Below are 57,671 nucleotides of genomic sequence, written 5' to 3' on the forward strand. Positions count from 1 at the left end.
AACAAGATAAATAATAACTACTACTAATACAAAAATTAAAAATATCATAATTATTAGCAAATAATTTAATATTCACATTAGATATAAACTCTCCTCCTTCTGTACTAACAATTCTTGAATCAAAATTTAATGCAGTCATTTCAGCCAAAGAAGCCAATCCAATTGCTTCAGATATATTAAATTCCCATAAATGAAATAAATCTAAATCCAAATAATTATGAGCTAAAAGATCCAAATCTGGTACTCCAACAAATGGATCATAACTAAGATGATTGGTCATTAAAATAACTTTATCAATAATATTACAAATATTTTTTAACTCTATATTATTAAAACTAATTATTCCTTTACGATTATTTAAAAATATAGTAATAACAAAATTAGAACTATCATAAAATTCAATATTATTCATTATACCATGACGAGTAAGTACTTTTATCCCAATATCCTTACTAAGGATGATATTAACATCACATAATTTTTTATTAGATACTTGTAAAATTTTTTTAGCTATCTCATATAAATTTTTCTTATGATAATGAATTTTATTAAATATTTTCACATATTCTCCAAATTACAAAATTATTTTTAAAATTATAAAAATAAAACATATAAAAATTGTATACTTTTAAAATATTAACTAAATAATAATATAATTATTTTAAAAATATAATCAAAGATATTTTTAAAATATAAAATAAATAAAAGAATATTTTTAAATTTTATAATAATAATTGGAGTAAATATGTACAAAATAATAACATTTATATTATTCAGTACAGTAACACTTACCTGGGGAACTACCTGGATTGTAATGAAAATTGTAATAAAAACAATACCTCCAATTTTCGCTACAGGAATACGTTTCATAATAACAGCCCCAATTTTAATAATAATGGCAAAATTAATAAAAAAACCTTTATTATTTCCTGTAGGAAAAAAATATTTCCAAATAATAATAACTATATTTTATTTTATTATACCTTTTACATTAATGATATATAGCCAAAAATATATAAATTCAGGATTAGCATCAATAATTTTCGCAAATATGCCAATTGCAATATTAATTGCATCTAAAATATTAATAAAAGAAAAAACAAATAAAAAACAAATTTTAGGATTAATAATAGCAATAACATCTTTATCAATAATATTATTTACAGAATCAAAAATAAATACAAATATTCATTGGCAAGGATTCATATTAATCATAATATCAATTATTCTACATGCAATATTATATGTAGAAAGTAAAAAAAAATACTCCCATATATCAATTATAACATTCAATACTATACCAACACTATGTTCTGGTATTATATTACTATTAATAGGATGGATTATTGAACATCCAATAATAACAAATTTTTCCATTAATTCAATATTAGCTGTATTTTATTTAGGAATAATTGGAGGGGTTTTTGGTGTAATGTGTTATTTTACTTTACAAAAAAGAATTTCTACATTTAAGTCATCAATTGTATTTATATTATTTCCATTAATATCTATTACTTTAGAAAATTACATTTATAATCATAAACTATCAACAATATCAACCCTTGCGTTAGTACCATTAATAATAAGTATCATTATTATAATGACTCCAAAAGATTTTTATCTAAAAAAAAATACTAAATAAATTCAATATAAATATTGATAAAACTCGGCAATGACCTACTCTCACACAAATTACTTGTACTACCATCGGCGTAATGACGTTTCACTTCTGAGTTCGGAATGGTATCAGGTGGTACCACCACACTATAATCGCCAAGCTATATCAAATATAATTCAATAATTATTAATTATAATATATTAAAAAAAAATAAAATAAATAATTAAACTTATATTATACGATAAATAAATAAAAAATAAACTTAAAATTTAAATTATTATATAATAAAATAATAATCAAGAAAAAATAATTATCATAAACAATGAAAACAACAAAATATTTTATATCAACTTTAAAAAATATATCATCACAAACAAAAACAATAAGTTATAGATTAATGATTAAGTCTGGTATGATAAGAAAAATATCTTCTGGATTATATGCTTGGTTACCAATTGGAATTAAAGTTATACAAAATTTAAAAAAAATAATAAGAGAAGAAATGAATAAAATAGGATGTATAGAAATCAACACACCTATAATGCAACCAAGTAAATTATGGGAAAAAAGTAAAAGATTAAAAACATACGGATCAGATTTAATAAAATTAAAAGATAGAAAAAAAAAAAAATATATTTTAGCTCCAACACATGAAGAAATTATAACTTATTTAATAAAAAAAGAAATAAAATCTTATAAAAAACTACCAATAATATTATATCAAATACAAACAAAATTTAGAGATGAAATTAGACCTAGATTTGGTGTAATAAGATCGCGTGAATTTATAATGAAAGATGCTTATTCATTTCATGAAAACTATAAATCATTAACAAATAAATACAAAATAATATGTAAAACATATAAAAAAATTTTTAATAGAATAGGACTAAAAGTATATAAAGTTCATGCTAACTCAGGAAATATAGGAGGAAACATATCACATGAATTCCAAGCTTTAGCAAATGATGGAGAAGATACCATAGCAATATCAAAAAATTCAAATTACAAAGCAAATATTGAAGTTGCAAAATATATAACACCAAAAACTTTACCAATAAAATTTAAAAATAAAATAAAAAAAATAGATATAAAAAATGTTAATAATTTAGAAGAATTAACAAAAAAATATAAAATTTCAAAAAAAAAAATAATAAAAGTAATAATTGTTAAATCAAATAAAAAAAATATTAATCCTTTTACAGCACTGTTATTAAGAAGTGATCATCAAATAAATAAAACAAAAACAAAAAAAATAAAAACTATAAAACAACCCTTAGAAATAATAGACAAAAAAACAATATTAAAAAAAATAGGAATACATCCAATATACTTAGGACCAATAAAACTTAATATGCCAATAATAGCAGATAACAGTATAAAAAATATGAATAATTTTATTTCTGGATCTAATATAACAGGAAAATTTTTAAAAGGAATTAATTGGAATAGAGATTTAGCATTACCAAAAACAATGGATATAAGAAATGTAGTAGATGGAGATATTTTCCCAAATAATAAAGGAATAATTAATCTAAAGAAAAGTATAGAAGTAGGACATACTTTTCAATTAAATAATAAATATTCAAAAATAATGCAAACATATGTACAAAATAAAAAAGGAAAAAAAAAACTAATATTAATGGGTTGTTACGGACTAGGAATTACAAGAATTATAGCTGCATTAATTGAACAAAATAATGACAATAAAGGAATTGTATGGCCAGAAGAAATATCTCCATTTAAAATAGCTATAATACCTATAAATATGTATAAATCAATAAAAGTATATAATTTTACAAAAAAAATATATAAAAAAATTAAAAAAAAAAATATTGAAATTATATTAGATGACAGAAAAATATCTACAGGAAAAATATTTTCAGACATAGATTTATTAGGAATACCACATATAATAATCATCAGTAAAAAAAATTTAGAAAATAATAAAATAGAATACAAATCAAGAAAAAATCAAAAATCAAAACTAATAAATATAAAAAATATAATTGATTTTATAGATCATAAATTATTAAAATAAATAATTGGTAATTATTAATATTAAAATAAAAAATATATTATTTTAACGATATAGGAATTCTAGATGATAAAGAAGAAATTAATTCATAAGATATTGTATTTGACATACAAGCTACTTTATCAATACCAATATTATTCCCCCATAATTCAACATTAGATCCAATATCTGCTTTAGGACAATAAGTTAAATCAACAATTAAAGTATCCATTGAAATTAAACCTATAGTTTGAGTAATAACACCATCAACTGAAACAGGTGTAGAAATAGAAATATTTCTAGGATAACCATCAGAATATCCACAAGCTACAATACCAATACGTTTTTTTTCTTTAACAATATAATTACCATAACCTAATATATCACCAATATTTATATCTCTAATAAAAATAATTTTACTAGAAAATGTCATAACAGGTTTCAATCCATATTTAGAAATATCCCTATAATTTCCAGTCGGGGATAAACCATATAATAAAATACCAGAACGAACCCAATCGTAATTAAAATATGAACTAAATAAAATAACTGCAGAATTAGCGAAACAACATTTTATTTTATAATCATCTATAATAGAAGATATGTATCTTCTAGTGTCTTTTACGTGATTAAGATCATCTACATTAACAAAATGTGTCATCATTGTCATATCACCTATACTTTTCAATGATCTTAATTTATTCCATATTACAAAAAAATCTTTAAAATCAAATCCAAATCTATTCATACCACTATTAAATTTAACATATATATCTAATGGTGCAGAAAATTTAAAATGTTCTAAAGCATTAATTTGCCATTCACTATGTATACAACTTGTTAAATGATAACGATCAAAAATTTCTAACTCATTTTTTTCAAAAAACCCTTCTAATAATAAAATAGGTTTAACATAACCCATTTTTCTTAAAAACAAAGCATCTTCCAATTCAACTAATGCAAATCCATCAGCATCAGATAATAATTTCCAAATATATCTAATACCATGTCCATATGCATTAGATTTAACAACGGCCCAAAATTTAGAATTAAAAGAAATTTTACGTATAATAGATAAATTATCTTTCAAAATGGTACTATCTATAATAATACTAATTGGTCTTGACATATAAATAACCTTATATTAATAAAAAAATTAAAACCATCAAATATTCATAATAATATAATATCATTTAAAGAAAAATATAAAATTAAATAATAAATAAGAATAAAATAAAAATGATAATAAATAAAATATTCCATAAAGTAAAAAAAATATTTAATAATAATTCAAAAAATTAAAAAAATCACAGAAAGAAAAATAAATAGCCCTATATTAAAAAATAGATGCTGTTATTACAAAATCAAAACTTAAATAAAAAAAAATAATATTAAAAAACAAAAAATAGAAAATTAATCATATAGATAAAAAAAATAAAAAAAATAAAAAAGATAAATTCTTTTATACCCCTTAATTTAATAACATAGTAGTAGTATAATATATACTTTCATAATTATTATCAATTTTAAAAAATAAAATATTAAATTTAAAAAAAAAATATAAAAATTATAAAATTAAATAAAAAAACTAAAAAAACTAAAGATAAAACTCTAATATATAACTCATTAAACAATATAAAAAAATAAAAAAGAATTTGTATAATTAAAAATAAATTATCAACAAATTTAATATAATATTATTAAATATTATCTTGTTAAATAATAAAATAAAAAAAAATATTTCATCTATTTAATAAAATATAATAGATTAATTAAAAAAAATAGGATTTAATAAAAAATTTAAAATCCTAACATTATAAAAAATATTTTAATAAATAATAAACAAATATTAAATTAAAAAATAATAAATTATATAAAAATACTAATATGAAAATTGCAATAGGTATAGAATATAATGGAAAAAATTATTCAGGATGGCAAAAACAAAAAAAGAAAATAACAATACAATACCATGTTGAAAAAGCGTTATCAAAAATAGCAAATCACAAAATAAAAATTATTTGTGCTGGTAGAACTGACAAAGGAGTCCATAGCATAGGACAAGTAGCACATTTTATAACAAAAAAAAAAAGAAATAACTCTGCTTGGATAATTGGTACAAATTCATATTTACCAAAAGATATAACAATAATATGGGCAAAAAAAGTATCAACATTATTCCATGCACGTTACAGCGCAATTTCTAGAAACTACAAATATATTATATATAATAACAAAATTAGATCAGCAATTCTATTTAATGAACTAACACAATGTATACATCCTTTAAATATAAAAAAAATGTATAAAGCTAGTCAATATTTAATAGGAGAACACGATTTTAAATCATTTAAATCTAAACAATGTCAATCAATTTCATCAAAAAGAAAAATAATACAAATTAATATTTTTAAATATAAAAATTATATCATTACAGATATTAAAGCAGATGCTTTTATGTATCATATGGTAAGAAATATAGTAGGAAGCTTAATTGAAATAGGTAAAGAAAAAAAAAACGAATTATGGATGTTAAAATTACTAAATTTAAAAAATAACAACCTAAACATACCTACAGCACCAGCAAAAGGACTTTATTTAACATCAATAAATTATCCCAAATATTTTAATATTCCAATAATAAAAATATCAAAACCATTAATAATAAATGAAATATTATTTATTTAATTTCATAGAAATTTTCCAACAATTGATATTACAGTAACCATCAATTGTGACAAAAACACCTAAAGCAGATATAAACATGTTGTTATAGAAAATAAGAGGTATTCTATTTCTCATCCATGGAGGAATATTAAATTCCTGCCATAATTTTTTTATTTTACGCTTATGTTTCCTTCCAAATATATAATATTCACCATAAACCTCAAATCTAATATTAACCTCTTCATCATAATTAGGTTTTCTCAACGAAAATCCCTTGGAATCTACCAATAATATTCCTGAAGAATAAGGTAAATAACAAATATTCCATGGTTTATTCCATAATAAAATTAAATTTTTTAATGAAGGAAAAATTTTTATTAAATATATAATATTTCTATATCTTCTAACTTCATATTTAAATATTTTTAATTTTGGATTTGAATCTAAACTACTCATAATAACTTCATTATATAATTTATTTAAAAATGATCTACTAAAAAATTTAATTTTATGATATTCAATCCATCTTTTTAAGATTGCATTACATAATATGAAATCCATATGAAAAAAAGAAGAAATATTAAGAGAACCATCATAAAACAAATATTTTTTCAATTCAAGATCAATAAAATAATTTAATAAATACTTTTCATTTTTACAATGTTTAGCGCTTATAAAACAAGATCTTGAAAAAAAAGGCCATCTTTTTAATAATATAGGTATAACTTTATGACGTAAAAAATTTCTGTCATATCTAATATCATTATTACTGAAATCTTCCACCCAAACTAAATTATAAAATTCTGCCCAAAACTTTAATTCCTTACGAGTAATGAACAAAAATGGTCTTAAAATCAAATGATAATTATTAAAATACATCTTTTCACGAATAGCAGATAAACCAGATAAACCACTACCTCTTTTTAAAGCTAACAATACACTTTCACATTGATCATCCAAATGATGAGCAGTTAAAAGAATTTCCTCCTTAATTAATATTTTACACATTATACTATATCTCTTATAACGCAATTCAGCTTCTAAATTACCTTTACCATTTAAAGAAATATTCAATAAAACTAAAGGTATATTCCAATTTTTACATTGCTGAATACAATGATATTCCCAATCATCAGCATTAATACTAATACCATGATTAACATATACTGCTCTAATAAAACGAACAAAACCAGATTCTCTTAATAAAAATAATTTATGTAACAAAACAGTAGAATCTAACCCACCACTATATGCTACTAAATATTTTTTTTTAATATCAATTATTTTTTTAAGATAATACATATCATTAATTATTATATAAATAAAAAAATAAAATAAAATTATTAATAAAAAAAACGATTTATTTTTAAAATATAAATATATTTAATTTTCTCTTAAATAAATTTCATTATTTAATTTAAAAAATTTATCCTTAATTAATTTATTACAATAAACAGTTAATTCACGTACAGACATATCAATAAAATCATGTACTTCAATAGGAGATAACATTTCAACTATTACTAAACCATTATTAAATCTATTTAAATTTACTTTATTATGAATATTAGATATTATAATAGGAACAATAGGTATTTTAGCTAATATAGCCATATAAAATGCACCGGTTTTAAAAGACAATATACCTCTACCATTGCTCCTAGTACCTTCAGGAAACATCCAAACTGATATTTTTTTGTTTTTTAAAGCACTAACTATTTTTAATAAAGTATTATATGCTTTAATACATTTAAATCTTTCAATTAAAAAATTACCTGACAACCAATAAAATAAACCAAAAAAAGGAATCAACAATATATTTCGTTTTCCTACAGTAACAGTAAAATCCTGTAGTATACCAGCTGCCGCAATCAAATCATAATTATTTTGATGATTAGAAATATAAATAACATTACTACGATATTTTATATTAATAGGCTTACGTACTTCTAATGTAATACCTAATAACCTATTAAGTTTACAAATAATAAAAGAAAATTTAAATAAATTACTAGGATTTCGAGGATGAATTAAACAATAAATTATACCAAAAAAAATGAAAAAAATAGAAAAAATTAATAAAAAAACAAAACGTAATATAAATAACATAAAACTTTCACAAAAATAAAAATAAAACAACATTTATTGTAAAATAATAATAACAAATTTAAATAAAAATTACCAATTTAATTAAAAAAATATCTTAAATATATAAAAACTATACAAAAGATATATCATGAAAATTATAATATAAATACAAGTCATCTATTGTTAATAAAGGCATAGAATATTTATCAGATAAAATTATTAATTCTGGTAATTTAGACATCGAACCATCATCATTAATTAATTCACATAACACACTAAATGGCTTTAAATTGGCTAATTTAACTAAAGCTATTGAAGCTTCAGTATGACCTTTACGAGAGTAGAGACCTTCAATAGATGATACCAAAGGAAAAACATGACCAGGACGATGCAAATCACTAGGTTGAGCATTATCAGCAATAGCTGCACGTATAGTTGTTAATCTATCTTTAGCAGAAACACCTGTTGATACACCATGAGCAGCTTCTATAGTAACAGTAAAACTAGTACCATAAATACTAGTATTATCTTTAACCATCATAGGTAGATCTAATTGATATCTACGTTCTTCCGTAAGACATAAACAAACTATCCCACTACCATGACGAATAGTTAACGCCATTTGTTCTATATTCATTTTCTCAGCAGAAAATATAATATCACCTTCATTTTCCCTATCCTTATTATCTAATAAAATAACACCGTTACCATTGCATAAAGAATCTACAGCACGTTCTACCCTATATATAAAATCTTTAAAATAATAAATAAATTTCTTACTACTCATAATAAAATTAACCATAATAAAAGACAAAATAAAATAATATTAATTTGACTAAATAATAATAAACAAACAGATAAAAATAATCAAAAAAATATTCTATTATTTAAATATAACTTTTAATAAGAAAATATATATAAAATAATCTAAACTAAAATGCCTATATTTAAACAGAATAATTTGTTATTATATTTTGCTTAATATTAAAATTTAAAATCTTAATACCATAAGACAAAATTTGCTCATCAGCAATAAATTCATTTTCAGAAAAATTATCATATTTAATCAAAAAATCTGGTAAAATTTCTTTAATAATGAAATTTAAATTATTATCTTTAAAAGATACAATCCAATCAATATACTTTAAAGAACTTAATAAAAACATACGATCTTTTAAAGTCTGTATTAAACTATCTTTATTACTTAATTTATTAATAGAATAGCCATTATTTACAGCAACTATTAAACGATCACCAATACTACTGGCCTTTATTATAAAATTAATATGATTGACATGTAAAACATTAAAAACCCCATATATCATAACTATTTTTTCTTTTTGTTTTCTAGATAAATTCACTAAATATTTTAAATAATTAATATCAACAATATTAAAATTATTATCTATTCCAGACATGACATTATTCAATAATTCCAATAAATTTATAGATGAAGTTCTAAATTTACCAACAATAATACCAGCTGCTAAATTTGATAAATAACAAGACCTTTCCAAAGAATAACCGCTAGCAAAACTAGTTGCTAAAACAGCAATAACAGTATCACCAGCACCAGTAACATCATAAACTTTATCAGCAGTAGAACTAAAATTTAATGGATTCTTTCCATTTCTTAACAAAGTCATACCATGTTCAGAACGAGTAATTAATAATCCATATAAATCTAAATCATTTAATAATTTAATACCCTTAGTAAAAATTTGAGCATCATCAACACATTTACCGACTACAGACTCAAACTCAATAATATTAGGTGTTAATACAGTTGCTCCCTTATAACGTATAAAATCAGAACCCTTAGGGTCAATTAGTACAGGTATATTTTTCTTTTTTGCAGCATTAACAATAATATCTATGTCAACTAATGTACCTTTACCATAATCAGATATAATTAATACATCATAACAAGATAAAAATTTAATTACATAATCAAAAATCAAATTATTAATATTATTATTTAATTCACTTTCAAAATCTAACCTAATCAATTGTTGATCTTGAGATAAAATTCTAAATTTAGTAATAGTACTAAAAGATTTTAAAGTAATAAAATTATAAGAAATTTTTGCATCATTTAATAATCTTTTTAATATTTGACCATGTTCATCATCACCTATTAATCCAATTAATCTAACTTTAGCACCTAAACTATTGACATTCATTGCAACATTAGCAGCTCCACCAGGTATATCTTTAATATCTTTAACATTTAAAATAGGTACAGGAGCATCATTAGCAACAGAATTAACAATACCATAACAATAACGATCTAACATAACATCACCAACAACCAATACATTAACAGAATTAAAATTTAAGAAAATTGATTCCATCACATAAACTCCAAAATAAAATTTTAATTAATAAAGAAAAATAAATCAATTTTAGAATATTATAATATGAAAATATTGTAAAAATACACCTAAGAAATCTTACGCCAATTATTTAAAAAATTAATTCTTGCACTAACAAGCTTATTACGTATATTATTACCATTTAAACAAGATTTAATTATATTTTTAACACATATATTTCTTTTTAATGAAAAAAACATATTCTTAAAATGATCTCCTTGAGGATAATCATTTGCAAAATAACCACAATAACTAAAATTAATCAATTTACAAATCAAACATAATTTATCTAAAATATATGGTTTTCTCCAAACATCAATATTATCAAATAACTTATTAATAGATTCAGATGAAAGATAATTAATATAATTAATCATAAAACAATACTTATTAGCTATTAATATTAAATTACGAATATAAATTGGTAAATTTAATCTTTTACACATATTTATAATAAAACAATAAAGCAAATAGTTACGATTATATCCAAAAAAATAATTTTTATAATTCAATAAAATTCCAAAACCATGACACAATACAGCAAATCTAACATCTACTTCTGAAGTTAAATATGTAGAAATAAATAAAGTATCTAAAATAGATTCACCTAAACTAATTGATTTTCCAAGATAAAAATAATTATTAATTTTAAATAAACTATTTATTTCTGGAAATAAAACAGATAACGCTCCACATTCTCTAAGAACTTTAAAAAAAACTTGAGGACTATATGTTTTTAAGGCTTTTTCAGTTTCTCTCCATATCATATGTGATGATAAATAAATTAATTCACCATTTTTAACTATATCACACATTAATTTCATTGTATTATGACAAATAGAAAACCCTAAATGCGAAAAATAAGCTGCTAATCTAGCAACACGTAAAATACGAGAAGGATCATCACAAAAAGCAATAGAAATATGACGAAGTAATTTTAAATTAATATCCTTTATTCCATTGCACGGATCAATATAAAAACCATTCTTATCCAATGCAATAGCATTTATAGTTAAATCCCTTCTAATTAAATCTTCCTCTAAAGAAATGCTAGAATCAAAACAAGTTTCAAATCCTAAATATCCATGACCTATTTTTCTTTCAATACGTGCTAACGCATATTCCTCATGACTGATAGGATGTAAAAATACAGGAAAACTATTACCAACTTTCTTATAACCAAGTTCTAACATAATCTCAGGTGTAGCACCAGTAACAACCCAATCCCGATCCTTTACAGGCAAATTTAGTAATTTATTTCTAACAGCCCCACCTACTAAATATACTTCCATAAAATACCTTTAAAATAATAAAAATATAAATAAATATTTTATATAAAATAGATTTTATATATAATAAAAATATGAAATATATATAAATAAAATAATTAAAATTATAAATTTTACACAAAATTTACTATATTTTAGTTACTCTTACTATTTAAAATAAATTTATTTAAAATAAGGATTATTTTATGTTAAAAAAACAAATTGGTATTATAGGATTAGGTATTATGGGTACTAATTTAACATTAAATTTTGAAAAAAACGGTTATCAAATTTCAATATTTAATAGAACAAAAGACAAAATTAACGAACTAATGTTAAATTATCCTAAAAAAAATATTAAACCATACTATACATTAAAAGAATTTATTTCTTCTTTAAATCATCCAAAATATATACTATTAATGGTTAAATCCGGGAAAGCAACAGATGAGACAATTAAAAAACTTATACCATATCTTAAAAAAAAAGATATAATTATAGATGGAGGAAATACATATTTTAAAGATACAATAAAAAGATATAATAAACTAAAAAAAATAGGCATAGATTTTATTGGAATGGGTATTTCAGGAGGTGAAGAAGGTGCTTTAAACGGAGCATCAATAATGCCTGGAGGAGATAAAACAATATATAATAAAATATCACATTTTTTAATTAAAATAGCTGCTAAAAAAAACAACAGATCTTGCGTTGATTATATAGGACCTAATGGATCAGGACATTATGTAAAAATGATACATAATGGGATAGAATATGGAAATATGCAATTAATTTCAGAAACATATAATATACTAAAAAATATCTTATTAATTAATAATAAAAAAATATCAAAAATATTTAATAAATGGAATAAAAAAGAACTAAATAGTTATTTAATTAAAATAACAAGAAATATATTAAAATTTAAAAATAAAAAAAATAAATATTTAATAGATTTAATTTTAGATAAAGCTGATAACAAAGGAACCGGTAAATGGGCAAGCATAAGCGCATTAGAATTAGAATCACCCTTTTCATTAATTACAGAAGCAGTATTTAATCGATATTTATCAAACTTAAAAGAAGAAAGAAAAATAGCATCAAAAAACAAAAAAATAATAAATAAAAAAATAAAAAGAATAAAAGAAAAAATATTTATAAATGATTTAGAACATGCTTTATATTTTGGTATCATAATTTCATATACTCAAGGTTTTTTACTTATGCAAAAAGCATCAAGAAAATATAAATGGAATTTGAATTATTCAGTAATAGCAAAAATATTTCAAGAAGGATGTATTATAAAAGCAAAAATATTAAATAAAATAAGATCAATATATAAAAAAAATAACCAAATAAAAAATTTACTTTTATCCTCATTTTTTCAAAAAAAAACAAAAAAATATCAATCATCTATTAGGAATATTATAATAGAATCAATAAAACATGGAATACCCACACCTACTTTATCATCAGCTCTATCATATTATGATAGTTATAATTCAGATAAATTACCTGCAAATTTAATACAAGCTCAAAGAGATTATTTTGGTAATCATATGTATGAAAGAACAGATAAAAAAGGTAAATTTCATACTAATTGGAAAATTTAATAATATAAATATTTATTTAAATAAATAAAAAATATATAAAAAAAGATTATGCCGAAGATCGGATTTGAACCGATATGTATTTCTACGATTGATTTTGAATCAATTGCGTCTACCTAATTTCGCCACTTCGGCATAATATATTTTATAAAAACATTCATAACTATCTATATACTAAGTTATAATATATAATATTTAAAGATAATAAACTTTAATAAAATTAAAATATATAGAAAATGTACAACAAAATTAATATAGTTATTCTTGCAGCTGGTAATAGTAATAGGATGTTATCTGCAACTAATAAAGTATTACATAAAATAGCTAATAAACCATTAATACAATATGTTATTGAAACATCAATAAAATTTAATCCAAAAACTATAAATATAGTTCATAAAAATGACTTAAAAGAAATTAAAAAAAAATTTAATAATTATAATTTAAATTGGATAGTACAAAAAAAACAATTAGGTACTGGAAATGCAATAAAAAGTGCAATTCCATATATTAAAAACAACGAAAAAATTCTAATACTATATGCTGATGTACCACTAATATCTGTAAAAACATTAAATAAACTATATAAAAATAAAGCTAAAAATGGTATTTCATTAATAACAACTACAATATCAGATCCATCAGGATATGGAAGAATAATACGTAAAAAAAATAAAATAATTAAAATAATTGAAGAAAAAGATGCTAATAAAAAACAATTATCTATAAAAGAAATAAATACAGGTATAATTCTTATTTCAAATATTCTATTGAAAAAATATTTGAATAGAATAAAAAATAAGAATAGACAAAAAGAATATTTTATTACTGATATTATATCAATAGCATATAAAGATAAATGTAATATTAAAACAATAACACCAATAAAAAATATTGAAGTTATAGGAATAAACAATAAATATCAATTATCATATTTAGAACATATTTATCAAAAAAATCAGGCAAAAAAAATATCAATGAACGGAGTAATAATAAAAGATTTAAATAAATTTAATTTAAGAGGTAATTTAAAACATGGTGAAGATGTAGAAATAGATATAAATGTAATATTAGAAGGTAAAATAAAATTAGGAAATAGAGTAAAAATTGGAGCAGGGTGTATTATTAAAAATAGTAAAATATATGATGATTGTATTATTCATCCATATACAATAATAGAATATACAACTATCTATGAAAAATGCATAATAGGTCCATTCGCATACTTACATACAAATACAATAATAAAAAAAAAATCAAATATAGGAAAATTCATAGAAATAAAAAAAACTACAATAAACAAAAAATCGAAAGCTGGTCATCTTTCTTATCTAGGAAATGCAAAAATAGGTTCAAGGGTAAATATAGGTGCTGGAACAATAACATGTAACTATAACGGTTTAAATAAATTTAAAACAATAATTGAAAATAATGTATTTATTGGAGCAGATAGCCAATTAATAGCACCAATTAAAATAAAAAAAGGAGCAACAATAGCAGCAGGAACTACAGTAATAAAAAATGTAAAAAAAAATACTCTTGTATACAATAAAAAAAAAGAAAAATACAAAATAGAATGGAAAATAAAAAAAAAAAAAATATAATTTATTTATAAAATATAATATATATGGGAAAAAATACTTAGGGAAAATTCATGTGTGGAATTATTGGTGCTATTGCACAACGTGACATTACAAAATTATTATTAAATGGTTTAAAACGTTTAGAATATAGAGGTTATGATTCATCAGGAATTGCAATAATAAACTCTAATAAAAAAATACAAAGAATAAGAAAAACAGGTAACGTAAACAAATTAATAAAAAAAATAAAAAAACATCCAATAAATGGAAAAATTGGAATTGCTCATACAAGATGGGCAACACACGGAAAACCTACAAAGAAAAATACACATCCACATATATCAGAAAATATTATTATTGTACATAATGGAATTATTGAAAATTATAATAATCTTCGTAAAAAATTAAAAACTATTGGATATCATTTTAAATCAGATACTGATACAGAAGTAATAGCACATATGTTACATAATGAACAAAAAAAAGGAGGAGATTTAAAAGAAATAACAAAACGTGTAATAAATAAATTAAAAGGATCATATAGCATTGTTATAATGGATAAAAAAAACCCATCAATACTAATAGCAACTAAATTTAAAAGTGCATTAATAATAGGAAAGGGTATAAATGAAAATTTTATAGCATCAGATCAACAAGCATTATTATCAATAACAAATAATTTTATATTTTTAGAAGAAGGAGATATAGCAGAAATATCATGTACAAATATAAAAATAAACAATATAAACAATAAAATTATAAAAAGAAAAACTATAAAATCAACAACAAAATATGAAGTACTAAATAAAAACTTATACAAAAATTATATGCAAAAAGAAATTTATCAACAACCTTTAGCAACTAAGAATACTATAAAAAAATATTTAAAAAATAATGAAATTAAATTAAATAATTTAGAAGATAATTATCATTTACTAAAAAAAATAATAAATATACAAATAATTGCTTGTGGAACATCATATCATGCAGGATTAATTGCTCGCTATTGGTTTGAAGAAATAGCAAAAATATCATGTAACGTAGATATAGCTTCAGAATTTCGTTACAGAAAACCAATTATACAAAAAAATACATTAATAATTGCTATTTCTCAATCAGGAGAAACAGCTGATACATTAGAAGCTTTAAGAATATTAAAAAAATATAAATACCTTAGTTCAATATCAATATGTAATACTGAAAAATCATCTTTAGTTAAAGAAACTAATTTTTCATTAATAACAGAAGCAGGAACAGAAATAAGTGTTGCATCAACAAAAACATTTACAACACAACTAACTATTTTATTAATATTAATAACAAAAATTTCTCTATTAAAAAATAATAAAAATAAAAAAATAATTAAAATAATTAAAAAAATTCCAAAAAAAATAAAAGAAATATTATTTTATGAAAAAGAAATTAAAAAATTAGCAAAAAAATTTTTAAATGTAAATAATATGCTATTTATAGGAAAAGGCAAACAATATCCCACAATCATGGAAGGTGCATTAAAAATGAAAGAAATATCATACATACATGCTGAAGCTTATCCTGCTGGAGAATTAAAACATGGACCATTAGCAATTATAGATAAAAATATACCTATTATAATAACAGCTGAAAAAAATAAAATGTTAAATAAAATAAGAATAAGTATAGAAGAAATTAATGCAAGAGGAGGAATAATATATATATTAGCAGATCAAACAATTAAATTTAATAATAAAAAAAATATAACAATCATTCCTTTACCACACATAAACAGTATAATATCACCTATAATATACACTATACCACTTCAATTATTAGCTTATCATGTTGCAATAATAAAGGGTACTAATATTGATCAACCAAGAAATTTAGCTAAATCAGTAACTGTAGAATAAAAAATAAATTGATATTTGGTGGAGCTGGCGGGATTCGAACCCGCGTCCGAAAAAAACTAATATCCAAAATACTACATATTTAGTCTATATCTAAATTCATTTAAAATATGTTTATAGACAAACTATATAATAAATTAACTTTGAAATTAAATTTACGTACAATAACCAAAGTAATTATTCATTACGTTATCTCTTTAAATAAATCCTTTATATCTTTACACACAAAGAGAATGTATAAGAAAGGAGCACAACAGCACTTTAGGCTGCTAATGCATAACCACTATTATATTTTCCAACTACTATTTTAACGGTTTTTTACAAGACCTACCGCATCTTGATATGCATTCAAAATATCAATTATCTTCGTCAAATCCATAATCAGCCCCAAAATATAATTTTAATTTCTCTTTATAAGACGTTCTTTATATCTATTCCAATCACGTTGTTTAATAGCATAACGTTTATCTTTAAGTTTCTTACCAATTCCAATCCCTATATTTAATTTACACCAAGATCTTTTCCAAAACAATGAAATTACAACTAAAGTATGTCTATTTTTATTCAAATTACCATATAAAAATTCTAATTCATTTTTAGATAAAAGCAACTTACGATAACGACTTAAATTTAAATTATCACTTTTTATATTAAACAAAGGTTGTATATGCAAACCTACAACAAAAGCTTCCCCATTTATTATTGTAACATAACTATTATTAATATTAACCTTATTTAATCTTAAAGACTTAACTTCCCATCCTTGTAATACCAACCCTGCTATTAAATTATCTTTGATAAAATAATTATATAATATATTTTTATTTTTACAAATAACCTGTCTATCTAAAATCACCATATTTAAAAAAATAAATAAAAAAAAACTATCAAAAAAATTATGAATATAATATCACCTAAAAAAAATAAATCAATCAATAATTATATAATAAATAAATAATACATAATTAAATATAGAAAACAAATTAATATATAAATAAATATATCTAAGATTAAAAATTTTTTTTAACCAATTTAATTTATTTCTTAATATATCGAAATAATTATAATTAAGAGATATATAAAATTAACACTATAATTAGTACGTTTTATTAAAATATGTAAATTATTACCAATTAATAACCTTATATCTTTGTTATCACAATAAATTTTAAATAGATATTTAGATCTATTTATGTATAAATCAATAATAATTAACACTAATAATAATTGGTCTAGTAGAAAAAATATGAAGAAAAATAGATAATATAGATATAACATTTAATAAGGGTAAAATAATAAAATCTCCAACTGATAAAAAGTAAAAAGTAAAAACTGTAGATATAGAAACAATTAAACCATCTAATTGCTGTGAAAAAGCAAAACATTTATCTATAAAAACTTTATGTTTAATCATATGAGCAATTTTATTAGAATATAATATTAATTCATAATAATATCATAACCCAAAAAATTATTTTTTTCATATACAGATATTTCTAACATAAATCTTCTATCTAAAATAAATTTACTATCTAATACATTAATTAAATCTTGTTTATAATTAATTAAATTTAAATCAGTTAAAAAACCTAAATCATCTTATATTTATACCAACAACTTTAATATTATATTTTAATAACACTTTTAAAACCCTTAACATACTAAAATCACCAACAACAACTATAGCTAAATCATAAAATTTTCCTATCTTAAATAAACTTATTATCTTAATAACTCTTCTTAAAGATAATATAGAAACTGTTTTTTTCAAAAATTACTTTATACCTAAATTAATTAACCAATAAAATAGTTTTTTCATATATACCTAATGAATTAAAAAATCTAGTAATTACTATAATACCAATATAATTACATTTGATTTCATAAAATATAAAAATCCTTAATTTAATTAATAACTAAATTTATTTATATAAAATAAAAATTTATTATTGAAAGAAAAATTCTTATCCCCATTATTAAGCATAACAAATGGAATGAAAATTATATACATGGATAATTTTATGGAAAAGAATAAAAATAAAGAAAAAAAAATAGAAAAAGAAAATACAAAAAATATTGAAAATAAAAATGAAAAAATAAAAAAAATAAAAAATAAAAAATTAATTAAAAAATTAAAAAAAAAATTAAAAAAGAAAAAAGAAAAAATAAAAGATATTCAATTAAGAACACAAGCAGAAATTGAAAATATTAATCGAAGAAACAATCAAAATATAGAAAAAATACATAAATTTGCACTAGAAAAATTCATTAATGAACTATTACCAGTTGTAGATAATTTAGAAAGAACATTAAAAGCAAATAAAAAAAATAACAAAAAACTACAACCTATAATGAAGGGAATAAAACTAACATTAAAATCACTATTTGATGTAATGTCAAAATTTGGTGTAAAAAATATTTCAGAAAGAAATGTACTTTTTAATCCTAAAATTCATCAAGCAATAATAATGGAAAAATCAGATGAAATTGAAACTAATAAAATTATTAAAATAATGCAACCAGGATATATACTTAATGGAAGATTATTAAGACCAGCTATGGTTATAGTTTCAAAATAATAGAAAAATTTATAAAACCCAGTCAATTGGATTAATATTTTTATTTACTAAAAATTTATTAGCTTTTATAAAATGATTACATCCTAAAAAACTAATATTTGCAGACATAGGTGATGGATGAGATGATGTTAAAACATAATGTTTATTTAAATTAATTAAATTTATTTTTTTTTGTGCATAATTACCCCATAGCAAAAATACTACATTATTTTTATATTTACTAATAAAATAAATGACAATATCCGTAAATCTTTGCCAACCTATATGAGAATGAGAATTAGCTTTTCCGGCTTCAACAGTTAAAATAGAATTAAGTAAAAATACACCTTGTTTTGCCCAATTATATAAATAACCATGACTTGGCATATTAAAATTCAAAAAACTATAATACAATTCTTTATAAATATTTTTTAAAGAAGGAGGTATTCTAACTCCTATATTAACAGAAAATGCTAAACCATTAGCTTGATTATATCCATAATATGGATCTTGACCTAAAATTACTACTTTTAATTTATCAAATTCTGTAAAACGAAAAGCATTGAAAATGAATCTTTTGTTAGGATAAAAATTTTTACCAAGAGATAATTCTTTATTCAAAAAATAAAATATATTTCTAAAATATTTTTTAGATTTTTCTAAATAAAATAAATCTTTCCATTTTAATAATACATTCATTATGATATAAAATAAATTTATAGAAATCATTAAATATATATATTACAATAAAATCTTAATTATAAAAATATAAAATGAAAAAAGTAATAATAGCTATGTCAGGAGGAGTAGATTCTTCAGTTTCTGCATGGATTCTTAAAAACAAAGGATATCATGTAGAAGGATTATTTATGAAAAATTGGGAAGAAGATGATAATAAAAATTATTGTAATTCAAAAAAAGATCTTCAAGATACTGAAACAATATGTGAACAACTAAAAATTAAATTACACAAAATGAATTTCTCAATAGAATATTGGAATAATGTCTTCAAGAATTGTATTTCAGAATATAAATTAGGAAAAACACCAAATCCTGACATAATATGTAATAAAGAAATAAAATTTAAATTATTTTTAAAATTTGCATTAAATAAAATGAATGCAGATTATATAGCAACAGGTCATTATGCAAGAACTAAAATAATAAATAAAAAATACTCTTTACTAAAAGGAATAGATAAAAAAAAAGATCAAAGTTACTTCTTATATACAATAAAAAATTATCAAATTAAAAAAATATTATTTCCAATAGGACATTTAAAAAAAATAGAAGTAAGAAAAATAGCAAATAAACTTAATTTCATTAATGCAAATAAAAAAGATTCAACCGGAATTTGTTTCATAGGAAAACGTAAATTTATAAATTTTATAGAAAAATATATACCAAACAAAATAGGTAAAATAATAGACATAAACAATAATACCATTGGAAAACATAAAAATGCAATGTACTATACATTAGGTCAAAGAAAATGGTTAGGAATAGGAGGAATAAAAAATAAAAAAAATAGTCCATGGTATGTAATAGATAAAGATATTAAAAAAAATACATTAATTGTAGACCAAAATAGATATACACCATATTTACAATCAAAAAGTTTAATTTTAAATAAAATACATTGGATAAATAAAGAAAAAATCAATTTAAATTTAGAGTATGAAATAAAAGTAAGATATAACCAAAAAAGTACAAAATGTAAAATTAAAAAAAAAAAAAATAAAGAAATTAAAGTTAAATTTAAAAATCCAATAATAGCAGTTACACCAGGACAATCAATTGTTTTTTATTTTAATGATATTTGCTTAGGAGGAGGTATAATAAAAAAAAATATACCAATAAAGAAATATAATATTAAAATTAACAATTATTCAAAAAATATAAAATAATAATTAATTATTAAATACATTTATATAAAAAAATATATAAATAAAACAAAACTTTAAAAAATCAATATATATGAAATTAAAAAACAAATTATATGCAATATCACCAATAGATGGAAGATATTCAAATCAAGTAAATGAAATACGTGAAATATTTAGTGAATATGCACTATTTAAATATAGAATAAAAGTTGAAATATTATGGTTAGAAAAGCTATCAACCATACCAGAAATAAAAGAAATACCCAATTTAAATAAAAAAACAAAAACAAAACTATATAATATAATTAAAAATTTTAATATAAAAAATGCTAAAAAAATTAAAAAAATTGAAAATATAACAAATCATGATATAAAAGCATTAGAATATTTTTTAAAAAAAGAAATATCTAAAATTAATGAACTAAAAAAAAATATTGAATTTATACACTTTGCATGTACCTCAGATGATATTAATAATTTAGCATATGCACTTATGCTAAAAAAAGCAAAAAAAAATATATTTATTCCTTATTGGAATAAAATAATACAAAAAATTAAAAAATTAGCAAAAAAATATATAAAAACAGCATTATTAACATATACTCACGGACAAGTAGCTAGCACATCTACAATCGGTAAAGAAATGACTAATTTTATTTATCGTATGGAAAGACAAAAATATCAACTTAAAAATATAAAAATATTAGGAAAAATGAACGGTACTGTAGGTAATTACAATGCACATTTAGCAGCATATCCGAATATTAATTGGAATAAAATCAGTAAAGAATTTGTAAACTCTTTAAAAATAACATGGAATCCATATACAACACAAATTGAACCTCATGATTACATATCAGAATTACTAACATGTATAATAAGATTTAATATAATTAATATTAATCTTGTAAGCGATATATGGAGATATATTTCCATAAAATTTTTTATTCAAAAATATAAAAAAGAAGAAGTAGGATCATCTATAATGCCATACAAAATCAATCCTATTGATTTTGAAAATGCCGAAAGTAATCTAAAATTATCAAATAGCATAATGCAACATTTAAGTATTAATCTTCCAATATCAAGATGGCAAAGAGACTTAAGAGATTCTACACTACTACGTAATATAGGACTATCATTTGCATATTCAATAATAGCATATAAAAAAATAATAAAAGGAATATCAACACTAAAAATAAATAAAAAATACATAAAAAAAAAAATAAATGAAAACTGGCAAATATTAACAGAAGCAATACAAACTACTATGCGTAGTTATAAAATAAAAAAACCATATGAAAAATTAAAAAAAATAACAAGAGGCAAAAAAATAACTAAAAAACAAATAAAAAAAATAATAAATAAATTATCCATACCACAAAAAAAAAGAAACAAATTAAAAAAAATAACTCCAGAAAATTATATCGGAAATGCAATAAATTTAACTAAAAATATGGAAAAATATATAAATAAATTAAAAAATAAATAAAATAAATTAAGATAAAAAATTATTTTAATAAATAAAAAAAAATAAATTTATAAAATAAATAAAAATAATATTTTTAATATAAATATTTTAAGAATAAAATATTTTAAAATAAAATAATTTAATAAAAAATTATAAATCCATATTATAAATAGAGTCATTAATATGATAAAAAAAAATTCAAAAAAAATATTAATGAAATTAGTAAATATAAATAAATTATATAAAAAAAAAAAAATAATAACTAATTTCAATATGAATATATATTATGGAGAATTTTTAACAATATTAGGACCATCAGGTTGCGGTAAAACAACAATATTACGTTTAATATCCGGGTTAGAAAAAGCAAATACAGGAAATATTTTTTTAAATAATAAAAATATTACAAATACACCAGCAGAAAATAGAAACATAAATACAGTATTTCAAAATTATGCATTATTCCCTCACATGTCTGTATTTGAAAATATAGCATTTGGACTTAAAATACAAAAAATTACAAAAAAACAAATAATAAAAAGAGTAAATGAATCATTATCTATGGTACAACTAGAAAACTTTAAAAAAAGATATCCCAATCAATTATCGGGAGGAGAACAACAAAGAGTAGCAATTGCAAGAGCTGTAATAAATAGACCTAAAATTTTACTATTAGATGAACCACTATCCGCATTAGATTATAAATTAAAAAAAAAAATGCAAAACAAATTAAAATACCTACAAAGAGAGCTAAAAATAACATTTATTCTAGTAACACACGATCAAGAAGAAGCATTAAGTATTTCAGATAGAATATTAGTAATAAAAAATGGTCATATTGAACAAGAAGGAACTCCAAGAGAAATATATGAAAAACCAAATAATATATTCGTAGCTAAATTTATTGGAGAAATTAATATATTTAATACAGAAGTATTAAAAATAATAAATAAAAAAAAAATTATGGTTGAAATAGATGGAAAATTCTTTATTCTAAAAATAAAATTTAAAGCTATAATAGGACAAAAAATACATATTCTATTAAGACCAGAAGATTTAAGAGTTGAAGAAATAAACAATAAACAAAAAACAAACAAACTTATTGGGTATGTACGTGAAAGAAACTATAAAGGTATGACCCTTGAATCTACAGTAGAACTTGAAAATGGTAAAATAATTACAGTAAGCGAATTCTTCAATGAAGACGATCCAAACGTAGATCACAACTTAAATCAAAAAATGGCAGTAAGTTGGGTAAAAAATTGGGAGGTTATACTGCCATATGAAAATAAAAAATAATTTTAGTCTCCTGAAAAAAATAATAATCATAATAATATTAATTTGGCTAATAACATTTATATTTTTACCAAATATAATCTTAATTATTACAAGTTTTCTTACTAGAGATAATATACATTTTATTAATAAAACCATTACATTAAATAATTACAAAAAATTATTAAATCCAATATACAGTAAAATTTTATTACATTCATTTGATTTAGCAATAATATCTACAATATGTTGTTTATTGATTGCATATCCATTTTCATGGTATTTAACCAAACTAAAAAAAAAAATAAGATCTTTTATGATATTTTTAATAATAATACCATTTTGGACTAATTCTTTAATAAGAATATACAGCTTAAAAATATTTATTAGTACAAATGGAATACTAAATAAATTTCTATTAAAGTTACATATAATTAAAGAACCATATCATATAATATTTACTTCACAAGCCATAATTATTGGGTTAATATATATACTATTACCATTTATGGTTTTACCACTTTATTCTAATTTAGAAAAAATGGATAAAAGCTGTTTAGAAGCAGCAAAAGATCTTGGAGCTACAAAAATACAAAGATTTATAAAAATAATTTTACCATTATCTATTCCGGGTATATTAACAGGATGTATCTTAGTACTTTTATCAGCAATGGGACTCTTTTATATCTCTGACTTATTAGGAGGAGCAAAAAACTTACTAATAAGTAATATAATAACTGATCAATTCATAAAAATAAGAGATTGGCCTTTTGGTGCTGCAACTAATATAATGCTAACTATAATAATAGGTTTTATATTAATAATATATCTCAAAACAATAAATCTTTTAAAAAAAAATAATGAATAATTTATTAAAAAATTCATTTATATTAATAATATACTGTTGGTTATATATACCAATCATAATTCTTATAACTAATTCATTTAATAAATCAAGATTTGGAATTAACTGGGAAGAATTTAGTTTTAAATGGTACACAGTTTTAGCAAATAACAGTAGTTTGATTGAAGCAACAAAATATTCTCTAATAATAGGAATAATATCCGCTACTATTGCAACAATTATAGGATTGATAACAGCAATAGTGATATATTATCAAAATAATTGTTTTAAATCTTTTATAACAACAATGCTCTTTATAATTATAATATCACCAGATATTGTTATGGCTATTTCACTTTTATTATTTTTTACCTTATTCAATATTTCACTAGGATTTTGGTCATTATTATTTTCTCATATAACTTTTTCATTACCATTTACAACAATAACAATATATTCAAGATTAAACGGATTCGATAATAAAATATTAGAAGCAGCGAAAGATCTTGGAGCCAATATCATAATAATAATATACAAAATTATTATACCTATAGCTATTCCAGGAATAATAGCTGGATGGTTATTAAGTTTTACCTTATCAATAGACGATGTAGTGATATCTTTTTTTGTATCTAGTCCACAATTTGAAGTATTACCGATAAAAATTTTTTCAATGGTAAAATTAGGAATATCACCAGAAATAAATGCTTTAGGAACTATTCTATTATCTACAACTATAATATTAGCTGGCATAAGCCAATTACTATTATATAAAAAAGGAATATTAAATGAATAAATTATTATTTATTATAATACTCATTATATCATTAATAACCAACTGTAAAGAAATAAAAAAAAATACACTATATTTTTATAATTGGAGTGAATATGTACCAACAGAAATACTTGAACAATTTACAAAAGAAAGTGGAATAAAAGTAATTTATTCAACATATGATTCTAATGAAGATATGTATATAAAATTAAAAACTTACAAAAAAATACCTTACGATTTAATAGTACCATCAACATATTTTGTAGCTAAAATGAAAAATGAAGGTATGTTAAAAAAAATAAACAAAAAAAAAATTCCTAATTTATATTTTATAGATAAAAATTTACTAAATAAACCATTTGATCCTCAAAATAAATATTCAATACCGTATATATGGGGAGCAACTGCAATAGGAATAAATAGTGATAAAATTGATTATAAAAAAATAACATCATGGAAAGATTTATGGAAAAAAGAATATAAAAATAGCATTCTATTAATAAATGATGCAAGAGAAGTTTTTCATATGGCACTATTAAAATTAGGTTATTCTGGTAATACTACAAATAAAAAAAAAATACAAGAAGCATATAAAACACTAAAAATACTTATGCCAAACGTATTAACCTTTAATTCAGATAATCCCAGCAATCCTTTTATTGAAGGAGATATAAATATCGGAATGATATGGAATGGATCAGCATATACAGCAAAATTAGCACATGTACCATTAAAATTAATATGGCCCAAGGAAGGAAGCATATTGTGGATGGACAATTTATCAATTCCAATTAATGCAAAAAATATAGAGGGAGCATTAAAAATGATAAATTTTTTATTAAGACCAGATATATCTGCTAAAATTGCTATATCTACAGGATACTTAACTCCAAATATAGAAGCTAAAAAAATATTACCTAAAACTATGTCAAATAATAAATTTTTATATCCTTCAAATAAAATGATTAATAAAGGAGAATGGCAAAATGATGTAGGTGATATAAGTAATTTATATGAACAATTATTTCAAAAATTAAAAATAACATCATATTAACATATAATAATTAATTAACATTAATAAAATCAGTAAAATTACCAAGAAACATTTTAACTGAAAAATTAATAGATTCACTCAATGTAGGATGAGCATGTATAGTCAAAGATATATCTTCAGCATCACATCCCATTTCTATTGCCAAAGATAATTCTCCTAATAACTCACTGCTATTAGCACCAATTATAACACCTCCTATAATTTTATTTGTTCTTTTATCAAATATCAATTTAGTAATACCTTTTGTAGAATTTATAATTATTGATTTACCAGATGAAGACCACGGATATAATGATACTTGATAAGGAATATTATTTTTTTTACAATCTTTTTCTGTCATACCAACCCAAGACAACTCAGGATCAGTATACAAAATACAAGGAATAATCCTAGGATTAAAATAATGTTTAAAACCTGCAATAACCTCAGATGCTACATATGCTTCATGTATACCCTTATGAGCCAGCATAGGGTAACCAACTACATCACCAATAGCATATATATTAGAATTACTAGTGCGCATTTGATCATCAACTTTAATAAAATTATTATCATCAAGTTCAACACCTGCTTTATCTAAAGCTAACAATTTAGTATTAGGATATCTCCCAATAGATACTAATACATTAGAATAAAATTTTGAACTAATATCAGATGAAGGACTCTGCATAAAAACCAAAAAACCATTATCCCTATTTTCAATAGAAATAATTTTAGTATTTTTAATAATATTGATTTTATTTTTCATAGATTTTAAAAAAAAATCAACAACATCAATATCTAACATTGACATAATTTTATTTGATATATCAACAACATCAACAATAGATCCAAAAGAACTATAAATATTAGCTACCTCTAACCCAACAATACCACAACCAATTATAAGCAATTTATCAGGAATATTTTTTATTAAAACAGCATCATTAGAATACCAAAGTTTTGAATCATCATTAACAATAGATAATTTAATAGGAGAAGATCCAGTAGCTATAATAGCATATTTAAATTTAACAATAATGTTATTATTATTAACATCATTAACAATTATACTATTATCAGAAATAAATTTACCTACTCCATAAATAACATTAATCCTTTTAACTAAAGCTAACTTACTTAAATTAAAAGATAATCTATTAATAATTTTATTCTCCCATGAATATAATTTACTAATATTAATATTAATATTAGTATCAATAATACCATTATTAGATAAATCACTAAAAATATTTAATGTTTTTGATATATGCAACAATGCTTTTGTAGGAATACAACCAAAATTTAAACATACTCCACCTAAACGAGAATATGATTCTATCAAAGTCGTTTTTAAACCTAAATCAGAACAACGAAAAGCAGATGTATATCCAGCTGGGCCAGAACCTATTACCAATACTTCAGTATTCTTTTCCATATAAACTAAATCCTCATAATATTAATTTACATAAAATTATAAAAAATATATTTTAAAATTAATATATTAATAAATAAATAAAATATTAAATTATATAATTAATCTACGAATATCAGACATAAAATAATCTATTAAACACATAAATTCACCAGCATCAACACCATTAATAACTCTATGATCATAAGATAAAGAAAATGGTAAAATTGTCCTGGGAATAATTTTATTTAAAACAAATACAGGTTTTACTAAAATTTTTGATATACCTAAAATAGCTACTTCTGGAAAATTAATAATTGGTGTAAAAAATATTCCACCTAACTTACCTAAACTAGAAACAGTAAAACTACCACCCTGACAATCAACTTTTCTTAATTTATTAGAACGTACTTGATTAGATAAATTTGATAATTCAACAGATAAATCAATAATATTTTTTTTATCTACATTACATATAACAGGTACAAACAAACCATAAGAAGAATTTACAGCAACACCAATATTAATATATTCCTTTAATATCAAAAAACTACCATCATTTGATAAAGAACTATTAAAATTAGGCATTTTTTTTAAACTTTTCGCAATAGATTTTAATAAAAAAATAATAGGTGTTATTTTGATAAAATTTTTATCAAAACTTAATCTTTTATTTTCACTATGACGAAAAACTTCTAAATCAGTAATATCAATTTCATCAAACTGTGTAACATGAGGAATAGTATTCCATGTTTTATGTAATTTATTAGCAATATTTTTTTGTAAATCACTAATTGCTAAAAATTTTGTTTTTCCAAACTTATCAAATTCATTTTCTTTCTTTATAGATTTATTATCTTTTTTATTATTATTGATAAATCTAGATTTAATATTCAAATAATCATCTAAATCAGATTTCAATATACGACCTTTTCTACCTGAACCTTTAATGTTAAACAAATCTATATTTAATTTACGACTTAATCTACGAATTAATGGTGTAGCATATGATTTAAAATCATTTAAAAAATAATCCTTTGTTTTAGTAGATTTAAATTTATTATTATAAACTTTAGATATTTTATTATCACATATAACATCTAAGATATTAGATGAAGTTTTTAATGATGACTGTAAATTAATTTCATCACTATCAATAATAATTATAATATCATTAATTTTTACTGTATCAAAAATCTTTACCTTTATATCTTTTACAATTCCATTATATGGAGATGGAATATCAAAAGAAGCTTTTTGTGCTTCAACTACAAATATTATTTGTTCAAATTTAATTGAATCACCAATATTTACTAAAATATCAACCACATCAACTTCATTAACACCTGCAATATTAGGTAATTTTATATCAATAAGCATATATTATTTTCTCTTTCAAAATAAACGAGGATTTATTTTATTAACATCAATACCAAAAAGATCTATAGCATGATTAAAAAAAATAGAACTAATATCTTTCAATTGAACTAATATACTTAACACACAAATCACAATATAAGGATAACTTATTTCAAAATAATTACGTAAATTAAAACGACTATCAGACATTCCAAAACCATCTGTACCTAATACAAAATATTTATCACTAGGAACATAACTAGAAATTTGTTCAGCAAATAATTTTATATAATCAGTTACTGCTAAAGCTGGAAAACTATTCATAACACATGATATATAAGAACTTTTATTAACATCATTAGGATGTAATAAATTCCATCTAGCACAATCTTGACCATCTCTAGCTAATTCTGTAAAAGATGTAACACTATAAACATCAGATGCTATATCATATCTATTAGATAAAATCCTAGCTGCCATACGAACATGTTGCAAAATAGAACCAGAACCTAATAATTGAACTGAACTTTTACTACCATTTAATGTTTCTAATTTATAAATACCTTTTTTTATACCATACTCAGAATTAGGGGGCATACTAGGCATATGATAATTTTCATTAAAAGTTGTAATATAATAGTATACATTTTCATGATTAGGACCATACATTCTTAATAAACCATCATAAATAATAACAGCTATTTCATACGAATAAGCTGGGTTATATGAAATACAATTAGGAATTGTCAAAGAATAAATATGACTATGACCATCAGCATGTTGTAAACCTTCACCATTTAATGTTGTTCTTCCAGATGTACCACCTATTAAAAACCCTTTCGCTTGTTGATCACCTGCCGCCCAAAGTGAATCACCAACTCTTTGAAAACCAAACATAGAATAATAAATATAAAAAGGTATCATAGTTAAATTATTAGTACAATAAGACGTTGAAGCAGATATCCAAGAAGAAATGGCACCTAATTCATTTATACCCTCTTGTAGTATTTGACCATTTTTATCCTCTTTATAATAAAAAGTTTCATTGTAATCTTGAGGAATATATTTTTGACCATTAGAATTATAAATACCAATTTTACGAAACAAACCTTCCATACCAAAAGTTCTTGCTTCATCTGCTACAATAGGAACAACTCTATCCTTAATAGAATAATTTCTTAAAATAATATTTAATATACGAATAAAAGCAATTGTAGTAGATATTTTTTTATTTTGTTTTTTCAATAAAGATTTAAAATCTGATAATTTAGGTAAAATTAATTTATCTTTTAAATTATACATATTTCTATTAGGCAAATAACCACCTAAAACTTTACGTCTATCATGTAAATATTCATATTCATCACTACCCTTAGCAAATTTTACAAATAATAAATTACTAATACCATTATTATCTATTGAAATCTGCAAATTATCTCTTATAGAACATAAATCATCAAAACTTATATCTTTTACCTGATGAGAAATATTCTTACTTTCGATATTTGATGTTAAACCATATCCTTTAACAGTATGAAATAAAATTACGACTGGTTTATTTTTCACAACCTGTGCTTTCTTAAAAGCTGCATATATTTTTTTGTAATCATGTCCTCCTCTAACAAGATTAAAAATATCTATATCTGTGATATCCTTGACTAAATCTTTTGTTTCAGAATATTTACCAAAAAAATGTTCACGAATATACATACCATTTTTAGATTGTAAAGTTTGATATTCTCCATCTACTGTTTCATTCATCAATTTAATTAATTTGCCATTAACATCTTTTTTTAATAATGGATCCCAATTTGAACCCCATATAACCTTAATTACCTCCCAACCAGCACCCAAAAAAAAATTTTCTAATTCCATAATAATCTTACCATTACCATAAACCGGACCATCTAATCTTTGTAAATTGCAATTTATAACAAATATAAGATTATCCAATTTATCACGAGAAGCTATATTTATTGCTCCTTTAGATTCAGGTTCATCCATCTCACCATCTCCTAAAAAAGCATAAACAGTTCTTTTAGATGTATCATCTAAACCACGATTATACAGATATTTTAAAAATTTAGCCTGATAAATAGCATTTAACGCACTAAGACCCATAGAAACTGTAGGAAATTGCCAAAAATTAGGCATTAATTTTGGATGTGGGTAAGAAGAAATTCCATTACCACATATTTCTTGACGAAAATTATTTAACTGAATTTCAGTCAATCTATTTTCCAAAAAAGCTCTAGAATATATACCAGGAGAAATATGGCCTTGAAAATAAACTAAATCACCGATATTATCATCACCATAAATACGAAAAAAATGATTAAAACAAACTTCATATATATGTGCAACAGATTGAAATGAAGATAAATGACCACCCAAATCTAATTTCTTTCTAGAAGCCCTTAATACAATCATGATAGCATTCCATCTGACAGCTGAACAAATACGATCTTCTATAACAATATTACCAGGATATATTGGTTCTTCTTCAACAGATATAGTATTTATATAATTAAATTTATTTAAATAATCATTAAAATGTTCATTTCTAAATATAACTTTTGATATTTTATTAAGTAAATATTTGGCACGTTCAATACCATCATTATGAATAACAGACTTTATTGATTCCAACCATTCAATAGTTTCAATAGAATCAATATCATTAAATTCTGAATTTACCAAAGTTAATACCTTAATTTATGATAAAACATAAATAAATTTAAAAATATTATACAGATTTTTAAAAAAAATTTATATAATAATATTTAATAATTAATTTTTTAATATATATTAATATAAAATTTAAATTTTATATTAATAAAATATTATTAAATATTATAAATAATACATCTATATTGGTAAAAATATATGAATTTTAACAAAAAAAAAAATAATAATAAAAAAACAAATAAAATAAATGTTGTTATTGAAATATCTGCAAATAGCAACCCAATAAAATATGAAATGAATAAAAAAAATAAAACATTATATGTTGATAGAATAATATATACTCCTATGTTTTATCCATGCAATTACGGTTATATAAAAAATACATTATCACTAGATGGTGACCCTATTGATGCAATGGTTATTACTCAATACTCATTAATTCCAGGATGTATCATAAATATCAGACCAATTGGATTACTTAAAATGGAAGATGAATCTGGAAAAGATTTTAAAATAATATCTGTACCGACAAATAAAATTACAAATGAATATAATAATATAAAAGATATAAATGATTTATCTAATTTCAAAAAAAATCAAATAAAATATTTTTTTCAACACTATAAAGACTTAGAAAAAAATAAATGGGTTAAAATAATTGGATGGATGGATGTTAAATATGCACAAGAAGAAATAATAAAAGCATATACAAGATATAAAAAATAAAATAATTAAAAATCTTATTATTTATTATTTTAAATAAAATAAATATTTTATTTAAAATAAAATATGAATAAAATATTAAAAGTAATAAAAACTTAAATTAATAAAATAATTAAAAATTAATATTTATTTTATATTTTTAAATTAAAAATATAAAATATAAATATTAGTAATTTAAAAACTAATTTTAAAAGGATAAAAAATGAAAAATAAATTACCATCATTTATTGATATGTATAATAAAATAATAAATATACCATCAATCAGTTCAAGTGATAAAAAATTAGATACAAGCAACAAAAATATAATAAATATTTTAGCAGAATGGTTTAATAATTTAGGATTTACAATAGATATACAATATATACCAAATACAAAAAATAAATTTAATATGCTCGCAAAAAGTCACAACGGAGAAAATGGTTTACTGTTAAGCGGACATACTGATACTGTTCCCTACGATGAAAAACAATGGACAAAAGATCCATTTAAAATTACAGAATACGATAATAAAATATATGGATTAGGAACAACAGATATGAAAGGATTCTTTGTATTTATATTAGAAATATTAAAAAATATCAATATTAAAAAATTTAAAAAACCACTATATATTTTAGCTACCGCTGATGAAGAAACTTCAATGTCAGGAGCAAGACATTTTTCTGATGTAACATCCATAAATCCAAATTTTGCAATAATAGGCGAGCCAACAGAATTAAAACCTATTAATTCACATAAAGGACATATTTCAAAAATAATTAAAATCAAGGGAAAATCAGGACATTCAAGTAATCCAAATTTAGGTATAAATTCCATAGAAATAATGAATAAAATAATAAACACCTTATTAAAATTAAAAAAAAAACTAAAAACAGATTACAATGATAATACATTTACAGTACCATATCCTACTCTAAATTTAGGACATATATATGGAGGCAACGCGGTAAATAGAATTTGTTCATATTGTCATTTACACATTGATATAAGACCAATACCAAATATTAATACAAAACAAATAAACGAAATATTAAATAATACTTTAAAACCTATAAATAAAAAATGGGGCAATATAATTACTATACAAGATTTAAATCCACCAATACCAGGATTTAAATATAATAATAAATACAAATTATTAAAAAAAATTGAAGAAATATTAAAATGTAAAAAAACAAAAAAAGTAAATTATTGTACAGAAGCACCGTTTATACAAAAAATATGTCCTACAATAATTTTAGGCCCGGGATCTATAAAACAAGCTCATAAACCAAACGAATTTATTGATAATTCATATATAAAACCTACTAAAAAAATATTTAAAAAAATAATAAATAAATTTTGTCATATTAAATAATTTTAATACAATTAAAAAAATACTTATTCTACAAAATAAATAAGATATAAAATTTAGTTAATTAAAAATATATGAAACAAATTAATTCTGATATATTAAGAAAAAATAAATACATTTAAAAAATAGAAGGATAATATTTGAATATTTTACATAAATTACTGTATGCACTATTACAACAAGATTTTAATACTCTATCTAATACAAATTATACATGGATTATTTATTCTATATTATTCATAATCATTTTTTTAGAAAATGGATTAATACCAACAGCTTTTCTCCCTGGAGATAGTTTATTAATACTTGTAGGTATATTAGTAACAAAAAAAATAATAAAAATACCATCAATAATATTAACATTAACAATGGCTACAATATTAGGTTGTTGGTTAGGTTATATCAATGGTAAATTTTTTAGTAATACAAAAATAATAAAATTATGGATATCGAATATACCAAAAAAAACATATAATAAAACAAATAAATTGTTTAATAAATATGGATTATCTGCAATGATTATAAGTAAATTTATTGCTTTTATAAGAACTTTATTACCTATTATAATTGGAATGTCACAAATAAAATATAAAAAATTTCAAATTTATAACGTAATAAGCTCTTTTATATGGGTAATAACATTAATAATAGTTGGGTCATTATTAAGTAATATGCCTATATTTTTAATATATAAAAAAAAAATAATACTATTTTTAACTATTTTACCAATATTAATATTTATAATTGGATTAATAATATTGATATATACCATTATAAAAAAAAAAATATTTAATTCTTTAAAAATTAAAAAAATTATTACAAAAAATATATTTTTAAAAATTTTTATTCATTATATTATAAAAAATAAATATAAAATATTTCAAAATTCATTAATAAAACATAAAAAGGAATTAAATTTATTATATGATACATAAATATAACATTTATAATGGAATAATAAATTTATTATTAAATATTTGTATAAATATTAAAACTTTACCAAAATATTTAAACAAAATTAAAAAAAAACAAAAAATAATATATATTTTACAAAAAAAATCAAAAATAGATCTATTAATTTTAAAAAAACAATGTTATAAACAAAAATTACCTGATCCTACGGAATCAATAAAAATTAACAATAAAAAAATACCTAGATGCATATTTATAAATAATACAAATAATAAATTTCTATTTTATATAAAAAATAAAAAAAACATTGAATTAATTAATAAATATATAAAACTAGAAAAAAAAAATTTTAATTTAAATTTTAAAATCTTACCAATATTAATATTTATAGGCAGAAAACCTAAATATAAAAAAAATAAAAACTATAAAAATAAAAATATTACAAAAACTATAAAAATAATAAAAAAAATTTTACAAATAATATGGATAGGAAAAGAAACATTTATTATCTTCTCTAAAGAAATATCTCTCAAAAATATTTCATTAAAAAATATTTCAAAAAGATTATTAATTAAAAAATTAATTTATAAAATAAATACAAATTTTAACAAACAAAAATTTGCAACAATTGGTCCTAACATAATAAAAAGAAATAAACTTTTCAAAAAAATATTAAAATCTAAAACTATCAAAAAAAAAATAAACAAAGAAATTAAAAAAAAAAATAAAAAACAAAAAAAAATTAAGAGTTTCACTCTATCAATTATCAAAGAAATAGCAACTAATTTTTCATATGAAATGATTAGAATAGTAAATAGAATAATGAAAATAATATGGAATAAAACCTTTGATAAAATAATTATAAATGGAAACAAAAAAATATGTAAATTAGCATATAAAGGAAATAAAATAATATATTTACCATGCCATAAAAGCCATATAGATTATCTTATATTATCTTATGCAATATATCATCAAGGACTTTCAATACCATATATAGCAGCAGGAACAAATTTAAATTTTTGGCCAATTGGGTATTTATTTAGAAAACTAGGAGCGTTTTTTATTCGTAGGACATTTATTGGTAACAAATTATATTCAATTATATTTAAAGAATATTTAATAAAATTAATAAAAAGAGGACATTCTATAGAATATTTCATTGAAGGTAGCAGATCAAGAACAGGTTATCTATTAAAACCAAAAACGGGAATATTAACAATAACAATAAAATCTCTATTAAAAAATATCAACAAACCAATAATATTGGTACCCATCTACATAAATTATGATCATATAATGGAAGTAAAAACTTATACAAAAGAAATGTCAGGTCATTTAAAAAAGAATGAAAACATATTACAAATACTAAAAGGAATAAAAAACATAAAAAATATGAAAAATTTTGGTAATAGCTATATAAATTTTGGTGAACCATTAAACCTAATAAAATATTTAAATAAAAACGTTAAAGAATGGAAACAAAATTTAAATTTTAGCAAATCAAAAAATCCTAACTGGCTAATACCTACAGCTAAAAACATAGCAAATAATATTATGAATAGAATAAATGCTGCAGTTGCTGCAAATTCAACAAATTTATGTGCTATTATATTACTTTCGGTAAAAAAATACCAGATAAATAAAATAAAAATGATAGAACAAATAAAATGTTACATAAAACTATTCAAAACAGTACCATACTCTAAATATTTTACATTTCCAAAAGAATCAGCGAAAAAAATTTTAAATAAAGCCATAAAAACTAATAAATTTAGATTAAAAAAAAATAAAAATTGTGATTTAATAACTTTAAATGAAAATATAAATATTTTAAACTATTATAAAAATAATATTCAACACATTTTTATTATTCCATCACTAATAATAAAAATAATACAAAAATATAAAAAAATAAAAAAAAAAGAAATAATAGATAAAATAAATATAATATATCCTATACTAAAAAATGAATTTTATTTATATTTAAATAAAAAAAAAATTAATAAATTTATTATTTACATAATAAAAGAATTTATTAATCAAAAATTAATTATACAAAAAAAACTAATAATTTATATAAATAAAAAAAGAAATAATCAAACAAAAATATTATCCACACATATAAATGATATATTAAAAAAATATATAACAATAATTTCAATATTGAAGTTAAAACCAAATATTAATACAATAGATTTATATAATAAAAGTAAAATATTAATAAACTATCAAAACAAAAATAAAAAAATAAATAAATTTAAATTATACAATAAACAAACATTATTATCTTCATTAAAAACACTAAAAGAAATAGGATACATAAAAAACAAAAAATATAAAGAAAAAATAAAAAATACATATAACTTATTAAACAAACTAATAAAAAAAAAAATTAATCTCTAATAAATTACATAATAAAAATTAAGTAAAATTAACTTAATAAATCTAACATACTAAAAATAAATTTTTTTACTAAATTTATTTATCTTTAAAATAATACTCAATATTAATCAAATTAAAACTAATAAAAAAAATTAATATATAAAACTTTAAAATAAAATTAAAAAACTAATTTTATTATTATAAATTTATTAATTTCAATAAAAAATAAAATATCAAAATTTAAAAATAAAAAATATATGAAAAATATTCTAAAACAAAATAAAAATATTAATTATTAATATATTAAAATTAAAACTAAATATTAAATCAATAAATATTAAATTATTAAATTTATAATAATAATCTAATTAATATAAAAAAAAATAAAATAAAAGAAATATAATATTTAAACAATTGATAAATTATATAATAATTAAAAAAAAAAAAAATATAAAATTTTAAAAAATTATTATAATAAATTTATGAAATTCTACGAAATTATTAATACATTAATATTATTTGTATATTGGATATTAGTAGGATTAGTTACATTAAGAATATTAATGAAAAAAAAATCAATATCATCAACCACATCGTGGTTATTAATCGTATATATTTTACCAATAATAGGTATATTATTTTATATATTTTTAAGTGAATTAAATGTAGGTAAAAAAAGAACATCAAATTTATATAAAATTTGGTTATACGGAGTTAACTGGATAAACAATATAGATTGCAATAAAACAATTTTCAATAACAAAAATAGCTATATTGCAACTTCAATATTTAAATTATGTAAAAATATACAAGGAATTCCAGGAACAAAAGTTCACAAATTAAAAATTTTTACTTCAACAAATAATATAATAAAAAAACTAATAAGAGATATATCATCAGCAAAAAATAATATTGAAATAATGTTTTATATTTGGCAACCAGGAGGAATAGCTGATAAAGTAGCAGAAGCATTAATAATTGCTTCATGTCAAGGAATACATTGTAGATTAATGTTAGATTCAGCAGGTAGTTCTATATTCTTTCGTAGCCCATGGGTAAAAATAATGAAAGATGCCGGAATTGAAATAGTAGAAACATTAAAAATAAATATTTTAAAAATCTTTTTAAGACGAATAGATTTAAGACAACACAGAAAAATAATTATTATAGATAATTACATAACTTATACTGGAAGCATGAATTTAGTAGATCCCAAATTATTTAAAAGAAATATAGGAATAGGTGAATGGATAGATCTAATGGTAAGAATGGAAGGACCAATAGCTATAAGCATAGGTATAATATACGCTTGCGATTGGGAATTAGAAACAGGAAAAAAAATTTTACCGAATATATCTAATAAAAACAAAATTTCACATAATAAAAAATATTTAAACGGAGTACAAATAATAGCGTCAGGACCAGGATTTTCAAAAGATATTATACATCAAGTATTATTAACAGCTATTTATTCAGCAACGAAAAAAATAAATATAACTACACCATATTTTGTTCCTAGCGATGATCTACTAAATGCAATTTGCAGTGCAGCAAAAAGAGGTGTAAAAGTAAACATTATAATTCCTTACTATAACGATTCTATATTAGTAAACTGGGTAAGTAAATACTTTTTCACTGATTTACTTTCTTCTGGAGTCAATATATATCAATTTAAAAAAGGATTATTACATACTAAAAGTATATTGATAGATCATCAATTAAGTTTTGTTGGAACAGCAAATCTAGATATGAGAAGCTTATGGTTAAACTTCGAAATAACATTGGCAATAGATGATAGTAATTTCAGTAAAAATTTATCAAATATTCAAAAAGAATATATAAAATTATCAAAAAAATTAAAATTAAAAAAATGGGATAAAAGGTCATATTGGTATAAATTAATGGAAAGATTATTATTTTTTTTTCATCCATTACTATAATAACAACTTAATATTTTATATAAAAAAATATAAATTAATTAAATAAAATCATTAAATATTGTAATAAAAATAATTAAATGTAATAATAAATTTAATATTAAATCATGAAACAAATAAAAAAATAATAAAAATAAATCTTAAAATTTATAATTAATATTTATACAAATAAAATACATTTTTAAAATATTAAATAGAGATAAAAATGATAATAACATCCATTACACATATAATAGAAGGTAAACTATTAACTGAAACACACATTACTGTTAATGGATGGGTTAAAACAAAAAGAACATCAAAAATTGGAATAATATTCATATCAATGAATGATGGATCATGTTTGGAAAACTTACAAATAATAATAAAAAAAAACGTTTACAATAACAAAAATTATATATCAAAATTAACTACAGGTTGTTCTATAAAAGTTAAAGGATTAATAAAATATTCTCCAACAACAAAACAAAAATACGAAATACATGCAACAAATATCACTATATTAGGATGGGTTAAAGATCCATCATCTTATCCAATTAGCCCTAAAAAACACAGCATGGAATATTTAAGAAAAATAGCACATTTAAGACCTAGAACTAATATAATTGGAGCAATTACTAGAATAAGACATAAAATAATATATAAAATACATAAATTTTTAAATAATCATGGTTTTTATTGGATACCTACACCAATAATTACAACAACAGATACTGAAGGAAATGGTAAAATGTTTAGAGTATCTACTCTAAACAAAAATCACCTTTTATCCTCACAAAATAAAAAAGATTTTTTCAAAAAAGATTTTTTCAAAAAAGAAACTTTCTTAACAGTTTCAGGACAATTAAATGCAGAAAGCTATTCATGCGCTTTATCTAGAATATATGCTTTTGGACCAACTTTTAGAGCAGAAAATTCAAACACAAAAAAACATTTAGCAGAATTTTGGATGTTAGAACCTGAAATAGCATTTGCAAAATTAAATGATATAATAAAATTAGCAATTGACATGCTAATATATATAACAAAATCACTTTTAGATGAAAGAGATAAAGATTTATTTTTTTTTGAAAAAAAAAAAATAAAAAATAAAATAAAATTAAATAAATTAATATCTTCTAATTTTGAACAAATAGATTATAAAGAAGCTATAAAAATATTAAAAAAATCAAAAATAAATTTTAAATTACCTGTACATTGGGGAATCGATATGTCAACTGAACATGAAAAATATTTAACCGAAAAATATTTTAAAACCCCAATAATAATAACCAATTACCCAAAAAAAATAAAACCATTTTATATGAGACTAAATAAAGATAATAAAACAGTATCATCAATGGATATTTTAATGCCAGGAATTGGAGAAATTATAGGTGGATCAGAAAGAGAAGAAAGAATAAAAATTTTAGATAAAAGAATAAAAGAATCAAAACTAAATAAAAAAAAATATTGGTGGTATAGAGATCTTAGAATATACGGAACTATACCACATGCTGGTTTTGGCATGGGTATAGAGAGATTAATATCTTTTATAACAGGTGTAACAAACATAAAAGATATTGTCCCATTTCCAAGAACACCTAAAAATGCTAATTTTTAAAATATAAAATAATAAAAATATTTTAGACAAATAAATAAAATTTTAGTAAAATAAAATCTATTGAAAATGTATATTTGATCTCACAGATATACATAAAATAAAAAACTTATATAATTACCATGAGAGGTAATAAGAATGATAAAACACAATATTATCACAAAAATTTTAATTATTTCATTAATGATGAGTAATATAGTTAATGCAATAGAAATTTATAATAAAAATGGTAATAAAACCAATATTTACGGTAATATTAATATATTAAGAAAATACAGTAAAGATGAATATAATGAGGGCGATAAATCATATACAAAATTAGGTGTAAAAAATGAACATTTTATATCAAAAGATATAACCGGGTACTCTACATGGTTATACAATTTTCATACTAATTTCACAGAAAACCAATATAGATTATTTAATGGAGAAACATGTTTAGCATATGCAGGTTTAAATTTTAAAAAATGGGGATCAATAGATTATGGTCGTAATTACGGAATACTATATGATGCTCTCTCATATACAGATAAATCACCTGTAGAAAATACTCTAACAATAAAAGATAACGATAATTACCTTACAGGGCGTTCAACAAGTTTACTAACATATAGAAATAAAGATTTATTTGGTTACCTTAAAGGAGTAAATTTTGCTATACAATATGCAGGGAAAAATCTATACGATCGTTTAGAAGAAGAAAAAAATTGCAATGGATGGGGAGGTTCTTTAGAATATAAATCCGATATAGGATTAAGTACTATAGGTAGTTGGTTTAGAATAAATAGAACAGATATTCAAAAAGAAGATAATAATGGAAATAAAGCCACTGCTTATGTGCTAGGGTTGAAATATGATAAAAATAATATTTATGTAGGTGCTATGTATGGTAATACAAGAAACTTACACAGATTATATAATACTTCTCATTCAAAACAAACAAAAAATATAGAACTTATAGCACAATATAAATTCAATAATATTTACCCTTCAATATCTTTCTTGCAAAGAAAAACAAATAACTATAATGCAATAGAATTTTCTAATAATAATTTAATAATAGATAAATATATAAACTTAGGTGCTATTTACGATATAAATAAAAATATATCAGCATATGCAGATTATAGAATTAATTTAATTAAGGATAATAATACATTTGATTCTTTATACAAAGATTCAACTTATAACATATTTGCAATAGGTATGAGCTACAAATTTTAATCATAAATTCATCACAGGAAAAAACAAAATTTCCTGTGTATGAATAAAAAATAAATTAATTAAATAAATTAAATCAATTAAAAAAATAAAAAATTATGAATAATGCATATCAAAATTATATGATTTAATATGAAATATAACAAAAGGAACACTAATATTATTCTTCTTAAATTCTTCTAAAATAAGATAATTTAACATATTTCTTAAAGGCATTCTATGACCCATTTCAGCAACATGTACTCGTAATTCAAATAACTGAACACCATATTGTAAATCCACTAAATATGCTTCTGGTTTAGGAATATTTATCACATAACTACACTTAAACGCAGATCTTTTTAAAATATCTATAACTAATTTAGTATTAGAAATAACATCAACAGTTATATATAAGACTATTCTTGTAACAGAATCAGAAAGAGACCAATTAATAAATTGTTCTGTAACAAAAGCTTTATTAGGCATTATTATTTCTTTACGATCCCAATCAGTAATAGTGGTTGCACGAGTATTAATACAAGTAACATTTCCTGTAAGATTACGAATAGTCACAGTATCACCTATTCTAATTGGTTTTTCAAATAAAATAATTAATCCAGATATAAGATTAGCAAATATTTCTTGTAAACCAAAACCTAAACCTACACCTAAAGCTGCAATTAACCATTGAAATTTCGACCATTCAATACCAATTATAAAAAATCCTATAATTCCTCCAACAAATAAAATAAAATATTTAGTTAACGTTGTAATTGCATAACTAGTTCCAGGAGTTAAATTCAAATGTTGAAGAATAACTAACTCTAATAATGAAGGTAAATTATAAACTAACTGCATAGTAATAACGAATATTAATATAGCAATTAATAAGGATTCTAACGTAATAGGCTTTAAATTCTCTATACCTTGAATGGATGTACTTATATCCCATAACTTTATATTCTCTAAAAAACTAAAAGCTGAATGAATTTTAAACCAAATAGCAATAATAGAAAGTAATGCAATTAAAGTCAATAATGATCTAACTAAACGAAGAGATTGAGCACTAATCGTATCCAAATCTATTAAAGATTCATCTATTTCAAGATTATCACTACTAATCTCACCAGTATCTTCATCATTTCTTATTCTATGCAATAAAATTTCAGTACGTCGTTGTTTAGCTCTATCAAAAGCAATTCGTCTTCTTTGTATTAGCATCCAACGACGAATAATATAATAAATTATTAACAACAAAAACCAAATAAAAACAGAAATCTCTACTCTAATTAACAAATCTTGTGCTGTTGTAAAATATCCAATACACGAAGCTAAAGAAGCTAACAAGGGTATACAAATCATGATATTCCAAAGTATTTTATTAAATAAACTTTTACCTGTACCTTTTTTATTCAAATATAAAAAAATACCAGCACGTTGTAAAGTATAAGTAATGAAACTTAAAATCATACAAAATAAAACAAAACAAAACCTTCCTAAAGTTACGTAATAAAAATGTTCATTCAAATTATTAAAGGTAAATAATAAAATCATCAAAGGAATCATTATACCTATTGTTAAAAAATAATATTTCATGGCACTATTAACTCTAGATAAAGGCCATTTAAAATGAACTATGAATAAACCATTAAATCTAGCAAATTTAGCACTAATCATAAAAACAGACAACAATGGTATCATAGTAATAATACCGTTACCTAAAGCAACTGCAATAGGATATGACCAAGCATATTGAAAACCTAACCCTAAAGAAATACAAAAACATAAAGTAGGTAAAGCTGATAATATGGATAAAAAAGTAACATATAATGTTAAACTAAAATGATCTTTAGTTACCTTGTCAATACACATAGAAGAATAATTAAGAAACTTATCATAATTTTTATTATTAATAATTTTTATTAAAATAAATAATAAAGATATTAAAATTGGAAATAAAGTTTTAATATTACTTAACATTAATAAAAAAGCACTAACTAATTGAATAAATGTATCAGCAGATATAAATTCAATAAAACTATGATAAATATCTATAAAATAATTAATACCAATTGGATTGGCATCCGCTGTCCAATAAAAATATTTATGTACAGATTCCTTAATTTCTTCCGATATATCTTGTAATTTAGCTGTAATTATCTTTAATTTAATTATTTCAATAATATAATTATCACAACCAGCAATCAAATAATTAAGTATTTTTTTTCTAATTTTAAATTGAATTTCAAAAATATCGTGATATCTCTTTAAAAAAAACTTACTATTTTTATTATAATCTTGTTTTGATTGATTTAATAAATTTTCATATAAAAGACGTTGAACACGTACCTCACCTAATTCATTGTCAAATTGAGATAATTTAAAAAATTTAGATAAATTAGCAACTTGACTTCTTAAAGTTTCATTAAATACATTAGAAAAATTAGACCATTGAGATTGTTCTTTTATGGTAAATAATATCTGACGTGATTCAAAAAGTTTATCATGAATAACATCTTGATTAATAAAAATTATATTCAATTTTTTAAACTGATTATTTAAGGATACAAATAATTTTTTATTTAAAACAAAATAATCTTTAATAAAATTAGATAATTTATCATTATAATCGTCAATTAATTTTATTATTTTACTAAATACTTTTTTTATTTCAAATACTATAAACTTATTAAGTTTACTATATAATATCTTTAAATGACCATGTAATTTATCAAATTTTTTTTTATGTAATTCAAATTTAATATGTATTAATTCCTGACGATTATTAGCAGATAATTGTGCCATATCTAATTCATTGACAAGAGCTTTTTGTGCCGAATACTTAGCACAATTAGCAAAATTTTTAGCCTCACTTAAAAAACTAACTTTTTGATCATCCAAATGATAATAAAAATCAAACTTATTAATAAATAATTTTGCTTTAGATAACTGTTTAGGAAATAATAATAAAAATTCATTAATATTTTGAATTTTTTGCTGTGCACGTTCCATAATACTATTTTCTTTTAACAACTGTTGGTTTGTTTGAATAATTTCACGATTCAAATCATTTAAATTAGTATAATTATCAAAAAAATTTATATCAGAAATATTAATAATTTTACGATATAATATTTTTTTTAAATTAGGAAAATCAGTAATTATTTGATGATATCTATTTATACGCTCAATAGAATATTGACGTTCATTTAAGAAATTAAGGGTCATCTGTAATGTTAAAATTAATTCATTTTTATAAGGTAAATTATTAGATATTTTTACAAATTCTAATTTTTGCTTAATATAAGAAATATTCGGAGTACAATCAGCAAAAACTGAAACATTAATAAAAATAATAAAAAATAATAAAAAATTTAAAAACACTTTATTATATAACTCTATTTTAAACAATCATTCAAAATATTATTATTTATAATATTTCCTTTTCCCATAACACTTCCAAAATTAACATTTTTATTCACAAAAATATTTTTTTCTACTTTAATTTTTTTAAATGGAAATAAATTTATTATTGTAGAACCTAACCTAAAATAACCAACTTCTTCACCTTTTAATAAATAAAATCTTGTATTAATATCAAGAGAATTATTAATCCACCGTTTTACCACACCATCCTTTTTATTAAAATTAATAATTTTAGACCAAATAGTTTCAATACTACCAACAAGAGAAGCTCCAATTAAAACTTGTGCTAATAAACCAAATTTAGTGTCAAAATAAAAAATCATTCTTTCATTTTTAATAAATAAATTTGGCAAACTTCTCATAGAAAAAAAACTTACAGAATATAATTTACCAGGAATATACACTACTTCTCTTAACAATCCATCACATGGCATATAAATACGATGACAGGTATACGGTGGAAGATATATAGTTAAAAAACTACCATTTATAAACTTATTCGCCATAATAATATTATCAGCTAATAAAGATGTTAAAGAAAAATAAAATCTTTTTGCTTGAATTAAACTATCATTTTTAATTATTCCAAATTGACTAATAATACCATCTGCTGGAAAAATTAAAGAATTAATATTAAAATCTATAGGTCTAAATTTTCTTAATAATTTTCTTGTAAAAAAATCATTAAAAGTATTATAATGAGATATATTTTGAATTTCAAATTCTAAAATATTAATTTTGTAAAACCAAATAAAAATTTTTATAAATATACTTGTAAATATACCGAGTTTTTTATTAGATAACCATCCAGCAAATTTAGTAAAACATCTAATAGAAAAAAATATATTTAAAAAATATTTAATATAAAAAAACAAATTAATTCTCCAAAACAAATTTAATATAAAATAATAAAATATATTACATAAAAAATTTTAACTAATATTTAACAAACTAAAATTATAATATCTTTACAAAATATATGCTATATATATATAAAAAAATATTTTATAAGAAAAATAAATGTTAAATAAAAAAAATTTAATTTGGATAGATCTAGAAATGACTGGATTAAATCCTGAAATTGATCGTATTTTAGAAATTGCAACAATAATAACAGACTCTAATTTAAAAATTTTAGCAGAAGGACCTAATATAATTATTAAACAAAAAAAAAAAATAATAGATTCTATGAATAATTGGAATAAAAAAACACACAAAAAAAATAAATTAATAAAAATAGTAAAAAATAGTAATTTTAATGAACAATATGCAGAAAAAAAAACAATTGAATTTTTATCAAAATGGATAAAAAAAAATATATCACCAATATGCGGTAATAGTATAGGTAATGATAGACGTTTTTTATATAAATATATGCCAAAATTAGAATCATATTTCCATTATAGATATCTAGATGTAAGTTCTATTAGAGAATTAGCCAAACGTTGGAAACCAGAAATTACAAAATATATAAAATATAAAAATAAACATAGAGCAAAACAAGATCTAAAAAATTCAATAAAAGAACTAAAATTCTATAAAAATACGTTTTTTACATTATAAAAAAAAATTAAATAAACACAATTATTAATTAAAAATAATAAATATATAGATTAAAAAATGAAATAATAATAATTCATATTATTAAAATAAGAGTTTTAATTTAATATAAAAAAAACTTAAGTATATGTGCACATATAAAATAAAATTAATAAACGAATTACAAACATCATTGCTAGGTAAAAAATTATCAAATATATGTTTTAAAAATAAAATTATAATTTACTTAAATGGTGAAATAGGAGCGGGTAAAACAACATTAATAAGAGCATTTATAAAACAAATGGGATATAATAAAATTATAAAAAGTCCAACATATACAATAATTGAAAAATACAATATAAAAAATATTATTTTATTACACATAGATTTATATCGTATAAATAATATACATGAATTAGAAATACTTGGGTTAAATGAATATATTGAAAAATCTTCTATTTGTTTAATAGAATGGCCGAAAAATGGTATTAAATATATAAAAAAACCAGATATAAATATTGATTTATCATATATTGATAATTATAGAAAAGCGAAAATAAAATATAAATCTTTAATAGGAAAAAAAATAATAAATAAATTAATTAATAATAATAATTTTACCAAAATAAAAAATATATATTGATTATATAATAATATTAATACTATATAAATTATAAAACTTAATATTGCTCATAGAAAATTAATTTTAAAAAAATGTCAATAAAACTTTTATCTATAGAATTATCAAGGTATATAGCTGCTGGTGAAGTAATACATAGACCTTTTTCAGTAGTAAAAGAATTAATAGAAAACAGTTTAGACGCAAATGCTACATTTATCAAAATAGAAATAAAAAATGGAGGAAAAAAATTAATACGTATACAAGACAATGGAGAAGGGATAGATAAAAATGAATTATCAATAGCATTAAAAAGATACACTTCAAGCAAAATTAATACTATAAAAGATCTAAAAAAAATAAAAACATTTGGTTTTAGGGGAGAAGCACTAGCTAGTATAAATGCAGTATCAAAAATATCACTAATTTCAAAAACGTCAAAAGATAATGTAGGATGGCAAATTTATGCAGAAGGAGGTAAAATATCAAATATCTTAAAACCAATTGCTCATCCAATGGGGACAACGATTGAAATATCAGATTTATTTTATAATATTCCTATTAAAAAAAATCTTTTAAAATCAGAAAGAACAGAATTTTTATATATAAATGATATTATCAAACAAATAGCATTATCAAAATTTGATATTGATATTTTATTAATAAATAATAATAAAATTATACAAAAATACAAAATTGCATTAAATATAAAAGATAAAGAAAATAGAATTAATAATATATTAGGTGAAAAATTTTTAAATAATAAAAAAAAAATAAAATACAAACATAAAAATGTAAAAGTTACTGGTTGGATATATTTAGAACACACAAATAAAAAAACTGAATATTGTTATGTAAACAATAGGTTAATAAAAAATAAAATTATAAAAAATACCATTACACAAATACAAAAAAAAATATTAAATTCAAATAAAAAAATATCATATATAATATATATAAAAATAAATACAAAAGATATAGATATAAATATACATCCATCAAAATATAAAATAAACTTTAAAAACCCTCTAATTATTTATTATACAATATATAATGCTATAACAAATAAAATAAAATTTAAAATGGATAAAAAATATATCCATAAAAAAAAAAATAAAATAGAAAAAATAAACTTAAACAATAAACTAAAAATAGAAAAAATACTAATTAATAAATCATTGATAAAAGAAAAAATAAAAAAACTTAAAAAAATAAAATTATTAACCAAAATAAATAAAAATCATGTAATTATTAAATATAAAAATAAAATTTTTTTAGTAAACTTAATAAATCTAATAAAAGTATTACAAATAAAACAATTAAATTTAATTAATCAATATAAAATTAAAAAATTAATAATACCTATTAGATTAAAAATTAAAAAATATAAAAAGTATAAAAAATATAAAAAATTATTAAAAAAAATCGGAATTAACTTATATAAAGATAATAAAAGTATAGTAATATATACAACACCTTTAATAATAACAAATAAATATAAAAATTTTTGTATAAAATTACTAAAATTTATTAATACACAAAAAAATATAAACCTAAAAAAAATATTGTTTTGGTTAAAATATTCGATTATAAAAATAAAAAAATATTTTGACCATAAAAAAATATTGAAAGCATTAATAATATTAGAAAAATATAACAAATTAATAAAAAATAATAAAATGAAAATAAAATTTATACAAATAATAAATATTAAAAAATATATAAACAAAATTAAAAATAAAACATGAAAAAAAAAAAAATAATATTTATTATGGGTCATACAAATTCTGGTAAAACAAAATTATCACTAAAAATAAGTAACTTTACACCAATTGAAATCATAAATGTAGATTCCACAGCCGTATACAAATATATGGATATCGGAACAAATAAACCTACAAAAAAACAACTAAAAGAAATCAAACATCATTTGATAGATATAAAAGAACCTACAGAAATTTACTCAGCAGGAGAATTTTTTTATGATGCAAATAAATCGATAAACAATATTTTTAATTTAAATAAAACTCCTGTATTAGTAGGTGGAACAATGTTATATTTTAATATATTAGTAAATGGATTTTCTCCTACTCTACCAAAAGCAAATTACAAAATTAGGAAAAAAATTGAAAAATTATCAAATATTATTGGATGGAACAATTTACATAATAAATTAAAAAAAATAGATTACAAATCATGGGAAAAAATTCATCCAAATGATCATAAAAGAATAACAAGAGCTTTGGAAATATTTTTAATAACAAATAAAAAAATGACAAAAATAAATGATGGATTTAAAAACAAATTACCATATGAAATAATTCAATTTTCATTTAAACCATTAGATAAAAATATATTAAACTTAAAAATTAATGATAGATTAGAAAAAATGTTAAAACTAGGATTAGAAAAAGAAACAAAGAAACTATTCTTTAAAAAAAATATAAATAAAAAATTACCTTCAATAAATAGTATTGGATATAAACAAATGTTATCTTATATATCAGGTGAATTAAATTATGAACAAATGAAAAAAAAAACAATTTATGCAACAAAAAAATTAATTAAACATCAAATAACATGGTTAAAAAAATGGAAAAATATAAATTGGTTAGATAATAAAAAAAAAATGTATAACAATCAAATTAAAAGAATAATTGATATCATAAACAAAAAAAACTAAAAAATAAAAAATAAAACAATATTATTATAAGGAAATAAATATGACATGGAAATATTTAAGTGATAAAAATCCATGGAAAAATAAAAAAAATAAAAAAAATATTCTTAATAACGAAGAAAACAATATATTATTATTTCTCAAATATATAAAAAATAAAATTAATATTAACAAAAATAAAATAATAAAAACTATAGTAATATTAATATTAAGTATATGGATAATTAATGGATTTTATATAATTAAAAAAAATGAAAAAGGAGTATTAATTAGATTAGGTAAATTTAACAAATTAATAAATTACGGAATACATTGGAAAATAACACCAATAGATAAAATATTAATATTTGATAAATCAAAAATATATAAAATAGGTATTTCAAAAACAGAAATAACTTCTGATAAGAATATAATAAATATAAAAATTATTACAAAATATAAAATAATAAATCCCAAAAAATACCTATACACAATAAAAAACATAAATAATTATATAAAAAACTCTATAGAATCAATTTTACTAAAAACAATAACAAATTATAACACTAAAAAAATATTATCTGTAAATAATAATACAATAAAAAATTCAATTTCAAACAAAATAAAAATTTTTTTTATAAAAGAAAATATAGGTATTAAAATAGAAAAAATTAATTTTAAATATATTCAACCTCCTGAGAGAATAAAAAAACTATTTAATGATACTAAAATAGCTAGAAAAAATAAAAAAATATGTATAAATAATGCAATAAATTACGCAAATAAATTAAAAATAAAAACAAATTATAAAATTATAGATATTATAAATAAATCAAAAATATATAAAAATAATATTATCAATAAAGCAGAAAAAGATATGATAAATTTTAACAAAATTCTATCAATATATAAAATATCACCCAAGATAGAAAAAAAAAAAATATATATTGAAACAATGGAAAAAATATTAAAGAAAACATCTAATGTTATAAGCAATAATAAAAATATATTTATATTACATATCAAAAATAAAAAAAATAATATCAAAAATAAAAAAAATAATATCAAAAATAAAAAAAATAATATCAAAAATAAAAAAAATAATATCAAAAATAAAAAAAATAATACACTAAATAATACAATAAATCAAAGATCTTATAATATATCTCGTATTAATAATCGTAAAATTAGGGATAAATAAAATGAAAAAAAAAATTATTTTTTCACTAATAAGTTTAATTATATTAATAACTATTTATTTATCTATTTTTGTAATAAAAGAAGAAGAGCAAGGTATAAAACTAAATTATAATAAAATAATAAATAAAGAAGAAAAAAACACAATATATAACCCAGGTATATATTTTAAAATTCCATTTATAGAATATGTTAAAAAAAATAATACTCTTATTCAAATAACAAATGGTAATATAAATAATATTAATAACGATAAAAATAAATACGATATATCCATAAATTTTTACATAAAATGGAAAATAATAAATCCATATAACTATTATAAAAACACAAAAAAAAATGAAAAACAAATTTTAGATTTAATTAAATTTAAACTAAAAAAAAATATATTAAACAAAATAAACAAGATAAAATTTAAAAAAAACAATAATAAAAAAAATAAACTATATTGTATTAAAATAATTAAACAAATAGAAATAATAAAAAAAATAAATTCAAAAACACCAAAATCAGAAATTGATATTTTTAATAAAAAAAATATAAAACATTATAAAAATTTAGGAATAAAAATAATAAATGTAAAAATAAATAAAATAGAATTTACAAAAAAAATATACAATTTAATATATAAAAATATGGAAATTAATCAAAAAAAATTAATAAAAAATGAGAATATATCTGGAAAAATAAAAGCAATAAAAATAAAATCATATGAAAATAATCAAACAATAAAAAAATTATATGAAGCAAAAAAAAAAGCTATTCTTATAAAAAATGAAGGAGAAATCCAAGCAAATAAAATAATTATTAAAAATATTAAAAAAGATCCAGAATTTTATTACTTTATAAGAAGTTTAAAAGCATATAAAAATATACTTAATAAAAATAAAACAAATATAATTATTTTAGATATAAATACAGATTTTTTAAAATATATGAAAAAAAAATATTAACTTAATAATTTTTTAACTTAATAATTTTATCTAAAGCCTTATTCAAAAGAATAATATCATGATGATATGGCATATTAACATCTCCTAAAAAATCTCTAATAATCAAACGATTTTCTACACCTTTTATATTAGTATCAGGAGTAACAATCAAAGCATCTATCATTTTTCCACCAATATATTTTTCCATTATTAATATCTTTTCAAAAACAGTTAAACTAGAAGCTGCAAGACTAATTTCATTAGATAAATTATCAATAAAAACTACAATAGCTTTTGTATTACTTAAAGATAAAGCTATTTCTTTTACTAATAAAATTGGGATTAAGCTAGTATAAAAACTACCAGGACCGATTAAAATTAAATCAGCTTTATTAATAAATTTTAATCCTTCAATTGTAGAAGATACATCAGGATATAATTTTAAATATTTAGGAGGTAATTTTAAAATATCAATAGCAGTTTCTCCATAAATCAATATATCGTTTTTATCAATTGCTACTAAATCTACAGCTTTTTCAGTCATTGGTATCAAAAAAGATTCTATTTTAAATAAATTTCTAATTATATTTATAACCTCTAAGGGTCTAATACTAAGATTATCTAATGCTTTTAATATTAAATTACCTAAATTATGACCAGACAAATCACCTATACCTTTAAATCTGTAGTTAAATATATTTGAAATAACATTAGATTTATTTATTAATTGATTAAGACAATTTCTTAAATCACCCCATGCAATACCGCCTTCAGATTGTCTAATTCTACCAGAAGATCCACCATTATCACTTGTAACCACTATGCCTGTCAATCTAGAACCTAAATGAGATAAAGAAACCATAACTCTTCCTAAACCATGTCCACCTCCTAAAGCAACTACTCTATTTAAACTTTTTAAATACATATTCATAAATAAATATTCCCAATATATTTATCAAATACATTTATAATATAATTAATAAAAAAATAAAATAATACATTTATTTTATTTAATAAAAAGCTTAAAATAAAAATATACATGTTAATAAAATTATTAAATTGAATTTATTTACAAAAAATTTTTATAGAAAATATATTAATACTAAAATCATAATCAATTACATCGGAAAATACAGTTACAATATTATTTTTAATTTCAAAAAAACTTTGCGAAATAAAAAATTGCTTTTTATCATTATATAAAACAATACCTGATTTAATATATCCTAATAAAGGAGAATGATTTGGATATATACATAACTCACCATAAAAAGACATTACATATATTTTCAATATATTATAAAAAGATAAATTATTTTCAAAACTAAATATATTTAAACTTAACATAATAAAAACTTAATTAACAATTAATATTTTTAAATTTATTTTTAACTTCTTTTATAGAACCTACCATATAAAAACAAGATTCTGGTATATTATCTAAATTACCATCTAATATATCTTTAAATCCTTCAATTGTTTTTTTTAAAGGAACGTATCTACCAGAAATACCAGTAAATATTTTAGAAACATGAAATGGTTGAGAAAAAAATCTTTGTATTTTTCTAGCTCTAGAAACTACTAACTTATCATGTTCAGATAATTCATCCATACCTAAAATAGCTATAATATCTTTTAAATCATGATATCTCTGTAATATAGATTTAACACCAACTGCAATATTATAATGTTTATGACCAACTACTAACGGATCTAATTGCCTACTACTTGAATGTAAAGGATTTACGGCAGGATATATACCTAAAGAAGCAATTTCTCTATCTAAAGTAATAATAGTGTCAAGATGAGTAAAAGTAGTAGCAGGAGATGGATCAGTTAAATCATCTGCTGGAACATAAATAGCTTGAATAGAAGTTATGGAACCATTTTTTGTAGAACATATACGTTCTTGTAAAATACCCATTTCTTCAGATAAAGTTGATTGATAACCAACTGCTGAAGGCATACGACCTAATAAAGCAGAAATTTCAGTTCCAGCTAGTGTATATCTATAAATATTATCTATAAAAAATAAAACATCATTACCATCATCACGAAATTTTTCAGCTATAGTTAAACCAGATAAAGCAACTCTAAAACGATTACCTGGTGGTTCATTCATTTGACCATAAATTAAAGATACTTTATCTAAAACATTACAATCTTTCATTTCATAATAAAAATCATGACCTTCTCTAATACGCTCACCTACACCAGTAAAAACTGAATAACCAGAATGTTCAATAGCAATATTTCTAATTAATTCCATCATATTAACAGTTTTACCAACACCAGCACCACCAAATAACCCAACTTTACTTCCCTTCGATACCGGACATATTAAATCAATTATTTTTATACCAGTTTCCAAAATATCTATAGAACTAACCAATTCCTTATAATTAGAAGAAAAATTATGAATAGAACGATATTCTATATTTTTATTAGTATTATTAATATTTTTATCGTTAGAATATATAAATTCACCTAATACATTCATTATTTTACCTAAAGTAATTTTACCTACAGGTACTTGTATAGGTTTACCAAGATCTATAACCTTTAAACCCCTACGAATACCATAAGAAGATCCCATAGCAACTGTTCTTACTATTCCATTCCCTAAATGCTGTTGTACTTCTAAAAATAAATTTAATTTTTTAAGTTTTAAAGCATTATAAATTGTTGGAATATATTCTTTAGAAAATTCAACATCAATAACTGCACCAATAATTTGAACAATTTTACCAATTACCATTCAAACTCCTAAAAATAAAAAAAATAAATAACAATAAATGAAGAACCTGAAACTATTTCCGTTAATTCTTGTGTTATTTTATTTTGCCTAATATTATTATAAATTAATCTTAATTTTTTTATAAAATTGATACTGTTGTCTGTAGCATTTTTCATAACTAAAGCACGAGATGACTGTTCACTCAACATATTTTTTAAAATTGAACAAAAAATATTTGATTTAACATATTTAAATATTAGATCATTCAAAATTTTTTCTATTCTAAATTCATATATATAATTCCATTTATGATATAAATCATTATATAATTTAATATCTAAAGATAATGGTAAAATAGTATTTAGTAAGGGTATATAACACATATTATTTTTAAACTTATTATATGCTAGATATAATCTATCTATTTTTTTATTAACATATAAATCAATCAAAATATTAGTAATATTAGTTAAATCAGATAATAATAAATTATGATTAATATTAATCAAATAATCAATAATATTAAATCCTAATTTAGCAAAATAAAGATAACCTTTGTTACCAATTATTATTAAATCAATTTCAATATTTTTTTTTAATAGATATTGAATTTTCAATAATATTTTATCAAAAAGTTTTAAATTTAGATTACCACATAAACCTCTATCAGAAGAAATAATAAAAAAAACAACACGTTTAATTTTTCTTTTCATCGAATATAATTGACTATATTCAAAATTTTTCATAGTAATAACATTAATTATATTATATATATTATTAATAAATGGATTTATATTATTAATTCTTCTTTTTATTTTAATAATTTTAGTAATTGCAACCATTTCCATTGCTCTGGTAATTTGTTTTGTTTTTTGAATAGCAGATATTTTATTATTTATTATTTTTAAATTATTCATAAAAAATAATGAACCTTAATTTTAAAAACGACGTTTTATAAAAAATAATTACTTTATTAATATTCTATACTTTTAAATAATGTTACAATATTAGTGATTTCATTCTTTATTTTTAAATCAAATTTCATATAAACATTAATTTTTTTTAGTAATTTATTATGATGTTTTTCAAAATATTTTAACAATTTTTGTGTAAATAATATTATTTTATTTAATGGAATATCACTAATAAAATTATAATTAATTAAAAATAATATTATAGATTGATGTGCTATTGACATTAAATCATATTGTTTTTGTTTCATTAATTCTATAATTTTTTCACCATTAGATAATATTTCCCGAGTTGATAAATCTAAATCACTTGAAAATTGAGAAAAACTATACAATTCTCTATACTGTGCTAATGAAGCACGTATACCAAAAGATAATTTTTTAATAATATCAGTTTGTGCTGATGAACCTACACGTGATACTGATAAACCTGGATTAATTGCTGGTCTAATACCTGAATTAAATAAATCTGTTTCTAAATAAATTTGTCCATCAGTTATTGAAATAACATTAGTCGGTATAAAAGATGATATATCACCAGATTGAGTTTCAATTATAGGTAGAGCAGTTAATGATCCAGTTTTATTTTTTATTTTACCCTTAGTAAAATTTTCAACATAATTAGAATTTACTTTAGCAGATCTTTCTAATAAACGAGCATGTAAATAAAATACATCTCCAGGAAAAGCTTCTCTACCTGGAGGTCTACGTAATAATAATGATATTTGTCTATATGCAATAGCTTGTTTAGACAGATCATCATAAACAATTAATACATCTTCTCCACAATCTCTGAAATATTCACCCATGGTACAACCAGTATATGGTGCTAAATATTGTAAAATTGCTGATTCAGCAGCTGTAGCAGATATTATAATTGTGTTACTTAATGCATCATATTTTTTTAAACAACTAACAATATTTATTACACTAGATATTTTTTGCCCAATTGCAACATATATACATTTAACATTTAATGACTTTTGATTAATTATAATATCTATAGCTAATGAAGTCTTACCAGTTTGTCTATCACCTATAATTAATTCTCTTTGT

At 20.5% G+C, this 57,671-nt stretch carries 47 protein-coding genes, 1 tRNA gene, 1 rRNA gene and 1 other RNA gene (2 of these 50 cut by a window edge); 26 read left to right on the plus strand and 24 right to left on the minus strand.

Annotated features, from left to right (window positions below):
* Positions 1–562, minus strand: partial view of a metalloprotease PmbA gene (pmbA, locus tag C9I82_RS01155; RefSeq protein ID WP_115956028.1) — the start only. It extends 779 nt beyond the left edge of the window; the window shows 562 of its 1,341 coding nt (coding positions 1–562); its start codon is at positions 560–562; the stop codon falls past the left edge of the window.
* A 183-nt stretch (positions 563–745) separates the two neighbouring features.
* Between pmbA and C9I82_RS01160 the strand changes: the two genes are divergently transcribed.
* Positions 746–1,642 (plus strand): DMT family transporter, encoded by an 897-nt coding sequence (locus C9I82_RS01160; protein ID WP_115956029.1) that lies wholly within the window; start codon positions 746–748, stop codon positions 1,640–1,642.
* Positions 1,643–1,664: 22 nt separating this feature from the next.
* Here the strand turns inward: C9I82_RS01160 and rrf are convergent.
* A 5S ribosomal RNA gene (gene rrf, locus C9I82_RS01165) occupies positions 1,665–1,778 on the minus strand.
* A gap of 162 nt (positions 1,779–1,940) precedes the next feature.
* Between rrf and C9I82_RS01170 the strand changes: the two genes are divergently transcribed.
* Positions 1,941–3,659, plus strand: coding sequence for a proline--tRNA ligase (locus C9I82_RS01170; protein ID WP_115956030.1), 1,719 nt, complete (start codon positions 1,941–1,943; stop codon positions 3,657–3,659).
* Positions 3,660–3,696: 37 nt separating this feature from the next.
* On the opposite strand, the gene alr is transcribed toward C9I82_RS01170, so the two are convergent.
* On the minus strand, positions 3,697–4,764 hold the full coding sequence (alr, locus tag C9I82_RS01175) for an alanine racemase (RefSeq protein WP_115956031.1): 1,068 nt from the start codon (positions 4,762–4,764) through the stop codon (positions 3,697–3,699).
* 758 nt (positions 4,765–5,522) lie between these two features.
* Here alr and truA point away from each other — a divergent pair.
* Positions 5,523–6,323, plus strand: coding sequence for a tRNA pseudouridine(38-40) synthase TruA (gene truA, locus C9I82_RS01180; protein ID WP_115956032.1), 801 nt, complete (start codon positions 5,523–5,525; stop codon positions 6,321–6,323).
* Here truA and tilS read toward each other — a convergent pair.
* The 5 genes from tilS to C9I82_RS01205 form a co-directional block, all read right to left on the minus strand.
* Positions 6,312–7,604, minus strand: coding sequence for a tRNA lysidine(34) synthetase TilS (gene tilS / locus C9I82_RS01185; protein ID WP_115956033.1), 1,293 nt, complete (start codon positions 7,602–7,604; stop codon positions 6,312–6,314). The genes truA and tilS overlap by 12 nt on opposite strands.
* Positions 7,605–7,685: 81 nt before the next feature.
* Entirely contained in the window at positions 7,686–8,411 is a 726-nt protein-coding gene (locus C9I82_RS01190; RefSeq protein ID WP_115956034.1) for a 1-acylglycerol-3-phosphate O-acyltransferase, read from the minus strand.
* Between the two features lie 109 nt (positions 8,412–8,520).
* A complete protein-coding gene (gene ribB / locus C9I82_RS01195) occupies positions 8,521–9,177 on the minus strand; it encodes a 3,4-dihydroxy-2-butanone-4-phosphate synthase (RefSeq protein ID WP_115956035.1) in 657 nt (218 codons plus the stop codon).
* A 160-nt stretch (positions 9,178–9,337) separates the two neighbouring features.
* A complete protein-coding gene (gene hldE / locus C9I82_RS01200; RefSeq protein WP_115956036.1) occupies positions 9,338–10,744 on the minus strand; it encodes a bifunctional D-glycero-beta-D-manno-heptose-7-phosphate kinase/D-glycero-beta-D-manno-heptose 1-phosphate adenylyltransferase HldE in 1,407 nt (468 codons plus the stop codon).
* 89 nt (positions 10,745–10,833) lie between these two features.
* On the minus strand, positions 10,834–12,057 hold the full coding sequence (locus C9I82_RS01205) for a multifunctional CCA tRNA nucleotidyl transferase/2'3'-cyclic phosphodiesterase/2'nucleotidase/phosphatase (RefSeq protein ID WP_115956037.1): 1,224 nt from the start codon (positions 12,055–12,057) through the stop codon (positions 10,834–10,836).
* A 182-nt stretch (positions 12,058–12,239) separates the two neighbouring features.
* On the opposite strand from C9I82_RS01205, the gene gndA reads away from it, so the two are divergent.
* Positions 12,240–13,646: an NADP-dependent phosphogluconate dehydrogenase gene (gene gndA, locus C9I82_RS01210; RefSeq protein ID WP_115956038.1), complete on the plus strand. Its 1,407-nt coding sequence runs from the start codon at positions 12,240–12,242 to the stop codon at positions 13,644–13,646.
* Between the two features lie 49 nt (positions 13,647–13,695).
* Here the strand turns inward: gndA and C9I82_RS01215 are convergent.
* Positions 13,696–13,778: transfer RNA gene (locus tag C9I82_RS01215), tRNA-Leu, on the minus strand.
* Positions 13,779–13,879: 101 nt separating this feature from the next.
* Between C9I82_RS01215 and glmU the strand changes: the two genes are divergently transcribed.
* Positions 13,880–15,247, plus strand: a complete 1,368-nt coding sequence (gene glmU, locus C9I82_RS01220) for a bifunctional UDP-N-acetylglucosamine diphosphorylase/glucosamine-1-phosphate N-acetyltransferase GlmU (RefSeq protein WP_115956039.1) — start codon at positions 13,880–13,882, stop codon at positions 15,245–15,247.
* 50 nt (positions 15,248–15,297) lie between these two features.
* Entirely contained in the window at positions 15,298–17,115 is a 1,818-nt protein-coding gene (gene glmS, locus C9I82_RS01225) for a glutamine--fructose-6-phosphate transaminase (isomerizing) (RefSeq protein WP_115956040.1), read from the plus strand.
* Between the two features lie 16 nt (positions 17,116–17,131).
* Here glmS and ssrA read toward each other — a convergent pair.
* The 4 genes from ssrA to C9I82_RS02355 all read right to left on the minus strand — a co-directional run bounded on the left by ssrA (position 17,132) and on the right by C9I82_RS02355 (position 18,883).
* Positions 17,132–17,501: a transfer-messenger RNA gene (gene ssrA, locus C9I82_RS01230) on the minus strand.
* Between the two features lie 11 nt (positions 17,502–17,512).
* Positions 17,513–17,971: an SsrA-binding protein SmpB gene (smpB, locus tag C9I82_RS01235; RefSeq protein ID WP_115956041.1), complete on the minus strand. Its 459-nt coding sequence runs from the start codon at positions 17,969–17,971 to the stop codon at positions 17,513–17,515.
* A gap of 342 nt (positions 17,972–18,313) precedes the next feature.
* Complete coding sequence (locus tag C9I82_RS01240) at positions 18,314–18,526, minus strand: diacylglycerol kinase catalytic domain-containing protein (protein ID WP_115956042.1); 213 nt, start codon at positions 18,524–18,526, stop codon at positions 18,314–18,316.
* Between the two features lie 180 nt (positions 18,527–18,706).
* The gene (locus C9I82_RS02355; RefSeq protein WP_162859726.1) at positions 18,707–18,883 is read right to left on the minus strand and encodes a hypothetical protein; all 177 of its coding nucleotides are present in this window, start codon (positions 18,881–18,883) and stop codon (positions 18,707–18,709) included.
* A gap of 223 nt (positions 18,884–19,106) precedes the next feature.
* Here C9I82_RS02355 and grpE point away from each other — a divergent pair, with 223 nt between their 5' ends.
* A complete protein-coding gene (gene grpE / locus C9I82_RS01245) occupies positions 19,107–19,691 on the plus strand; it encodes a nucleotide exchange factor GrpE (RefSeq protein ID WP_115956043.1) in 585 nt (194 codons plus the stop codon).
* Between the two features lie 9 nt (positions 19,692–19,700).
* Here the strand turns inward: grpE and ung are convergent, their stop codons facing one another.
* Positions 19,701–20,369 (minus strand): uracil-DNA glycosylase, encoded by a 669-nt coding sequence (gene ung, locus C9I82_RS01250; RefSeq protein WP_115956248.1) that lies wholly within the window; start codon positions 20,367–20,369, stop codon positions 19,701–19,703.
* Between the two features lie 74 nt (positions 20,370–20,443).
* Between ung and mnmA the strand changes: the two genes are divergently transcribed.
* From mnmA to C9I82_RS01285, 6 genes are all read left to right on the plus strand, one after another.
* On the plus strand, positions 20,444–21,577 hold the full coding sequence (gene mnmA, locus C9I82_RS01255) for a tRNA 2-thiouridine(34) synthase MnmA (protein ID WP_115956044.1): 1,134 nt from the start codon (positions 20,444–20,446) through the stop codon (positions 21,575–21,577).
* Between the two features lie 70 nt (positions 21,578–21,647).
* Entirely contained in the window at positions 21,648–23,048 is a 1,401-nt protein-coding gene (gene purB / locus C9I82_RS01260; protein WP_115956045.1) for an adenylosuccinate lyase, read from the plus strand.
* Positions 23,049–23,210: 162 nt separating this feature from the next.
* Complete coding sequence (gene potA, locus C9I82_RS01270; RefSeq protein WP_115956047.1) at positions 23,211–24,326, plus strand: spermidine/putrescine ABC transporter ATP-binding protein PotA; 1,116 nt, start codon at positions 23,211–23,213, stop codon at positions 24,324–24,326.
* Complete coding sequence (gene potB, locus C9I82_RS01275; protein ID WP_115956048.1) at positions 24,310–25,170, plus strand: spermidine/putrescine ABC transporter permease PotB; 861 nt, start codon at positions 24,310–24,312, stop codon at positions 25,168–25,170. Before potA ends, potB begins: the two co-directional genes overlap by 17 nt.
* Complete coding sequence (potC, locus tag C9I82_RS01280; RefSeq protein WP_115956049.1) at positions 25,160–25,942, plus strand: spermidine/putrescine ABC transporter permease PotC; 783 nt, start codon at positions 25,160–25,162, stop codon at positions 25,940–25,942. The genes potB and potC overlap by 11 nt, the downstream gene beginning before the upstream one ends.
* Entirely contained in the window at positions 25,935–26,975 is a 1,041-nt protein-coding gene (locus C9I82_RS01285; RefSeq protein WP_115956050.1) for an extracellular solute-binding protein, read from the plus strand. Before potC ends, C9I82_RS01285 begins: the two co-directional genes overlap by 8 nt.
* 10 nt (positions 26,976–26,985) lie before the next feature.
* Here C9I82_RS01285 and lpdA read toward each other — a convergent pair whose 3' ends face one another.
* The 3 genes from lpdA to aceE all read right to left on the minus strand — a co-directional run bounded on the left by lpdA (position 26,986) and on the right by aceE (position 32,427).
* Complete coding sequence (gene lpdA, locus C9I82_RS01290) at positions 26,986–28,392, minus strand: dihydrolipoyl dehydrogenase (RefSeq protein WP_115956051.1); 1,407 nt, start codon at positions 28,390–28,392, stop codon at positions 26,986–26,988.
* A gap of 90 nt (positions 28,393–28,482) precedes the next feature.
* Positions 28,483–29,748: a 2-oxo acid dehydrogenase subunit E2 gene (locus C9I82_RS01295; protein ID WP_115956052.1), complete on the minus strand. Its 1,266-nt coding sequence runs from the start codon at positions 29,746–29,748 to the stop codon at positions 28,483–28,485.
* 15 nt (positions 29,749–29,763) lie between these two features.
* A complete protein-coding gene (gene aceE, locus C9I82_RS01300; protein ID WP_115956053.1) occupies positions 29,764–32,427 on the minus strand; it encodes a pyruvate dehydrogenase (acetyl-transferring), homodimeric type in 2,664 nt (887 codons plus the stop codon).
* 186 nt (positions 32,428–32,613) lie between these two features.
* Here aceE and ppa point away from each other — a divergent pair, with 186 nt between their 5' ends.
* From ppa to C9I82_RS01335, 7 genes are all read left to right on the plus strand, one after another.
* Positions 32,614–33,141, plus strand: coding sequence for an inorganic diphosphatase (ppa, locus tag C9I82_RS01305; protein WP_115956054.1), 528 nt, complete (start codon positions 32,614–32,616; stop codon positions 33,139–33,141).
* A gap of 199 nt (positions 33,142–33,340) precedes the next feature.
* Positions 33,341–34,498: an acetylornithine deacetylase gene (gene argE / locus C9I82_RS01310; RefSeq protein ID WP_115956055.1), complete on the plus strand. Its 1,158-nt coding sequence runs from the start codon at positions 33,341–33,343 to the stop codon at positions 34,496–34,498.
* 137 nt (positions 34,499–34,635) lie between these two features.
* The gene (locus C9I82_RS01315) at positions 34,636–35,430 is read left to right on the plus strand and encodes a DedA family protein (RefSeq protein ID WP_115956056.1); all 795 of its coding nucleotides are present in this window, start codon (positions 34,636–34,638) and stop codon (positions 35,428–35,430) included.
* Positions 35,420–37,813, plus strand: coding sequence for a glycerol-3-phosphate 1-O-acyltransferase PlsB (plsB, locus tag C9I82_RS01320; protein ID WP_115956057.1), 2,394 nt, complete (start codon positions 35,420–35,422; stop codon positions 37,811–37,813). Before C9I82_RS01315 ends, plsB begins: the two co-directional genes overlap by 11 nt.
* A gap of 461 nt (positions 37,814–38,274) precedes the next feature.
* Positions 38,275–39,732 (plus strand): cardiolipin synthase, encoded by a 1,458-nt coding sequence (gene cls / locus C9I82_RS01325; RefSeq protein WP_115956058.1) that lies wholly within the window; start codon positions 38,275–38,277, stop codon positions 39,730–39,732.
* A 202-nt stretch (positions 39,733–39,934) separates the two neighbouring features.
* The gene (gene asnS / locus C9I82_RS01330) at positions 39,935–41,332 is read left to right on the plus strand and encodes an asparagine--tRNA ligase (RefSeq protein ID WP_115956059.1); all 1,398 of its coding nucleotides are present in this window, start codon (positions 39,935–39,937) and stop codon (positions 41,330–41,332) included.
* Between the two features lie 135 nt (positions 41,333–41,467).
* Complete coding sequence (locus C9I82_RS01335; RefSeq protein ID WP_115956060.1) at positions 41,468–42,553, plus strand: porin; 1,086 nt, start codon at positions 41,468–41,470, stop codon at positions 42,551–42,553.
* A gap of 93 nt (positions 42,554–42,646) precedes the next feature.
* Here C9I82_RS01335 and mscM read toward each other — a convergent pair whose 3' ends face one another.
* Positions 42,647–45,916 carry a miniconductance mechanosensitive channel MscM gene (gene mscM, locus C9I82_RS01340; protein ID WP_162859727.1) on the minus strand — a complete coding sequence of 1,090 codons (3,270 nt, stop codon included), beginning with the start codon at positions 45,914–45,916 and terminating at the stop codon, positions 42,647–42,649.
* 14 nt (positions 45,917–45,930) lie between these two features.
* Positions 45,931–46,833, minus strand: coding sequence for an archaetidylserine decarboxylase (gene asd, locus C9I82_RS01345; RefSeq protein WP_162859728.1), 903 nt, complete (start codon positions 46,831–46,833; stop codon positions 45,931–45,933).
* A 145-nt stretch (positions 46,834–46,978) separates the two neighbouring features.
* Here asd and orn point away from each other — a divergent pair, with 145 nt between their 5' ends.
* The 6 genes from orn to hflC all read left to right on the plus strand — a co-directional run bounded on the left by orn (position 46,979) and on the right by hflC (position 52,928).
* Positions 46,979–47,521 (plus strand): oligoribonuclease, encoded by a 543-nt coding sequence (gene orn / locus C9I82_RS01350; protein ID WP_115956063.1) that lies wholly within the window; start codon positions 46,979–46,981, stop codon positions 47,519–47,521.
* Between the two features lie 124 nt (positions 47,522–47,645).
* Positions 47,646–48,143, plus strand: a complete 498-nt coding sequence (gene tsaE, locus C9I82_RS01355) for a tRNA (adenosine(37)-N6)-threonylcarbamoyltransferase complex ATPase subunit type 1 TsaE (RefSeq protein WP_115956064.1) — start codon at positions 47,646–47,648, stop codon at positions 48,141–48,143.
* 71 nt (positions 48,144–48,214) lie between these two features.
* Positions 48,215–49,867 carry a DNA mismatch repair endonuclease MutL gene (gene mutL, locus C9I82_RS01360; RefSeq protein WP_115956065.1) on the plus strand — a complete coding sequence of 551 codons (1,653 nt, stop codon included), beginning with the start codon at positions 48,215–48,217 and terminating at the stop codon, positions 49,865–49,867.
* On the plus strand, positions 49,864–50,802 hold the full coding sequence (gene miaA / locus C9I82_RS01365; RefSeq protein ID WP_115956066.1) for a tRNA (adenosine(37)-N6)-dimethylallyltransferase MiaA: 939 nt from the start codon (positions 49,864–49,866) through the stop codon (positions 50,800–50,802). The genes mutL and miaA overlap by 4 nt, the downstream gene beginning before the upstream one ends.
* Before the next feature lie 40 nt (positions 50,803–50,842).
* Positions 50,843–51,979: an FtsH protease activity modulator HflK gene (gene hflK, locus C9I82_RS01370; protein WP_115956067.1), complete on the plus strand. Its 1,137-nt coding sequence runs from the start codon at positions 50,843–50,845 to the stop codon at positions 51,977–51,979.
* 1 nt (position 51,980) lies between these two features.
* Positions 51,981–52,928, plus strand: a complete 948-nt coding sequence (gene hflC / locus C9I82_RS01375) for a protease modulator HflC (RefSeq protein WP_115956068.1) — start codon at positions 51,981–51,983, stop codon at positions 52,926–52,928.
* Position 52,929: 1 nt separating this feature from the next.
* Here hflC and C9I82_RS01380 read toward each other — a convergent pair whose 3' ends face one another.
* From C9I82_RS01380 to atpA, 5 genes are all read right to left on the minus strand, one after another.
* A complete protein-coding gene (locus C9I82_RS01380; protein WP_115956069.1) occupies positions 52,930–53,838 on the minus strand; it encodes a gluconeogenesis factor YvcK family protein in 909 nt (302 codons plus the stop codon).
* 134 nt (positions 53,839–53,972) lie between these two features.
* Entirely contained in the window at positions 53,973–54,254 is a 282-nt protein-coding gene (locus C9I82_RS01385) for a hypothetical protein (RefSeq protein WP_115956070.1), read from the minus strand.
* Positions 54,255–54,267: 13 nt separating this feature from the next.
* On the minus strand, positions 54,268–55,665 hold the full coding sequence (atpD, locus tag C9I82_RS01390) for a F0F1 ATP synthase subunit beta (RefSeq protein WP_115956071.1): 1,398 nt from the start codon (positions 55,663–55,665) through the stop codon (positions 54,268–54,270).
* An 8-nt stretch (positions 55,666–55,673) separates the two neighbouring features.
* Entirely contained in the window at positions 55,674–56,561 is an 888-nt protein-coding gene (atpG, locus tag C9I82_RS01395; RefSeq protein ID WP_115956072.1) for an ATP synthase F1 subunit gamma, read from the minus strand.
* Between the two features lie 56 nt (positions 56,562–56,617).
* Positions 56,618–57,671: the 3' portion of a F0F1 ATP synthase subunit alpha gene (atpA, locus tag C9I82_RS01400; protein ID WP_115956073.1), read on the minus strand. 485 nt of this gene lie beyond the right edge of the window; the window shows 1,054 of its 1,539 coding nt (coding positions 486–1,539); the start codon falls outside the window, past its right edge — the gene reads right to left on this strand; its stop codon occupies positions 56,618–56,620.

The organism is Candidatus Purcelliella pentastirinorum, assembly GCF_003391335.1.
In the GTDB taxonomy this organism is placed as follows: Bacteria; Pseudomonadota; Gammaproteobacteria; order Enterobacterales; family Enterobacteriaceae; genus Purcelliella; species Purcelliella pentastirinorum.

Coding starts and splice junctions, on each gene's coding strand:
- C9I82_RS01160 (WP_115956029.1), top strand. CDS start 746: ATGTACAAAATAATAACATTTATATTATTCAGTACAGTAACACTTACC.
- C9I82_RS01170 (WP_115956030.1), top strand. CDS start 1,941: ATGAAAACAACAAAATATTTTATATCAACTTTAAAAAATATATCATCA.
- alr (WP_115956031.1), bottom strand. CDS start 4,764: ATGTCAAGACCAATTAGTATTATTATAGATAGTACCATTTTGAAAGAT.
- truA (WP_115956032.1), top strand. CDS start 5,523: ATGAAAATTGCAATAGGTATAGAATATAATGGAAAAAATTATTCAGGA.
- tilS (WP_115956033.1), bottom strand. CDS start 7,604: ATGTATTATCTTAAAAAAATAATTGATATTAAAAAAAAATATTTAGTA.
- C9I82_RS01190 (WP_115956034.1), bottom strand. CDS start 8,411: ATGTTATTTATATTACGTTTTGTTTTTTTATTAATTTTTTCTATTTTT.
- ribB (WP_115956035.1), bottom strand. CDS start 9,177: ATGAGTAGTAAGAAATTTATTTATTATTTTAAAGATTTTATATATAGG.
- hldE (WP_115956036.1), bottom strand. CDS start 10,744: ATGGAATCAATTTTCTTAAATTTTAATTCTGTTAATGTATTGGTTGTT.
- C9I82_RS01205 (WP_115956037.1), bottom strand. CDS start 12,057: ATGGAAGTATATTTAGTAGGTGGGGCTGTTAGAAATAAATTACTAAAT.
- gndA (WP_115956038.1), top strand. CDS start 12,240: ATGTTAAAAAAACAAATTGGTATTATAGGATTAGGTATTATGGGTACT.
- glmU (WP_115956039.1), top strand. CDS start 13,880: ATGTACAACAAAATTAATATAGTTATTCTTGCAGCTGGTAATAGTAAT.
- glmS (WP_115956040.1), top strand. CDS start 15,298: ATGTGTGGAATTATTGGTGCTATTGCACAACGTGACATTACAAAATTA.
- smpB (WP_115956041.1), bottom strand. CDS start 17,971: ATGGTGATTTTAGATAGACAGGTTATTTGTAAAAATAAAAATATATTA.
- C9I82_RS01240 (WP_115956042.1), bottom strand. CDS start 18,526: ATGATTAAACATAAAGTTTTTATAGATAAATGTTTTGCTTTTTCACAG.
- grpE (WP_115956043.1), top strand. CDS start 19,107: ATGAAAATTATATACATGGATAATTTTATGGAAAAGAATAAAAATAAA.
- ung (WP_115956248.1), bottom strand. CDS start 20,369: ATGAATGTATTATTAAAATGGAAAGATTTATTTTATTTAGAAAAATCT.
- mnmA (WP_115956044.1), top strand. CDS start 20,444: ATGAAAAAAGTAATAATAGCTATGTCAGGAGGAGTAGATTCTTCAGTT.
- purB (WP_115956045.1), top strand. CDS start 21,648: ATGAAATTAAAAAACAAATTATATGCAATATCACCAATAGATGGAAGA.
- potA (WP_115956047.1), top strand. CDS start 23,211: ATGATAAAAAAAAATTCAAAAAAAATATTAATGAAATTAGTAAATATA.
- potB (WP_115956048.1), top strand. CDS start 24,310: ATGAAAATAAAAAATAATTTTAGTCTCCTGAAAAAAATAATAATCATA.
- C9I82_RS01285 (WP_115956050.1), top strand. CDS start 25,935: ATGAATAAATTATTATTTATTATAATACTCATTATATCATTAATAACC.
- lpdA (WP_115956051.1), bottom strand. CDS start 28,392: ATGGAAAAGAATACTGAAGTATTGGTAATAGGTTCTGGCCCAGCTGGA.
- C9I82_RS01295 (WP_115956052.1), bottom strand. CDS start 29,748: ATGCTTATTGATATAAAATTACCTAATATTGCAGGTGTTAATGAAGTT.
- ppa (WP_115956054.1), top strand. CDS start 32,614: ATGAATTTTAACAAAAAAAAAAATAATAATAAAAAAACAAATAAAATA.
- argE (WP_115956055.1), top strand. CDS start 33,341: ATGAAAAATAAATTACCATCATTTATTGATATGTATAATAAAATAATA.
- plsB (WP_115956057.1), top strand. CDS start 35,420: ATGATACATAAATATAACATTTATAATGGAATAATAAATTTATTATTA.
- cls (WP_115956058.1), top strand. CDS start 38,275: ATGAAATTCTACGAAATTATTAATACATTAATATTATTTGTATATTGG.
- asnS (WP_115956059.1), top strand. CDS start 39,935: ATGATAATAACATCCATTACACATATAATAGAAGGTAAACTATTAACT.
- C9I82_RS01335 (WP_115956060.1), top strand. CDS start 41,468: ATGATAAAACACAATATTATCACAAAAATTTTAATTATTTCATTAATG.
- orn (WP_115956063.1), top strand. CDS start 46,979: ATGTTAAATAAAAAAAATTTAATTTGGATAGATCTAGAAATGACTGGA.
- tsaE (WP_115956064.1), top strand. CDS start 47,646: ATGTGCACATATAAAATAAAATTAATAAACGAATTACAAACATCATTG.
- mutL (WP_115956065.1), top strand. CDS start 48,215: ATGTCAATAAAACTTTTATCTATAGAATTATCAAGGTATATAGCTGCT.
- miaA (WP_115956066.1), top strand. CDS start 49,864: ATGAAAAAAAAAAAAATAATATTTATTATGGGTCATACAAATTCTGGT.
- hflK (WP_115956067.1), top strand. CDS start 50,843: ATGACATGGAAATATTTAAGTGATAAAAATCCATGGAAAAATAAAAAA.
- hflC (WP_115956068.1), top strand. CDS start 51,981: ATGAAAAAAAAAATTATTTTTTCACTAATAAGTTTAATTATATTAATA.
- C9I82_RS01380 (WP_115956069.1), bottom strand. CDS start 53,838: ATGAATATGTATTTAAAAAGTTTAAATAGAGTAGTTGCTTTAGGAGGT.
- C9I82_RS01385 (WP_115956070.1), bottom strand. CDS start 54,254: ATGTTAAGTTTAAATATATTTAGTTTTGAAAATAATTTATCTTTTTAT.
- atpD (WP_115956071.1), bottom strand. CDS start 55,665: ATGGTAATTGGTAAAATTGTTCAAATTATTGGTGCAGTTATTGATGTT.
- atpG (WP_115956072.1), bottom strand. CDS start 56,561: ATGAATAATTTAAAAATAATAAATAATAAAATATCTGCTATTCAAAAA.